This is a genomic window from Clostridium sp., from assembly GCF_034179595.1.
Lineage (GTDB): Bacteria > Bacillota > Clostridia > Clostridiales > Clostridiaceae > Clostridium.
In genome coordinates, this window is the sequence record NZ_JAXFPT010000064.1 from 1 (window position 1) to 57,671 (window position 57,671).

Sequence of the window (57,671 nt, forward strand, 5' to 3'; positions counted from 1 at the left end):
ATATACAAGAATCATAGGATTCTGCTTTAATCGTTTTTTGAGGTCTCGTTCATACGGAAACGCTACTTTCCGTACAGTTCTCTTATGAACTTCTTAATATTTCTATTAAGCACAGACTATATCTTATCCTACAGCATTATCTGTTTAGGTCTACCCACTTCCACTACCAATAGCTTGTAGTGTACTCCCCTCAGGAGGGATAGTCGTTGAAGTTTCTCCTATTCGGAGCTTACCTGCTGATTATCCATTATATAAGCACTTAGGATTTAACCATATACCATCTAACTAATTTTTTCTACTTTCGTAACATTCACATTTACCCTTATTTCATGGTTATGCTGTAGTTTAGTTAGCTTTAGGATTTTCCAGCAATTCAAGTAGTATTGGATAGGTTTTACCTATCTCTACATATAGATTTCTCTATACGCTGACTATTTTGGCTACTAACTCATGACTAATAAAGTCATGATTGTGCGTAGCCATTCTAATCAAATCCGTTTTTCATATCTTTTCTCCAAAACTTTTTTATTTTTACTTATTTACTATAACATAAAATTTTATTCATAAACAAAAAAAGTGGTCATATGACCACTTTAATTTGAATTAAATAGCTTATTTTATTTAGTTTTGCTTAATAGCTAATCTTTTTAACTTTACTAAAGGAAGAAAATTCATAACTATAATGCTAAGTATCCCCTCAACTCCTACACTACTTATATTATAAGCACATGAATATATCCATACATTCATTCCACTTGGTGCATACTGACCAAAAAATACAACACCTGATATTATTGATATAAAAACACTTAAAACTACAGCAATAAATGAACCTATATTTATTTTTAGTCTAGTATCATTTCCTAAAATACCAGCAAGACCAAATGCCATATTAGCAAGTATACAATCTAATAAAAACTGTACTGGATGAATTATAAATGCACCATTTAATAATTTAAGCAGTCCAAAAATCAGTCCACCAGTTACTCCTGTAGTTGGTCCATAAAAAATTGACAATAGCATTATCGGAAGCATTGAAAATAACGATATTCCTCCTCCTTGAGGATAACTTATAAAATGTATTAAATATAATAAAAATGATATTGCACAATACATTCCTATTACAACTAATTTCTTGGTGTTTAATGGATTCTTTTTTAAACTAATTCCATATAATACAAACATACAAACCGTAAAAAAAAATTATTAATATATTAATCATCATATCTACTTACCTTCAATCTTATATGCCATATTCCAAAATTTCATCTCATAAAGGCATGAATTTATAAATATATCTTTTAGTTTTTTCTTTTTAGAATCACTTAAATTTTCACACATAATATTTGTATAATCTATCCATTTGTTCGCAAGTTCATGATATTCTTCATTAGAATAAGATTCTATCCATTCTTTATAGAAGTTATTATCTAAGTTATCTCTATACTTTGTATAAAGTTTATGTCCTATATAATCATAACTCCATGTACAAGGAAGAATAGCTGCTATTATATCATATACATCACCAGTTAAAGCTTGTCCTAACATATAGCTAGTATAACTAGAATTGACTAAATTCATCTTTTCATTTTCTAAATCTTTTCTGCTTATTCAAAAATTCTTTAGATATTTTATATGTACAGCTGTTTCATCTTCCATGATTCCTTTTACTGACTCATAAAAGAATTTCATATCATCCATATCCTGAGACTTTACTATCCCAATACAAAATACCTTTGCATATTGTTTAAGATACAAATAATCTTGTATTAGATAATCTTTAAACTTTTCTTTATCTAAAATACCTTGACCAAGCTCTTTTAAAAATGGATGTTTTAAATATTCATCAAATATTTCTTTAGTTTCTTTAAATAAATAATCTGTAAATTTCATTTTTAACTCCTTCTAAAGAAAAAAAACATTAATTTCCTAAACTACTAATGTCATTTAGGAAATTAATGTTTTTCTCTTAATAAATTTAAAAAGGCTTTCTATGTGAAACACACAGAAAGCCATAAAATACAATATAAAATTAATTATATCCTTGCTTCCCTACGTTGGCATTATCCATATCAGGTAAAGGGTTAATAGCATTAATTAACTATTTCTCAGCTTTTTTAAGCACCCCTAGCTATTTAATTCTTCTTTATTATACATTATTTTATAAAAATATAAAACAACCTTTAAATTAAATCTTCAGTAGATCTCTCTAATATCCCTGTTAAAAAGGCAAGTACAACACCATAATTAGTTATTGGTATATTTTTTTCACCGCAAGATTTAACTCTATTTAAAACAGTTTTTCTGTTTATCATACAAGCTCCACAATGAATTATTAAATCATACTTTTCTATATCTTCTGGGAAATCATGACCTACTCTAAATTCAAAATTAAGTTTTCCTCCAACATATTTTTCTAAAAGCTTTGGAATTTTGACTCTTCCTATATCTTCATGAGAAACATTATGAGTACAACTTTCTGATATTAATATAGTATCATTAGGTTTTAGATTTCTAATCTTGTTTACACCTTCAATAAAAGCATTTAAATCACCTTTTTGTCTTGCAAAAAGTATAGAAAAACTTGTAAGTCTAATGTTTTCCGGAACTATTTGACTTACCTTTTTAAAGGCTTGTGAATCAGTTACTACTAAATCTACATCCTTTAAATCTTCTAAAGCATCTTTAAGTTCAGTATCACGAACTACATAACTTTTAATCCCATTATCTAAACAATCTCTTATAAGTTGAACTTGTGGAAGAATTAATCTTCCCTTTGGCGCTTCTGAATCTATAGGAACTACTAAAATTACTTTTCCATTGTAAGGAACTAAATCTCCAATTAGTGACTTTTCATCATCTTCTTTTTCTAATAATTTTACTAATTCATCCTTAAGAGGAGTTATTCCTATATCAGTTACTGTAGATGTGCATATAACATTTTCATACTTCTCTTTTAATGCTTCAACAATCTCTTTATTTGCAACTTCTGCCTTATTTGCAACTACAATAAATGGAATATTATATCTTAAAGCTTCAATTTTCCATTTATCAAAAGATTCAAAATCTGGGCTTGAAGCATCAAGTACAAATATTGCAACATCAGTCTTTTTTAAAACTTCCATTGTTTTTTCAACTCTAAGTTTTCCAAGTTCTGATTTATCTTCAAGTCCTGCTGTATCTATTAAAAGTATTGGACCAACAGGTATAAGTTCCATTGCTTTTTGAACTGGGTCTGTTGTTGTTCCTTCAACATTAGATACTAAAGACATTTCTTGTCCTAATATCTTATTCATTAAGGAAGATTTTCCGCTATTTGTATTTCCAAAAATAGCAACATGCTTTCTATTTGAATTTGGTGTATTATTCATACAAATCATCTCCTAATTATAAGAAAAGATCCCTCTTTCCTTCTTTTAACTTTTCAATATTGCCTAAAACAATATTCTTTGTTTTTTCATTTTTTATTTCATTTGCTACTTTATATGCAGTCTTTAATGCTTTTTCTTTAAATTCTTCATCACCATAATCTAATGCATATTCTACAAGTGTTGATATAGCATTTGGTTCACATACATTTTGTATTTCTCCACTTTTTGCAAGAGACATAAATCTATCCCCTGTTCTTCCTTTTCTATAACATGCTGTACAATAGCTTGGTATATATCCATCATCTAATAATTCTTTGATAACTTCAAGTGGTGTTCTGTTATCTGATGCTTCAAATTGAGTATCAGCTTTTCCATGTTGTTCTCTTTCTTTATATCCACCAACTCCTGTGCTTGATCCTGCTGAAACTTGAGAAACTCCATATCTTAATAATTCTCTTCTCATTTCTGCTGTTTCTCTTGTTGAAAGGATTATACCTGTAAATGGAACTGCAATTCTAAGTACTGCAACTATTCTCTTAAACATTTCATCACTTGGGATGTGTGGTAAATCTGCCATATCAACTCCTTTTGCTTTTCTTATTCTTGGAACTGAAATTGTATGGAAACCAACCCCAAATTTTTCTTCTAAGTGAGCATTATGCATCATAAGTCCTAAAACTTCAAATTTAGGATCTGCAAGTCCAAATAATGCTCCTGCACCAACATCATCTATTCCAGCTTCCATAGCTCTATCAAAAGAAGTTAAGTGATATTCATAATTTCCTTTTCTTGAATTTGGATGCATCTTTTCATATGTTGGCTTATGATAAGTTTCTTGGAATAAGATGTATGTACCTATTCCTGCTTCTTTTAGCATTTTGTATTCTTCAACTGTTGTTGCAGCTATATTTACATTTACTCTTCTTATTTCTCCATTTTTATTTTGAGTATTATATATTGTCTTTAAACATTCTAATACATATTCAATAGGAGCATTTACTGGGTCTTCTCCAAGTTCTAATGCTAATCTCTTATGACCCATCTTTTCTAGGATTCTAACTTCTTCTGCAACTTCTTCTTGTGTTAATTTTCTTCTATGGAAGTCGTTGCATCTTTGATATCCACAATAAACACAATTATTTACGCAATAATCACTTACATATAGTGGTGCAAACATTACAACTCTTTTTCCATATATGCTTTCTTTTATTTCTCCAGCTAACTTATACATTTCTGAAAGAGTATACTCATCATCTGTTGATAAAAGTATAGCTATATCTCTATAATCTAAATTTTCTCTTCTTTTTGCTTTTTCTATTACTTTTCTTGATTCTTCTACAGTTGGATTTTTTGTTTCTTCTAAAATATTATTAATTAATTCGTGATCTATAAACATTTTAATTCCTCCAAACTATTCTTCTATTGTTTGTTGTCCTTAAGCCACTTTACATTGTCGCCTCTACCTACTTCTACTTCATATCCAAATCTTCTCATTCTTCCTTCTATGCACATTCTGCATTCTGCTGCTTCATCTCCTGTACATATCTTACCATCATATAAAGCATACTTATCTCTAACTTCTGTTGGTGAAAGATTTGGCATAACAACATTTGCACCAGCTTTAACTCCTTTTTCACGTCCTAATGGATCAACACTTCCTAAAGCTGTTGATGCTGGAAGTAATACATCTGGAAGTAATAATCTAATTATAGCTAACATTATAACTGTCTTTTCTAAAGTTCCACCTTCTTCTTTACCAAGTGGTGTATCCTTTTGTGGTATAAATGGACCTATTCCACACATCTCAGGCTTAAACTCTTTTATAAATAATAAGTCATCTACTAAATCATTATTTGTTTGACCTGGAAGCCCAACCATAAATCCATCTCCAACTTGATAACCTATTTCTTTTAGATTCTTTAAACACTGTATTCTTTCTTCAAAAGATGCACCTGGATGAAGCTTATCATATAGATGCTTTGATGCTGTTTCATGTCTTATAAGATATCTATCAGCACCTGCTTCAAATAACTTCTTGTATGAATCATAACTTCTTTCCCCTAATGAAAGTGTTATTGCATTATTTGGATGTCTTTTTTTAATTTCCTTTATAATTTCAATCATTCTTTCATCAGTAAAATAAGCATCTTCTCCGCCTTGAAGTACATATGTCTTATAGCCAAGCTTATCTCCTATATCAGCACACTCTATTATTTCATCAAATGTTAATCTGTATCTATCTGCTTTATTATTGCTTTTTCTTATTCCACAATACATGCAATCTCTTTTGCAGTAATTAGTAAACTCTATAAGTCCTCTCATATACACTTTATTTCCGTAATTTTGAAGTCTTATATCATTTGATTTTTCAAATAGATATTCTTGATCCTTTTCTGTTATATTATCTAAAAGATATAAAAGTTCCTCTCTACTAGCATTATGTTCCTTATATAATTTATCTATAATGTTTTTTATATCCATAAAGTTTCCTTTCCAATTTATCGGCTATTATTTTTAAAATTTAACCAATAATCATTTTTTAATAAAGGTTTTTTCAAAAAAAGACTAATTTTCTAGTTTTTAATTTAGAAAACTAATCCTATATGTACTAAATAATAAAGATATAATACTAAAATATATCCTTTAAAACATTATCAAATTAACTCGCTTCCAGATTAATTTATATTTCTATTAATTTGTTTGTAAAGTAATTTAAAGAAACAAATTTAAAAGAACATTATATAAATAATATTACATAATTATTATAGTACAAATCTTTTGAAATTTATATACCTAACTTAACTAAAACACTATCTATTATTTGTTTTTTCTTTTCAGTTAAATATTTTCCATAGTAATCTTTATTTTCATCAATATTATCTATATACATTAAGAAGAAATTATCAAATTCCCAAGCATATTTATCTTCTATTTCTTTTACTATTTCTCTAAATTCTTCAATAGAATTAGTTCTTTTGAATTTTCTTATCTTACTATCTAATAAAGTATTATATTCTTTGATTTTTGACACAATTCTTGATATAACCTTTTTCTTATTCTTCAAGAAATATTTTTCAAACTCTACTTTAAGTTCAATAAGTTCACCTACAGCATATCCTCTACCTTCTATAAATAAAAGTGCTTCGCCTTTAAAGAATAGATTTTTTAATATTTCCTCTATTAATTGTGATTCATTATTTATATTCTTTAAATAATCTATCCCACCAACTATTTCTATTGCTTTTTCTAATTGTTTAGCTGATTCTTCTATTTTTTTATCTTTAATTTCAATCACTGTTTATTACTCCTCTTTTACATTAATATATTAAATATTATAGTAGGGAAAAATTTTATTGTCCATCTCAATAGTTTAAATTTATTAAATGAAAGTTAACTTTATTAAAAAAATTTATCATTATATAAAGTTTTTTAAAATTTATTGTTATTAAATGTATTAACTTGTATAATTTTATATAAATACAAATTAGAACAAAATGGTTAAATAATTTACACAAGCTATATTAAATTAGAATTATGAATAAATATATAAGAGGTTGATCGGATTGAATTTACTTAATGATATAAAAGAAAGATTATCTATATTTAAAGATCTTTACGATACTATAATATTAATTAATCCAAGAAATCACACTATTATAGATATCGATTCTAAAACCAATTCTAAAAAACTTAAGCAAACTAGATATTATAGATATATTGGTTTTTTGAATAACAAAAGGAATAATAAAGATTGCATAATTTTTCAAGCATATAAAACAAATAAAACTAGCGTAAAATTTGAATTAGAATATAATAAAACATTTTTAACTATTGCAACACCAATTACATATGATAATAAAAAATATATTGTTGTATTAGAAAAAAATATATCTAATACTAAAGTTATATTAGATGATCCAGAATACAAAAAACTAGAGAATTCATGTTGTAACTTGCATAATATTTTAAATAAAGATGTGTTAACTAATATCTACAACAAACGAGCAATAAATGAAAGATTATCTAAACATTTATCTAAAGATAGTATTCCAGCTTCAATTATAATGATTGATATAGATCATTTTAAAAGAATAAATGATACGTATGGCCATATGATAGGTGATAAGGTTTTAGTAGAATTTTGTAATATTATTTCTTCATGTCTAAAAAAAGATGAATCTTTCTTTGGTAGGTTTGGTGGCGATGAATTTATGATAATTTTAGAAAACGTTTCTCTAGGAACTGCAAATAAAATTGCAAATAAAATCAGAAAAAAAGTAGAATCTCACATATTTATTTATGATAATATAGCTTTAAAATTAACTTGTAGCTTAGGTGGATGTGTTATAGATAATGCAAATTTAGAAATAAAAGATTTTATTGAGATAGCTGATAAAAATTTATATTTTGCTAAAAATAGTGGCCGTAATAATATACTTTTATTATCAGATTTAGATTATATGAAAAAGAGTTGATTTATTTAAAATCAACTCTTTTAAATTTGTATTAATATATTAAATTTATAAAATACTATTGTTATTAATTATATGAATTTGTATAATGTGAATTGGAATAAAACTATTAATAATATATAAGAAGGTTGATTTAATTGAATTTACTTAATGAGATAAAGGAAAGATTATCTATATTTAATGATTTTTATGATACTATGATGATAATCGATCCTGAAAAACATATTATCATAGATATCTATAATAAAGTTGACCCTAAAAAATCTAGCGAAACAAGAACCCCTTTAAGGTGTGTTAATTCTTGGACCAAAAATGATAAATGTAACAATTGTATAGTTTTACAATCACATAAAACAAAGAAAACTGTAGTTAAAATAGAAGTGCAATTTGAAAAAACATTTTTAATTTTTGCAACTCCAATTACATACAATGATTATAGATATGTAGTTGTATTAGAAAAAGATATATCTGATAATAAATTAATCTTAGATAATCCAACAAGTACATTTTTAGAAGATTCATATCATAGCTTACATAGCATTGTTAATAAAGATATATTAACTAATATTTACAATAAGAGAGCAATAAACGAAAGATTATCTAAGGAATTGACTAAAGAAAATATTCCTGTATCAATCATCATGATTGATGTAGATCATTTTAAAGAAATAAATGATACATATGGACATGAAATAGGTGATAAAGTTTTAGTAGAATTTTGTGATATTGTTTCTTCATGCATTAGAAAAGATGAATCTTTCTTTGGTAGATTTGGTGGCGATGAATTTATAATAATTTTAGAAAAAGTTCCTCTAGAAATTGTAAATAAAATCACAAATAGAATTAGAGAAAAAGTGGAATCTCACACATTTATTTATGATGATATATCTTTAAAATTAACTTGTAGTTTAGGTGGATATGTTATAGATGATGCAAATTTAGAAATAAAAGATTTTGTTAAGATAGCTGATAAAAATCTATATTCTGCTAAAAATAGTGGCCGTAATAACATAATTTTATTATCTAATTTAGAAGATATAAAAAAGAGTTGATTTTAAAATCAACTCTTTTTTATTTGCGTTAATATATTAAATATTATGATAATTAAAAAATTTATTTTCTATCTTAATGATAAAATATAGCCTAAATTTATTAAGTGAAAGTTAACTTTTAAATGAAATACTAATTAAATATTAACTTTCAAAAATTTTATTGTCATTTAATATATCAGTTTGTATAATGTGATTTGAAATAAGACTATTAATAAAATTATAAGAGGTTGGGAGCATTGAATTTACTTAATGATATAAAAGAAAGATTATCTATATTTAATGATTTTTATGATACTATGGCATTAGTCGATCCTAAAAATCAGATTATCATAGGTATCTATAATAAAATTGATGATAAAAAACATATGAGCACACAAAAGCCTTCAAGATGTATTAACTCTTGTGGTGAAAATGATAGTTGTAAAACTTGCAAAAATGATAGTTGTAAAACTTGCATAGTTTCACAAGCATGTAAAACAAATAAAACTGCAGTTGACATTGGAATAGAATATGATAAAACATTTATGACTCTTGCAACTCCAATTACATATAATAATTATGATTATATACTTGTATTAAAAAAAGATATATCTGATAATAAATTTATCTTAGATAATTCAAAAACTCCATTTTTAGAAGATCCATATTATTCTTTTAATAGTATTGTCAATAAAGATGTATTAACTAATGTCTATAATAAAAGAGCAATAAATGAAAGATTATCTAAGGAATTGACTAAAGAAAATATTCCTGTATCAATCATAATGATTGATATAGATCATTTTAAAGAAATAAATGATACATATGGACATGAAATAGGTGATAAAGTTTTAGTAGAATTTTGCGATATTATTTCTTCATGCATTAGAGAAGATGAGTCTTTCTTTGGTAGATTTGGTGGAGATGAATTTATAATAATTTTAGACAAGGTTTCTCCAGAAACTACAAACAAAATTGCAAATAGAATCAGAAAAGAAGTAGAATCTCACACATTTATCTATGATGATATATCTTTAAAATTAACTTGTAGTTTAGGTGGATATGTTATAGATGATATAAATTTAGAAATAAAAGATTTTGTTAAGATAGCTGATAAAAATTTATATTCTGCTAAAAATAGTGGTCGTAATAATATAATCTTATTATCTGATTTAGAAGATATGAAAAAGAGTTGATTTATTTAAAATCAACTCTTTTAAATTTGCATGAATAATTAATTATTATTTAAATTCTTTTTTTCTAATTTAACTTTAACCCTTTCAAGAGCAAAAATTATAGCTCCACCTATCACAAAATATATTATGCTAAATGAATGAATATCCATAGGTGCTTTAGGTACTTCAAGTGAAGTAGGTCCCATAGTTACTGCATATAATGAACCTATCATTAAGCCTAATACACAATATATTGTTTGAGATCTATAATTTGCAAGAGCATATTTTACTCCTCTTATAGTAACTAATATTCCAGTTACTACTCCAAGCACAAATACTATAACTATTGGCAAGTAATCAAAATTAAATTTAATAACTTCTTTTATAGCTCCAAGTATTGGCGCATATAGGCCAAATATTAAAAGTATTGTTGAACCTGATATACCAGGAAGAACCATTGCAGATATTGCAATCATTGCAGATATAAATATATAAATAACAAGACCTATATTTAAATGATCAATTGATACACTTACACCTTTTCCACCTGATGATGCTGGATTAAAATATGTAATCCCAGCAACAATAACTATTCCAATTATTAAAAATATTATATTTTTATACTTTCCTATAATGCTCTCTCTTTCTTCTTTAAATATTATAGGAATAGCTAATATGATAAAGCCTATAAAAAGTGAGCTTATTTCATAAATATGTTTTTCAAATATTGATGTTATGAATAATACAGATAAAACAAATCCAAATATCCATCCTATACCAAGCTTAACTAAAAACTTTATTGCTTCTAATCTTTCTTCTTTACTACCAGTAACTAAATTATTTAGAGAATTTATAAATTTATCATAAAAACCTAAAATAAATGCAATAGTTCCACCTGAAACCCCAGGTACACTATCAGCTAATGCCATACAAAAGCCTCTTATGAAATTAATAATATACAATTAAATCTCCCCTTCTTTTAATTATCATAATAGATAATAACATATTCTCACATTATAGCGAAAGTATATTTTATATTTTTCTTTTTAAAAATATAGTTTTTATTAGTATCATAAAAAAAGGATAGATTAAACTTATAAATCTATCCTTTTATATACTATTATATAATAAATTTTAAAATTTCTACTACTATACCTGAAATTATAGCACTTAATGGAACTGTTAAAATCCAAGCCCATATGATGTTTTTTGCAACTCCCCATTTTACAGATTTAACATTTTTTGATGCTCCAACTCCCATTATAGTAGTTGTAATAACTTGAGTTGTACTTACTGGTGCATGGAATAAAGTTGCTCCTAAAATTGAAGTAGCTGCTCCCATTTGGGCTGCAAATCCACTTACAGGAGTAAGTTTTGCCATTCCGCTACCCATTGTTTTTATTATCTTTTTACCACCAATTGATGTTCCAAGAGCCATAGCAAGTGCACATGCTGCCATTACCCAATCTGGAACTTCAAATGTACTTATAAATCCACCACTTAAAAGTGCCATTGTAATTATACCCATTGACTTTTGTGCATCATTACCACCATGATTTAATGCCATAAATGCTGATGCTAATATTTGAAGTTTTTGGAATAATCTATTTACAAATCTAGGTTTGAAAGGTTTAAGTATCCAATTTAATGCTACCATTATTATGTAACCTAATGCAAAACCAATAGCAGGTCCTAATACTAACCAAACTATTACATGGTTAAATACATTTGACCATTGAACTACAGCAAAACTTCTATTATATACTATACCTCCACCTATTAATGAACCTATTAATGCATGAGATGAACTACTAGGTATACCAAAATACCAAGTTAATAAGTTCCATATTATACAAGCAATTAGTACCCCAATTAATACCCATTGTGGCATATACTTATTACTTACTATATCATCTCCAACAGTTTTAGCAACTGCTGTTCCAGTGAATGCCCCTATAAAATTAAATACAGCACAAAGTAATATTGCTGTCTTAGGTTTTAATGCTCTTGTTGTAATTGTTGTTGCTACTGCCGTTGCAGTATCATGGAATCCATTTATAAAGTCAAATGCTAACGACAAAACAACTATTACTACAGTAATTATAACAGCTGTACTATGCATTCTTCATTACAACTCCTTCAACAATAGTTGCAATAGTTTCGCAATCATCTAATGTATTTTCTAATAATGAGAATATATCTCTCCATTTTATTATTTCTAAAACTTCATCTCCACTTTTAAATAGGTCTGTGATAGTTTGTCTATAATATATATCCCCTTTATGTTCTATTGAGTTAATTTCTCTTATTTTTTCTAATATTCTATTATTTTTCTTTCCTATCTTTTTAAGCTCTTCCATTAAATTTACAACTTCTTCTGTAGCGTGTACTATCATATCGCACATCTTTATAGCTTCTTCTCTAGTCTCCTTTAAATCATATATGATAAGTCTACTTCCAGCTGAATCGATAGAATCTAAGATATTGTCCATCTTTTTTATCAAACTATAAACATCTTCTCTATCTAAAGGTGTTATAAATGCATCTTCTAACTCTACTATGCTATCATGCACTATCTTGTCCCCTTTATGTTCAAGATCTCCTATAGCTTTAGAATTTTTTTCTTTATCCTCTAATTCAACAAAGCCCTTTTTTAATAACTTAGCAGCTTCGCAAATATTTTTTGCTTCTTCAACAAACAGTACAAAAAATTTATCTTCTTTTGGATTTAAATTGAACATTTCTGTCACTCCTTATAAACATATAGCAGTATAAATACCGCTCCTATATTAGTATAATCGTTAGTTTTTTTTATTTAAATGCTTTAACTGTTTTGTTTACTTATTGTTTTAATATTTAACCTAAATTTAATATTAAAATTTATTTGTTTAAAATTTAAATTGTTTACATTTTGTTTATATTAATTACATCAAATTCATAAAAAAGAGAGAATTTTCTTCTCTCTTTAAAATTTGTTAATATTATAAAGCTTAGTAATATAAATTTTCTGTTGCATATTCTGCATCACAAGTTATATCAATGCCAAGTTTTCTAAATGCTTGCTCATCATTATTGCTTATTATTGTTGTTGAGTGAGCTTGTGCTCCTTTAAGCATAGGAAGCTTTTCTATAGCAACTTGAGCCATTGGATTTGTTGCAGCACAAATACTTAACGCCATAAGTACTTCTTCACAAGTAAGTGCTGGTCTTTTTGAAACTAATGTTTCTTTCTTTAATTTTATTATAGGGTTTAATATAACTGGCGATATTAAATGTATATCATCTGAAATATTTGCAAAATGCTTTATTGCATTTATGATAACAGCTGCTGTTGCATCCATTAATTCTGAAGTTTTACCTGTAACTATTGTTCCATCTTCTAATTCAATTGAAACTGATGGACATATATCATTAGTATTTTTAAGTTTTCTAAGTCTTTCTGAATTTTCTCTTGCCTTTGTAACAACTTTTCTATCTGATTCTTTTAAATTTAATTCACTCATTATAAGGGATACTCTTTGGAATGTTTCCTTATCAACATACCCTTTTTTATATTCACAAGCAGTTTTAAAATATCTTCTTATTATTTCTTGTTTTGAAGCTTCTTTTACAACTTCATCATCTATAATTCCAAAACCTACTCTATTAACTCCCATATCAGTTGGTGATTTATAAACTGATTCTTCTCCTGTTATCTTTTCAATTATTCTCTTTAAAACAGGGAAACTTTCAATATCTCTATTATAGTTTACTGCAATTTTATTGTATGCATCAAAATGGAATGAATCTATCATATTAACATCTTTTAAATCTGCTGTTGCAGCTTCATATGCAATGTTAAGTGGATGCTTTAGCGGAACATTCCATACCGGGAATGTTTCAAACTTTGAATATCCAGCTACTCTTCCATTTTTATTTTCATGATAAAGTTGGCTTAAACAAGTTGCAAGCTTTCCACTTCCAGGTCCTGGTGCAGTAACAACAACGATTGGTTTAGTTGTTTCTATATAAGGATTTTTTCCATATCCTTCATCACTTACTATTGTATCAACATCAGTTGGATATCCCTTAGTTGATCTATGTTTATAAACTTTAATTCCTCTTCTTTCAAGTTTATTTATAAATATCTTTGTAGCAGGTTGATCATCAAATCTAGTTATTACAACACTATTAACATCTAAATCATATGATCTTAATTCATCTATTAATCTTAAAACATCAGCATCATATGTTATTCCAAAATCGCCTCTTATTTTATTTCTTTCAATATCTCCTGCGTATACACAGATTATAATTTCTGCTTTTTCTCTTAATTTATGTAATAATTTAATCTTAGCATTTTCATCAAAGCCTGGTAATACTCTTTTAGCATGTAAATCTTGAATTAATTTTCCTCCAAATTCTAAATATAGCTTGTCGTAATTATTTACCCTTTCTAATATATATTTAGATTGTTCTTCTAAATATTTTTTATGATCAAATCCTATTTTCATAATATATCCCTCTTCCTACTTTTTGTAATAAAGTACTATTATTGCACAAAACTTTTTTAATGTAAATTATATTTTTAGCTAAATTATAAGAAACTATTAAAAAAAGTAGTGAAATTTATAAAATTTCACTACTTTTTCTTTGATTAACTCACTTAAATTTCTTATACACTGGACTGTTTTCATAAAACCAAGTAAACCAAATTAGATTTAGAAAAAATATATAATATAATGGTTGGCTTGCTGTAAATCCTTTCAATCCTATAAGTGATAATAATCCTAAAAGCCCTATATATTTATGTTTTTCATATACCATAAACCTCTCCCATAATCTTATTTAATATATAATATGTATATACAAGTATAGAGCTCTATATAATAATTTTTTAAAACTTACTTAAATGTATACTTAAATTCTGGTCTACCAACATTTCCATAGTCTATGTTAACTATAACTTTATCTATACTTTCTAAATAATCTATGTATTTTTTTATAGTTACATTACTTACACCAGTCTCTTTTGATATTTGTCTAATAGTCCAATAAACTTTATCATTTTTTTCTATAACTTCATATATTTTATTTAAGGTAGTCTTATTTATACCTTTAGGTAAATCAGTATATTCATTGTTTACAACATTATTATTAGATATTTTATCAATAGATAATTGATCTAATCTAGATTTACCTATTAAAATCCTATTATTTTTAAGATGCTTATCTACAGCTTTTTTAAACCTATCAAATTCAAATGGTTTTATAAGATAATCTATAACTCCATATGCAAATGCTGTTTTTATTCCTTCTGTATTATCAGCAGCCGTCATCATTATAACATCTACTATTATGTCCCTTTCTCTTATATATTTTAATATTTGTATGCCATTTTCTTTAGGTAAGTATACATCCATTAAAATTAAATCTACATCATTATTTTCTAACAACTTCATCAAGGCTTCTTTATCCGAAACTGTCCCTATTACTTTAAAACCTTCTATCATTTCTATGTATTTTTTATTTATAAGAGCTACCATTGGATCATCTTCTACAATAATAACATTTCTCATACTATTCCCTCCTTTTTATTGAAATCTTAAATTCTTTATAACCTTTATGTTGTTTTATTTTAATATTTCCATCATATAAATCCACCTTACTTTTAACAGAAAATAATCCTATACCACGCCCTTTTCCTTTTGAACTCACTCCATTTTCAAATAATTTATCTATTATATTTTTATCTATACTATTCCCATTATCAGATACTTCTATTTTTATATCTTTATCATCTTCATAGATAAATACCTTAACAAAGCTTTCTTTATCATTTTCAGAACATGCATCAAAAGCATTTTCAATAAGATTTCCTATTATTGTTATCAAGTCTATAGATGTTATATTTCCATGTTCTTCTTTCATATAAGACTTTTTATCAATTATAAAATTAATATTCTTCTCTTTTGCAATTAATTTTTTACTTTGCAATATAGCACTTATTAAGTTATCATTTATGTTTCCTAAGCTTATTGAGCTTTCTGATACTTCTTTTTGAGAATCATAAATATATTTCTTAGCTTCTTCATATTCTTCTATATTTATAAGCCCAAGTATTACATGAAGTTTATTTTTAAATTCATGCACATTTGCTCTAACATTTTTTAAAAGATCATCTATACCTGTTATTTCACGAGCAAGTCTATTTATATTCTCAGCTTTTAATAATGTGATTACAGCTCCTAAATGCTTATCTTGTTCTTCTATAAATTCTAAATTAACAAAAACTTTTTCTCCAGATAAATATACTTCTTTCATTTTAATCTTTTCACGCTTTTCTATATAACTCGATAATTTTCCTATAAGCTCATTAATATTTAAATTTTCAAACATTTTTAAGCAATTATTATTTATCTCTAATATTTTATTTTCATTATCTATAGCAATAATACCCTCACTTATTGAATCGAGTATTATTTTTTTCTCATTATATAATCTTGCAATTTCCTCTGGTTCCATACCAAGCATTTCTTTTTTTATTTTTTTAGCTAAGTTTCCTGAAAGTAAAATAGTAATTATTAATACAATTACAAAAAGAAACAATGATACACCTATAATTTTAATAGTAAGAGATTTAATATCTTTAAAATACTTCCCTACCATCACAAAGCCAACTTGATGTCCATTATAATATATAGGCTCAAAATATCTAAATGTAGTCCCCATAGACCCCTTCATGGTTGAATAATAATTAGAAGAGTTTTTTACAGCATCTATATAATCAGGATTTACATATTTTTGTCCTATTTGTTTATCGTCTAAATGTGAATATTTTTTTCCATTCATATCTCCAACAACTATAATATCTACATTATTAAATTCTTTTATATAATTATTAACATAATTTTGAATAGAAAAATCAAGCTTTTTATATTCTAATTTTTCTTGAACTAATGAAGTATGTGCTACTACATAAGCTGTTTCTTTTAAATCTTTTTTTATGTCATCTCTCATGGTACTTACTCTAAAATTCATAAAAATAATAAATGTAAGCACTATAGGTATTATAGCTATTATTATACTTCTTATTTTAATTCTCTTTTCAAAAGTCATTCTAGCCCTCCTAATTATAACTCATATACTAAGTTATTATAATATATAAATAATTTAATAGTAAAAAAATAACCCCACTAGATTATTTCTAATCATAGTGAGGTTACTATAAAAAATACTAAGCTATTGCATTTTTACATTCATTTCCTACTAAGTAATCATTTAAGTTGTCATATGAAATACTTATCATGTTTGTTAATGCTTCATCTGTGTATGAACCCATATGAGGAGTTAATAATACTTTAGGGAACATTTGTACAAGTTTTTCAATATTCTTATCTGCTATTTCTTGTCCATTTAAGTTCTTGAAGAATACATTTCCTTCTCCTTCTAATGTATCTGCTCCAAATCCAGCAAGTTTTCCACTTTCAAGACCTTTTATTATAGCGTCTAAATCTTGAAGTTCTCCTCTTGCAGTGTTTATAAGTATTGAATTATCTTTCATTTTTGATATAAATTCATCATCGATGAAGTGATAGTTAACATCCTTTATATAAGGCATATGAACTGATATTACATCTGATTTATTTAATAATTCATCTTCACTTACAAATTCAACAACTTCTTTTGCAGCATCACTTTGGAATACATCATATCCTAAAACTTTAGCTCCTAAACCTTTGAAAAGTCTAGCTGTTGTAAGTCCGATTCTTCCTGTTCCGATTATACCTACTGTACAGTTTCTGATTTCTCTACTAAACATAGTAGCATCTATTGTAAAATCTTTATCTTTTGTTCTGTTAACAGTATAAGCTGTATGTCTAAGTAACATCATAGCTAAAGTTACTGCAAGTTCTGATATTGCATTTGGAGAATATCCTGGAACTCTTGCTGACTTAAGTCCTAAATCCTTAACTGCTTCTAAATCAACGTGGTCAAATCCAACTGTTCTTGTAAGAACATATTTTAATCCGTGTTTGCTTAATAATTCTAAGTTTTGTCTGTCAGCCATACAGTTTCCTCTAACCATTATAGCTTCAGCACCTATTGCTTCTTTAACATTTTCATGATTTAATCCTTTTTCTACAAGTTTTAAATCATATCCGTATTTATTTAATTTATTGAAGAATTCAACTTCTGTTTCTCTTACTCCAAAACAAACTAATTTAATTGACATATAAGTCACTCCTTCTTATGTTATCTATACAAATAATCCTATATTTTTAATAACTTCTAATACAACTATCCAACATGGGATACCTACTACTGCTACGATTGTTGATAATAATGAACACTTAGATGATAAAAGTGATTCTTTATCAAAACTTATAGCATATGCAGCTGCAACTGTTGCAGTTGGTGTTGCCATCATTATTACTATTGTAGCTAGTCCAACATATGATACTGGTAATATACCTGTAACATTTAAGATATATAATAATACAACATTTATTAATGGTACTAATATAACTTTCTTTATACTATAAATCCATGACTCTTTTGAAGATATAGCTTCACTAAATGGTACTGTTGCAAGATTTGCTCCGATTGCTAACCATGCAAGTGGTGAACATAATGAACTTAAGTATGTTAATGGTTGATAAAGCCATGGTACTGTTTTATCTATTCTTAAAAATGCATAACTTTTTACACCTTCTGGAGTTGCAACTGCAACTTGTGGTAACATATCTTGGAATAACCATATAAATAGTCCTAAGAATGTAGCAATTATTACTGGATTTAAGAACATGCTCTTTAAATTCTTTTTAAAATTGCTTTTATCCATTTTTATACCAGACATTTTTATGTAACCATATGAATAAAGGAATACTCTATAAGCTATGTTAAATATTGATGAGTACATAACCCCTACTGTTCCGTAAACAGCTTGTACTATTGGTGTACCAAAGAAAGTAGTTGAACCAAATATAGTTAATACTCTTAAAGCATCTTGCTTACTTCCTTTATATCTTACATAAAGTAATTTACTTAAGAATATAAGGATTATATATATTGCAAATCCCCATATTAAAATATTCATTCCTTCATGCATGCTTTGTTTATTTATATCTACTAAGAATGATTTTAGTGCTAGAGCAGGTATTGCTACTGATAATGCAACCTTTGATAATATCTTTGATGCTCCATCTTTTATTATATCTTTCTTTCTTAAATAAAATCCTAAGAAAATAATAGCTATTGATGAAAAAATCGCTCCAATAATTGAATTATCCGTTAATGTTTTTCCAAGAATACTTAATATATTCATGAATTACATCCTCCTTTGTTTTTTATTTTTATTTATCAAATGCTTTGTTATTAATTTCACATTTATGTTATAATATTAACAACAAAATTTAAACCATATTTAAGTTTCTAAATAATTATTTAACTTATTTAAGTAAAATTCGATTTAAAACGACAAAGAGTTCAATAACATATGTTATTGAACTCCTAATACACTTACAATGAAATCTTCATTAAGTTCTTTTGAAATTATATTCTTTATTTTTATTTTTGCATGTTCATTTGTATACTCTAAAATAGGATCTGTAATATATGATAGTGTGTCTAAGTATAATTTTTCTCCACTAATTATATTTAAAACTATTTCTTTTTGAGAATATAATTCTTTATACTCTCTTAATATATCATAAACCACAAACCCACATCTTTTTATTGGAGATTTTTCTGATACATAAACTATCCCTTTAGAACAATCATCTGTATTAATCAATTTACTTATATAAAACTTCACTATCTCTTTAGATATTACAGTTTTATCTATAAAATTATCTACTTTAGTTATTTTTTTATTTATAATTACATCTGTATATTTTATATTATTAAGTAAAATATATTGCTTTAAATTTTGTGCTAAAACTTCATCATGATTTCCAAATACTATTATATTATCGTTAGATTTTATTTCTTGCTTAAAAACATCAACTATTGTACTTTCATTTGTTTTAGTTAAATCTATAAAATAAATATTATACCTATCAATATTTTCTCTGCATGTATAATAAAAACTTAAAATATTTTCTTTTAAGATTATTTTCTTTTGTAAATCACAATTATTAAAATGCTTTATCCATTTAATCAAAACAGATCCTTCTGCATTAAAACACAGTACTTTTATATTATTTTTTTCATTCACAATATACTTACCCTCTTTTAATTTTCTCTCATAATGCAATAATATAACTTTTATTTATGTAATTGTTTAATTTATAAAAAAGTGATAATAAGATTTATATCATCACTTTTTAGATATATATTATTTTTTATTGTTTTCTATAAATCTATTTATTCTTTTAATAGCTTCAATTAAATCATCCATTGATGCAGCATAGCATGCTCTTATAAAGCCTTCTCCACATTCTCCAAAGGCATTACCTGGTACTGTTAAAACCTTCTCTTCCATCAATAATTTTTCGCAAAATTCATCTGATGTCATTCCAGTTGATTTTATGCAAGGAAATACATAAAGTGCACCTAAAGGTTCAAAACATTCTAATCCCATTTTTCTAAACCCATCAACTAATACTCTTCTTCTTCTGTTATATTCTTTTGCCATATCTCTTACACTGTCATCACCATTTTTAAGTGCTTCTATAGCTGCATATTGAGCAGTAGTTGGCGAACACATTATTGCATATTGATGTATCTTTTTCATAGCATCTATTAGTACCTTATTTCCACATGCATATCCAAGTCTCCAACCAGTCATTGCATAAGCTTTTGAAAATCCATTTATAACTAAAGTTTTATCTTTAACTTCTGGAAAACTTGCAATTGATACATGTTTTTTATCATAAGATAATTCACTATATATTTCATCTGATAAAATAACTATATCTTTATCTTTTAAAACATCAACAATCTTTTCAAGTTCTTCTCTTGTCATAATAGCCCCTGTTGGATTATTAGGAAATGGTAATATTACCACTTTTGTCTTTGGAGTTATTGCTTCTCTAAGCATATCAGGCATAAGCTTAAAATCATTTTCTGCCTTTAGATTAATTATTTTTGCTGTAGCCCCAGTAAATGCAGTGCATCCTTTATAAGCTACAAAACTAGGTTCTGGTATTATAACTTCATCTCCAGGACCAACTAAAGCTCTAAGCGCTAAATCAATACCTTCACTTCCTCCAACAGTTACTAATATCTCATCTTCTGGTCTATAAGAAAGATTATATCTTCTATTCATATAATTTGATATTTCTCTTCTTAACTCAATAAATCCTGCATTTGAAGAATAATGAGTGTGTCCTTTTTCTAATGAATATATTCCAGCTTCTACAACATTCCAAGGCGTTACAAAATCAGGCTCCCCAACTCCAAGTGATATGACGTTTTCCATCTCATTTATCATATCAAAATATTTTCTTATTCCTGATGGGGGCATATCCTTTACTTTATCTAAAATCATTTTTTCCATAATCATATAAATATATTCTCCCTATCATCTACTTTTTTGTCTTTAAATATTGTTCCATGATCTTTATATTTCTTAAGTACAAAATGAGTTGCAGTTCCTTGAACATATTCTTGTACTGCAAGTTTTTCAGATACAAACATAGCAACTTCTTTCATAGTTTTACCCTCAACTATAACTGTTAAGTCAAAACCTCCAGAACTCATTAAGTAGCATGCTTTTACATTTGAAAATTTATATATTCTTTCAGCAACTTTATCAAAACCCTGACCTCTTTGTGGAGTTATCTTAACTTCTATTAAAGCTGTTACTGTTTCTTTGCCTGTATTTTCCCAATTAATAAGAGTAGTATATCCAGCAATTATATTTTTTTCTTCATAGTCTCTTATAGCTTCCCTAACCTCATCTACAGTTTTATTAGTCATTATTGCTATTTCTTCATCAGTATATCTGCTATCTTTCTCTAATACTTCAAGAATCTCATCCATATATTTACTCCTCCCTATTATCTCAATAATCCTATTTTAAAATAAAAATCCTTCATCCCTCAAAACAAGAGAACGAAGGTTAGGTTTATATATATTTTTATTTTCTATATTATATAACTATATTTTAATAAGTTCAATGCCTTTTTCTATTTTTTAAATATCTATAAAATTATCAAAAAAGAAACTATAAAAATTTCTTTTTATAGTTTCTAAAAAATTTAATTATCTGCAGTTCCAGCGACCATTAAAGTCACAATCGTCATCGTCTTCTTCATTAGCTTCTGCTTCATTTCTCCAGCATTCAGCAGCTTTTACAAATGCGCAGTCTGTAGCTTTTACCATTTCTTCAAGCTTTTTAACTAAACATTTAACTTCTTTAGTTTTGTCTTCTGCTTCAGCAAATAAGCATTCAGCTTTTTCAAGATATCTATCTGCTTCTTGTTGTAAGCCCATTACTTCATTTATTTTTTTATTTATGCATTCTATTAATTTTTGATTTCTTGCTGCCATTTCCATTGCACATTTTTCCAATTTATCACATTTATTACAGTTATATCTGTTATTTCTTCTACCCATGGCTTATACCTCTCTTTTGTATACTTATTTCTCATCTCAATATAATTATGAGTTTTTCATATCTCAATATAATATATGAGTTATGTCTCTTATTGTTACTAATATATTTTAAATTTAATAAAATAAAACAAAAAAAAGATAAGATTTTTTAATCTTATCTTTTTTAAAATTATTCTGTATCTATTACTTTAAAACTATCTTTGTAAAGTCCAATTACATCTTTTTTATTATTTATATAGCTTTTAACAATATTTATAGCATCTTGTGTTATAATTTCACCTTGGCAAACTAATGGTATACCAGGTGGATATGGTATTATAGCTTCCTTTGCTATAAGCCCAACAGACTCTTCAATCTTACAAAGCTTGCCTTGCTTTTCAAAAACCTCAAAAGGCTCTAGAACCTTCTTTGGTGAAATTTCAAAGAAATTACATGAATTTTCTTCTTTTATAGAATCTATTTCTAAATTTTCTATAGCTTCATATATTTTTCTAAAATCACAATCTTCATTAAATGGAGATAGTATTAAAACTACTCCTCTTGAAAAACTCATCTCTGCTTGAATTTTTCTGCTTCTTAAATAACTATGAAGTTTATGACCACTATAATTTTTAGGTAATATCATTAAATATCTACTTAAATCAAATTCATATCCTTCCTTTAAGTCTTCTTTAGAATATATATGAACCTTTTTGAGATTATTTATTTTTTCTTTCCAAGTTTCAGCTCTATTTATAAGCTCTTCATAATCTTTATCACCATATTCATCTAAATAATATCTTGCATAATCTAAAGATGCCATTAAAAGATATGATGGTGAAGTTGTAAGAAAAGCATTTTTATAAAATTCTACATTTTCATTATCATCATTTACTATTAAATATCCACCTTGAGTTAATGCTGGTATAGTTTTATGAGCACTTAAAATTGTATAATCTGCTAAATTTGAAATATTTTTAGGTAGTCTTTTATTTATTCCATAATGTGCCCCATGAGCTGCATCAACTATAACTTTTAGTCCTTTACTTTTTAAATCCTTAATTATATCTTCTAATTGATAACTTATACCAAAATAATTTGGTGAAGTTAATATTATTCCTTTTGCTTTTTTGCTCTTTTTTAGTGCTTCATAAATCTTTTCTTTATTTGGAGGTAAAAATATATCTCTTTCTTTATCTATAATAGGGTTTATATAAGTAACTTTAAGCTTTCTTAATATTAATCCATTGTATATAGACTTGTGACAATTTCTCTCTACTATTACTTCATCACCTTCATTAAAAGCACTAAAGATAGATATTAAGTTACCTCCTGAACTTCCATTAACCATAAAATACCCTTTTTTACCATTATAGGTTTTTGCCAAAAGCTCTTCTGCTTCTTTTATTATACCTTCTGGATGTTGAAGATTATCTAAAGGATCATTTTCCGTTATATCTAAAAAGCCCATTCTTTCTGCAAATTCTTTTCCTATTTCATCTTTTAAAAACCCTAAACCACATTTATTACCTGGCATCGATAAGATTAAATTCTTTTCATCATGATAATCTAACAATGTCTGTAATACAGGTATTTTCTTCATAGTATCTCTCCTTATTTTATATATTCGTTTATAATACTTAATATATGCTACTTTAATTCGAAATTTAATATAAAAAAAATTGCCTTAAATTAATAAGGCAATTTTTTATTTAATAATCTGAACTAATTTATTTTTAAATACTTTTTCTATTGTATTTACCATTAAATCCAAATCAATATCATCTATATTTTCAGTTTCATCTGTATAAACCTTATAGTCATTAAACATAGTATCATAAGTAGATAACTCTTTAGCTAAAACTATGCTTTGTTCTTCTCTAAATAACCTCTTTAATCTAAAACTTTTCTTCCACTTTAAAATATCAGATTCATAAGTTTTTTCTTTAAGATTTTTAGCATCTAAAATACACTTATCTATTAAAGCTAATGATTTATCTATATTTTCTTTAGCTGTACTAAATGTAATCTTATAAAACTTTATCCCATTTTCATGGCAAACTCTAGTTAAAACATCATATACCAATCCATTTTTAGTTCTTAATGTATCAAAAAGCTTAGAATTTATGCCTTCACCAAAATATTCATTAAATATTCTAAGTGCTCTTACTTCTTTATTAGTAAGACTATCAATTGGGAAGTTTATTTGTATTTTACTAGTTTTTATATCATTTTTATTATCTTCAAAAACTTTTGAACAAATATCTTCATAAACTACTTTTTCTGTAATCTCTGAATCATTCTTCCATTGCCCAAAATATGTTTTTACTATATCTAAAACTATATCAAAATCTAATGAAGTGACAATTGCAATCTTAGTATTCTTTGGGAAATATGTTTTTTTATAAAACTCTTTAATATCTTTTAAAGTTATAGTTTCTAAGCTATCAAATGTTCCTATTATAGGATATTTAATTCTTCTATCTTTAAATGAATTTAAAAACAACTTATCTTCTAAATATTGTTCTAAATCTTCATCCCATTCTCTTAATTCTTCAATTATTACATCCATTTCTTCTTTAAAGCCTTTATTTTCAAAAGAAGGATTTATAATAATATCTGAAAAAAGCTCTATACCTTTTTTAAAGTCTTCACCTAAAAGAGTTCCATAATATATTACATATGGGAAATTAGTCATAGCATTTTGGAATCCAAAAATTTCACTAAGTTCTTTATTTATATCTTCTTCGCTTCTATTTTTAGTCCCTTTATAAATCATATGCTCAGTTGCATGTGCTATTCCGTACTTTTTTCCATCTCTTAAGGCTCCAGCATCTAAAGATATACATATAGAAGTAAGATCTGAAACGCCTTTTTTATATATTAATTTAACTCCATTTTTAAGAGTATACTCTTTCAACATTATCACTCCAAAATATTTTAATCTATTCTACTGCCTTTAATGCAATTGCACATTCAATTCTCTTCTTTTGCATCTTACATCCAATTTCATATGGAACATTTATGTCTCCATTAAAGTTTATATTATTAGCTTGACATCCTCCACTACAGTAGAATCTTGCCCAACATTCTCTACACTTTGGCTTATTATATATATGAGCTTTTTTAAACTTCATTCCAAGGTCTTTATCGTAAGTATCATCAAATATTGTACCTAATTTATATTCTTCCTTACCTACAAATTGGTGACATGGATATACATCACCTTGAGGAGTTATAGCTACATATTCAAATCCAGCTCCACAACCTGAAATTCTCTTATAAACACATGGTCCGCCATTTAAATCTACATTAAAGTGATAGAATCTAAATTCGTCCCCTTCTCTCTTTCTTCTAGCCATTTCTTCATAAAGCTTATCATAATTTTCAAATATAGTATCTAAATCTTCTTCTCTTAATGAAAGTGGATGTTCATCTGGTAATACTACTGGTTCTATTGAAATTTCTCTAAAACCTTCTTTTGCCATTTCCATAACATCTTCATAGAAATCAGTATTAGCTCTTGTAAATGTTCCTCTTACATAGAACATCTTGTCCTTATTTCTCTTTTCAACCATCTTCTTAATGTTTGGAAGTATATCATCATATGAACCTGAACCATCAACTTTAATTCTTACATTATCATTTACTTGCTTTCTTCCATCTAATGAAAGGATTATGTTACCCATTTCTTTATCCATAAATTCCATCATTTCATCATCTAAAAGAGTTGCATTTGTAGTCATAGTAAATCTAATGTTCTTGTTCCACTTCTTTTCATTATCTCTTGCATACTTTATTATATCTTTTATAGTATCCATTATAAGAGTTGGTTCTCCACCGAAAAGATCTATTTCTATATTTTTTCTAGGACCACTTCTTTTTACTACATAATCTATTGCTCTTTTTGCAGTTTCTAAATCCATAACACCTTTATGTCCATGGTATTCCCCTTCATCTGCAAAACAATACTTACATCTTAAATTACATCCATGTATGATGTTTAAACAAACAGCTTTTATATAATCTCTATCGTCCATTGAACTGTGAGCTATATCTTCATATAAATCTTTTGTGTAAAGCATATCTTCATCTACTAATTCTTTTATTTCATCATAAGCTTCACTTATTTCTTTTTCATCATACTTTGATTTTAATTCATTTATTATTGTATCTTTATCTCTTAATCCGTTGTCATCTACTAAATCATATACTAATTCGTCAACAACGTGAACTGCACCTGTATTAACATCTAAGACAAAACAATTGTCACCTTGTTTAAATTTATGTATTAATGCCATTATTAAAATTCCTCCTAAACACATTAATAATTAAGCAGTAACTTAAGTTTAAGTTACTGCCCATTTATTAGTTTTCGCATTCTAAGTTTGCAACTGTACATGAAGTTTTACATGCTGATTGGCATGAGTTTGCACATTCTTTGCATCCTGGCTTCTTTAAACTATTTTTGATGTTTGTTTTATTAATTGTTTTTATGTGTTTCATATACTTACTCCTCCATTATTAAAGAATAACATGAAAATTATAACACAAACCGATTATATCTTCCACAACTATTAATATATTTATTTTGCATTTGTTTTAATTATACTTATACCTTTTATAAATTATTTATTTTCTTTTATATAAAATTTATAGAAAGCTTTGTATTTAATTTTATATTCATAAAGTTATATTCTATAATCTAAGTAAAACACTAAATTTAACTTAATAAAAAAGTCTATCATATGAATATGATAGACTTTTTAGAATCTTATATCTTATAGAGCATTAAGTGCTACTGAATTTAATAAACTCCAAGGTTTATTAAAGTGTGGTTGGAAGAAGAAATCAGTCATTGCAAGTTCTTCTACAGTCATCTTATTTTGAATTACAACTGATAGTGTATTCATAAATTGAGTTAAATCAGCCTTTGAAATAATTTGACCTCCTAGAATTCTTCTTGAATTTTTATCAAACACAATCTTAACCATTGCCTTTTCATATGTTGGCATAAATTCTGGTCTGTAATTTTCTTCAATTGTTGAAGTTTCAACTTCTATTCCTGAAAGTTTAGCTCCTTCTTCTGTTAAACCTGTAGATGCTATACATTCTTCATAAATTTTAATACCTGATGTACCTTGAGTACCCATATATTTAATTGTAGGTCCATTAATATTTCTAGCAACTAAAGTTCCCATTCTTACTGCATTTGTAGCTAATGGAATATATCTATCTTCTCCAGTTGGATTAAATTTAACAACACAACAATCTCCAGCTGCAAATACATCTTCTCTACTTGTTCTCATATATTCGTCGATGATTATAGCACCATTTGGAAGAGTATCAATCTTTTCCTCTACTAATTTTGTATTTGGTTTAAATCCGATACATAAAACTACTAAATCTCCAGAATAAGTACCATTATCAGTTACAACCTTTTGTACCTTTCCGTTTTCTCCTTCAAACTTTTTAACTTTTTCACCAAGAACTAAATTAATATTATGTTCTTTAAATGATTTTTCTACTATATCTGTAAATTCTTTATCTAAATACTTAGACATTATTCTTTCTTCTGCATCAATTAATGTTACATTCTTACCTAGCATTTCAAATGCTTCTGCAAGTTCAACTCCAATATATCCTGCTCCAATTATAACTACATTCTTAGCCTTTTTACCTTTTTCAGTAATATCTTTTGCTTGATTGTAGTTTTTGCATAAAACAATATTTTCTAAATCTCCACCTTCAAAATTTGGAACTATTGGCCATGAACCAACTGTTAAAACTAATTTATCATAGTTATCTTCGAATATTTCTTCTGTTACTAAATTCTTAACCTTAACTTTTTTATTATCAAAATCTATATCTAAAACATCATGTTTCATATTTGTCTTAACACCAAGCTTTGCTAATTGTTCTGGTGAACTATAAAACATATCATTTAAATTCTTAACAACGTCTCCAACATGAAGTGCTATACCACATGATAAAAACGAAATGTTATCATTTCTTTCATATATAGTTACTTCACTATCTGGATATAATGCCTTTAAATTTACTACCGCTGCTGTACCTGCATGTGTACATCCTATAACAAGAACCTTCATAATTAATTCCTCCTTATTTATATGAATTATTAATCAATAATTATTATCTTTTAATTTCTATAATCATATAATACTTCTTAAAGTTATATTTGTAAATAGTTTTTGTTAAAACTTTTACATATATTCATCAAAAGCATACAAAATTAAAGCAATTAATTAAAAAAATTTATGTTTTTTAGACAAATAACTACAAATGAAATATTTTTGAAATATTTTTCTTAATATTATATACTAAAATAATAAGGATAAGTTTTATCAAGGAGGAGTTATGAGTAATTTTGATAAAAAACTAGACAAAGCAACCAAACACTATAAAAATAAAAATTATAAAGAAGCTTTAAAGATTTGCGATAAGATTTTAGCAAAAGATTATAATAATGAAAAAGCTTTAGAACTTGAAGGAGAAATATTATATAAACTAGACAGAATAGATGAAGCTGTTTTAAACTGGAAGATTAATGCTGAGTATAACAATAATCCAACAGCAAAAATGCATCTTGAAGATATAGATAAATCTACTAAAGATAAAGCTTTAAGTTTTGATAACCTAAATGCTGTAAGTAGTACTCCTGAAGATGAAATTGAAGAAGTTGTAAATCCTACAATTGATGTTGCACCTAAAAACATTAGCGATGAAAAAGTTAATAATGAAAGTGATGAAAACTCAATTGTAAATAATACTTCAGATATAAACGAAGATTCAAAACAGGATAAATTAGTAGAAAATGATACAAATATAAAAGAAGATATAGCTATCACTTCAGAAGATGACAATAACAACAATTCTAATTCTGAAACCATTGAAAATAATAATGATACTTCTCAAAAATCAGAAACAGCTGAACCTAAAACTTCTGAAAAGAAAGGTAAAAAATCAGCAATCATTGCAGTTTGTGCAATTATCGTAGTTGTTGCAGCTTATGCTGGAGTTAACCACTTTAAAGCGTCAAATGTAAACAAAGCAGAAACTGAACAAGCACAAGTAAACCAAGAAAATGAAAAAGAAATACCTAAAGATTTCAAAGAAAATCTTGATAAGGCTATTCAAGATAAGGATATAAATAAAATTTATACTTTATTAGATGAAGCCCCAGCTGATAAAATACCAGCTGATGATAAAGATAGTTATGATAAAGCTATTGAAATCATGAAAAAAGATGGTGTAGAAAAATATTATAATGATGGTTTAAATGATTATAAGGATAAAAAATTTGACAAAGCATTAGAAAACTTATCAAAAGCTTACCAATATAGTAATGATACTTATTTAAGACCTCATATATTATACTTTATGGGAGCAACCGAAAATGCGTTAGACAAAAAAGATGATAGTGTTAAATATTTCAAGGAATACTTAACAGATTATCCTCATTCTGATCTTTATACAGCTGAAATATTATATAATTTATGTTTATATTATAATGATAAAGGTGATAAAGCTGAAGCAAAGAAATATGCTCAACATTTAGAAGACTCTTATCCAAGTTCACCATATTATAATGATATATCAAAAGAAATATTATATAACTAAAATAAAAAGTAACTTTTCATATTTTGAAAAGTTACTTTTTATTTTTTATTTCATATTATTTAGTTGTAGCATCAGCACTACTATTTGTTGTACTTGTTGAATTACTACTATTATTATTTTGAGAGTTTTGAGTTTTATTATCTGACTTAAAATAACTCATTGGAGCATTTTTTATAACTTTAAACTTATATCCATTTTCTTTAAACATCTTTATAATTGATGGTAAAGCCTTAACAGTTGATTTTTTAGCAGCTGCATCATGCATTAATAATATTATATGTTCTTTACCTATACTTTTTTTAGCTCTAGAAATTAAATATTCAACTGAATAAGTATTAGATTCTGCATCACCAGTTTCAGCATCCCAATCTATAGACATAATTCCTTCTTTATTCATTTCCTCATTTAATTTCTTTAAATGTGGATCGCTATAATATTTTCTTGACATATATCCACCAGGCATTCTTAAAACTCTACAGTCAAAATTTTCACCTAGTATTTCTTTCATTTGTGCATTATTTTCATTTATTTCATTCATAAATTTTGTTACGTTAACACTATTTCCTGGATATAATATTCTGTAATCATGAGTCATAGTGTGATTGGCTATAGCATTTCCACTATCTATTTCATCTTTTAATAATTGTTGATTTTTAGGATTATTTTTAAGTTGAGATCCTAATACAAAGAAAGTAGCATGTACATTTTCTTCTTTTAATATCTTTAATATATTACTTGTATTTTCACTAGGACCATCATCAAATGTTAAAAATACTTCTTTTTCATTATTTACTTTATCTGCAGTATTTATCATTCTGTACACATCATTTGCAGGAACTGCATAGCTATCTGCTGCATAGATAATATTTTGTCCTGGCATAATATCTGTTGGTTTTGGTGCTTCTTTTTGAGTATTTTCTGAAGCATTGTTTGCTTTATCTTGCTGATTTGAAGCATTGTTTGCTTTATCTTGCTGATTTGTTGTAACTTCACTCTTCTTATCAGTATTACGCTCATGAGCATAAATACTAACGCCTGAAGCTATAAGTACTATTAAAATAGCTCCAAAAATAATTCTTCTTCTAATTTGTTTTCTTTTTTGCATTGCTCTTCTCTTTTTCTTATCCATTTGCATTTTTGTTCATTCCCCTATTTATCATTTGAATATTTCTATACTATTATTATATCACTTTCAGTTATTTATATTATATCACTTTCAGTTATTTAAAAAGATTAAATTTTGGAAACAAAATTACTTATTAATAAAACATTAACTTATAGCTAACATATTATTTATGTAAATTTCAAATTATAGGATATTATAATGGTAATTTTATATATTTTACTATTTTCATAATTCCAATTTTGAGTTATACTACTAGGTAGAGAGAAATATATGTAAAAATTATTTGATTTATATTTAACTTATTATTTTAAGTAATCATTATAAATATTTCTCAAAATAATAATTTATAAGTATATGGAGGTTTTGCAAATGTTAGTTTCAGCAAAAGAAATGCTAAATAAAGCAAGAGAAGGCAAATATGCAGTTGGACAATTCAACATCAATAACTTAGAATGGACTAAAGCTATTTTATTAACTGCTCAAGAAAATAATTCACCTGTAATCTTAGGAGTATCAGAAGGTGCAGGAAAATACATGTGTGGTTACAAAACAATAGTTGGAATGGTTAACGGAATGTTAGAAGAATTAAACATAACAGTTCCTGTAGCATTACACTTAGACCACGGTAGCTATGAAGGTGCTAAGGCAGCTATGGCAGCTGGATTCTCATCAGTAATGTTCGATGGATCACACTATCCATTAGCTGAAAACATAGAAAAGACTTCAGAATTAGTTAAATTAACTTCAGAAAAAGGTTTATCATTAGAAGCTGAAGTTGGATCAATCGGTGGAGAAGAAGACGGAGTTGTTGGAGCTGGAGAAATCGCAGATCCTCAAGAATGTAAGAAAATCGCTGATTTAGGAGTTACAATGTTAGCTGCTGGTATCGGTAACATCCACGGAAAATACCCAGCAAACTGGAAAGGATTAGACTTTGATGCATTAAAGGCTATAAACGAAGCTACTTCACCAATGCCTTTAGTATTACACGGAGGTACTGGAATCCCTGCTGATATGATCAAAAAAGCTATATCATTAGGAGTTTCAAAGATTAACGTAAACACAGAATGTCAATTAGCTTTCCAAGAAGCTACAAGAAAGTACATTGAAGCTGGAAAAGACTTAGAAGGAAAAGGATTCGACCCAAGAAAACTTCTTGCTCCAGGATTCGAAGCTATCAAAGATATCGTTAAAGAAAAAATGGAATTATTCGGTTCAGTAAACAGAGCTTAATATTTATAAATAAAAACCACCAAAAGGTGGTTTTTATTTTTCATTTACATATTTTATTAAAGGAATTAAACTATTTTCATTTGTCCAATCATGTGCTTTTTCATAATAACTTAAAATCAATCTTTCCTCTTCAGTTAATGGTTCTTTTTTATTTACTAATGTATTTCTAAATAATTTTAGTGCCATCTTATCACAGAATTTTAGATTTTTAAAATCTAAACCACCTCTAAAATAAAATAACTTAATATCTTTATCTAATCCATTTTGTAAATTATTCTTCTTTATCTTATTTAAATTCTTTTCGCTTTCAAGAGAACATCCAACAGCAAAAACTATTATTTTCTTTTTTGATAGTTTGTTTATATTCTTTTTAATAAGATCAAATCCATTTAATTTTCCCATATATATTCCACCACCATATATTATGGTGTCATATTTAAGTAACTCTTTTATTTTAACCTTATTACCTTCATATATATCACATTTTAATTTTTCTTTTAACCAATTAGCATATTTTTTAGTACTTCCATACTTCGACTTATAAATTAATGCTATTTTACTCTCCATACCTCATCCCATCCCTTTTAATAAATTAAGCTTTAACAAATTCTAGGTATTTGTTCTCCCTTTGCTTTTTCTAATATTCTTTCTGCTCCTATGAAAGTTTTATAATATAACTTTTTCTTGTTATCATCTATAACTTCACCTATTATCTTTGAGTTCTCTCCAACTTTTAAAGATTTCATTACTTCTAAAACTTTTGTGCTGTCATCTTTTGAAACTATACATATAAGCTTACCTTCATTTGCAACATACAAAGGATCAAGCCCTAACATATCACAAATACTATAAACCCCATCATTTATAGGTATATCTTCTTCATTTATTCTCATACTCATTCCTGAAGAATCTACAAGTTCTTTTAAAGTAGTAGCCAATCCCCCTCTTGTTGGATCTCTCATAACTCTTACATTATTACTGCACTTTAATATTTGTTTTGTTAATTCATATAAACTTGCACAATCACTCTTTATGTCACTACTTACTCCCAATTCTTCTCTCTCGCACATTATACTCGTGCCATGATCCCCAATAGTTCCACTTATTATGATTTTATCCCCACTTTTAATATTTTTATAATCTAAAACTTCTCTATCTTTAGGTATGATACCTATTCCTGTTGTGTTTATATAAATTCCATCACAACTACCTTTTTCAACTACCTTAGTATCTCCAGAAATAATAAGTACATTATTATTTTTAGCTTCATTACTTATTGACTTAACTATTTTTTCTAAATCTTTTAATAAGAATCCTTCTTCTATTACAAAAGCAACCGTAATATATTTAGGGATAGCACCACTTACTGCTAAATCATTTATTGTCCCACAAATGCTAAGCTTTCCTATATCACCATTTTTAAAAAATATAGGCTTTATAACAAAGCTATCTGTTGATACAGCTATTTTTTCATTATTTATATCTATAATAGATGAATCATTCCCCTTTATTAATTCACTATTACCAAAATACTTATAAAATAAATCATTAATTAATCTACTACTTTCCTCTCCACCATTTCCACAAGCTAATGTTATAACTTCCATACTTTCTCCTTTATCTAACTATTTATATAAATATAAGATTGAACATACTCCCTCTTGTGATACCATACATGGCCCTTTTGGATTATCTGGATTACAAACCTTCTTAAATAATTTGCATTCATCTGGAGCTTTTTTTCCCATTAATATATCCTTACAAATACATCCATTATCTATATTTTCTTTTTTATTTTCTAATTTAAAATATTTTTTTGCATCATATTTCTTGTATTCTTCTTTAAGTTCATAGCCTGTCTTTTCTATTTCGCCAATTCCTCTCCATATTCCTATTGAATCTATAAATACCTCATCTAATATATTTTTAGCCTTATAATTTCCACTATCTTTAACTGCTCTTTTATATAAATTTTTTAGACTATACTCTTTATTATTAATCATCTTAACTAGAATAAGTATACTTATCAAAATATCTAAACATTCAAACCCACTAACTACCATAGGTACATTATATGTTTTTGAGAGTTTTTCAAAATCATAAGTTCCAATTATTGTACTTACATGACCTGGAACTAAAAAACCATTTATCTCTATATCCTCATCTTGTAATAATGATTCTATTATTTTAGGCATTTGCTTTCCTTCTTGAAGTATATAAAAATTACTTATATTATTCTTTTTAATTTCCTTTAAAAGAATAGCTATAGCAGGCATTGTAGTTTCAAAACCTACTCCTAAAAAAACTACTATTTTATCTTTATTGTTTCTTGCAATATCTAATGTTTGCATAGGCGAAGTTATAACTCTTATGTCTCTTCCTTTTGCCTTTTCAATTTCAAGTGTTCCTATGTTACATGGAACCTTTATCATATCTCCAAATGTTACTAATATAACCTCCTCTCTTCTACAAAGCTTTATTGCATCTTCTATAAAACCTTCTCTAGTAACACACACAGGACATCCTGGCCCTGATATTAACTTAATATTGGGAGGTAATACCTTATCTATTCCATATTTATATATGCTCCTTGTATGAGTACCACAAACCTCCATAATTTTTATATCTTTTTTACTGACCTTTTTTATCTCTTCAATTATATCTTTGCATAACTTAATCTCTTCTTTATTCAAATTACTCATACTTCTCCTCTAACTTTGAAATCATACTTTTAAAGATTTCAACTGTCTTTTCCCCTTCTTCTTTATCTATTTTTTCTATTGCTACCCCTACATGTATAAGCAAATAATCTCCAACTTTAACATCTTTAATTAAAGATGTATTAACTTTTTTCTTACTCTCTATAAATTCTACTAAAGCTTCACCTTCATATAATTCAATAACTTGTCCAGGTATTGCAACACACATATTATCCTCCATCTATATTTTTTCATTTCCAATCAATAATTGACCATATGATATACCACTATCATTACATGGAATTATTTTATGAGTTATAACTTCAAATCCATAACCTTTTAATCTATTACTTATCCCACTTAATAAGATTTCATTTTGGAATACTCCTCCACTTAAGGCAATCTTATTAATTTTATAAATCTCTCTTAATTTTATGGCTACAGTTATAGAAAATTCTATAACTGTATTATGAAATTTAAATGCTATTTCATATTTAGATTTTTTATTATATATATCTTCTAAAATTCCTATTATTATTTTTTTATAATCAATTTCTAACATTTCGTCATTTTGTATTATTTCATATCTATAAAAATCTTTATATGAATTATTATCCTTTAAGAATTTATATGCTAAATTTTCTAAATATATAGAAGCTTCACCTTCATAACTTCTCTTCATAGTAAACCCTAAAAATGATGAAACTCCATCAAATAATCTTCCTATACTTGAGCATATTGGTGAATTTATATTTTTATCTATCATAGCTAATATAAGATTTATATCTTTTTTATCTTTTAAAATTATATTAGATATCTTATCTACTAAAGACTTTTCATATCCTAGAGCTTTATAAATAAGACTTACTCCAACTCTCCACGGGTTTTCTGTTGCCTTATCCCCACCTGGAAGCTTAAATGTAGATATATGTGATACTCTTTTAAATTCTTTATAATTACAAATTAAAAATTCTCCACCCCATATAGTTTTATCTTCTCCAAACCCTGCTCCATCATATGCTATACCTATAACATTATCTTTTATATTATTTTCTCCCATACAACTAACAATATGGGCATGATGATGATATATACCTATCTTTTTTAAGTTTAAGCCCTTAATATACTCATTACTCCAATAATTTGGGTGCATATCATAACATATAATCTTAGGTTTTATATCATATATTTTCTTTATATGATCTATATTTTTATTTAAATTAGATATTCCACCTACATTATCCATATTTCCTAAATACGGGCTTAAAAAAATATATCCCCTACTACTTATAGAAATAGTATTTTTAAGTTCTGCTCCTAAAGCTAATATCTCATCTTTACTTTCTTTTTTTATTGATAATGGTGCATATCCCCTTCCATTTCTAATAACTCTTTCTTTAGAGTCAATAACCTTAATTACAGAATCATCAACTGGCATATTTATTTCTCTGTTATGAATTAAATAATAATCTACAATATTATTTAATTTACTTAGTGATTCTTTATCTTTATATATCATTGGAGTTTCACTGATATTTCCGCTTGTAAAAATAATGCTATCTATCTCATTATCAAATAATAAATAATGTAATGGACTATATGGTAATAAAGCGCCTATACACGGACTATCAAATGATATATTATCTGGTAATAACTTGTTTTTCTTTTCTAAAAGTACTATGGGCTTTTTATTACTCTTAAGAATACTTAGCTCTATTTCATTTAAGTTACAATACTTACTAGCAACATTATCATCTCTAAACATTACTGCTAATGGTTTTGTTTTTCTAATCTTTCTTTTTCTTAATATTTCAATACTTTCTTTGTTCTTAGCATTACAAATTATGTTATAACCACCTATTCCTTTAACTGCAATTATATTGCCTTTAAGAATATATTCTTTAACTTTAGCTATAACATCATCACACTTAATTCTTTTTCCATGCTTATCTAGCAAAAAAATACTAGGACCACATTCTCTGCAACAAGTAGGTTCTGCATGAAATCTTCTATCTAATGGATTTTCATATTCTTCTTTACAATGATTACACATATCAAATTCTTTCATAGTAGTAAATTCTCTATCATATGGTAGGCCTTTAATTATAGAAAATCTTGGTCCGCAATTTGTACAATTAGTAAAAGGATATCTATATCTTCTATTTTTTAAATTATTTTTTATATCTTCTATGCAATCATCACATATTCCTATATCAGGAGATATAAGCGTTAACCCCTCTTCATGTTTACTATTAATTATTTTAAATTCCTTATATCCAATAAACTTTTTATCCTCTACATAAATACTTTCTATATAACTTAGTACTGGTGCTTTATATTTTATATCGCAGATAAAATTTTTTATATTTTCTTCTTTTCCCTCTACATCAACATAAACTCCTTTTGATGTATTATAAACATTACCATAAAGATTATTATCTAAAGCTATTTTATATATAAAAGGCCTAAATCCAACGCCTTGTACTATTCCTTTTATAATAATAAATCTTCTAACCATTAGATCACCTCTATTTAATAAATACTTATATTTATTTTGATTTATTACACTTCACATAATAAAAAAGCTTAATACATAAAAAATGTATTAAGCTTAGATTGCTAATATATAATTTAGTTTTAATTATTCATGGTTATGTATTTCATCATCATGCTCATGTTCGTTACTATAAGTAGGCTTTACTATGTTGTTTTGCTTTATATCTTCTAATAACTTTTTATCTTCTTCTATAATTTTCTCATTTTTCTCTCTTTTTATATTATTAGATATATTAATATAAATTAAACCTAAAGCAATTACTGCTACAACAGCCATTAAACCTATTATTATTTTCTTCTTTTTGTCTTTTAAAATCTTCATATTCATCTCCTTTCTGCTATATGTCATCTTTATTATAACAACCAAATCTATATATGTATAATAAAAAAGACTGCATATATCGCAATCTTTTATTATATCTAATTAAATTATAACTTTTCTCTTATCCTTTAAAATAAAAATAGCTCTAAATAAACTTACATATTCACAGCTATTTCTATAATTATCTCATATCTAATACTGCTAGGCCATTATCAAAATGCGTACTAAGTAATTTATTTTCTAAAATACTTAATATTTCTGATTCTTTGTCTTTCCAACCTTTAAACACCTCAAATGTAGTCATTGTTCTTTTATATAACTCAAGTGGTGTATGTATACAGTTATCCACTTCATTTTTACCTATATGAAGAATAATTTTAATATCTTTAATTAATTTCATATCTAATCTACTTAAAAACTCTATTAATTCCCCTTTAGATTCTTCCTTATATTCTCCATCCTCTTTCGAACACTCATGAAATATTCTTGAGATGTTTTTAAATTCAACATAATGATCTATTAACATTATACTTCCCCCTATTAATTTTTAAGTATTTCTTTAATCATCTTTAATTTTTCACTAATAATATGATTATACTATCTAACAAAATAATTTCAATAAACATTTTTTTACACAAAAACATAACTTATAATAATTTAATAATTTTTATACCTAAAAACTACATTTTTCGCATCACAAAATAAACTTAAATTCCATAATATAATCTTGAATTAAGTTTTATTGAAAGGACGAAAAAAACTAGATGTGTGATTATTATAAATTAATGCCAGATTTTAAAGATGATGATTCTAGAAAAGATTATTATGCAAAAGCATATGTACTACCTCAATTATATAAAAATTTATTTACAGTAAACTCTGCTTTAAACAAAGGAACTATATTTAAAGATCTTTATAAACCTTATCATGGAAAATAAATTTTAGGAGGTAATTACATGTCTAAAGAAGAATTATTAGAAAAAATCATGAAATATCAATTTTATGCAGTTGATTTAAATCTTTATCTTGATAACTTCCCTGAAAATAAACAAGCTACAAAAGATTATGAGGAAGTATCTAGTAAGCTTAATTGTTTAATATGCAAATATGAAAATCTTTATGGACCACTTACTAATTTTGGATCAGCTTTTGTAGAAAATCCAAAGGCTTGGGTAGATTCTCCATGGCCTTGGGAAAATTGTTAAAAGGAGGAATTATTGATTTATGTGGTATTATGTAAAAACATTACAATATCCAATAAACTTAAAATGTAAGGATCTTCAAATGGCAAAATTCCTTATATCTCAATATGGAGGCCCAGATGGAGAATTAAGCGCTGCTTTAAGATATCTAAATCAACGTTTTACTATGCCAACTAGAAAAGCTAAAGCATTATTAACTGATATAGGAACAGAAGAAATGGCACACGTTGAAATGATTGCAACTATGGTATATCAATTAATGGAAAACGCATCAGTTGAAGAATTAAAGAAAGCTGACCTTGGAGGACACTATACTGATCATGGAAGAGGTTTATACTATACAGATGCTACTGGAAATCCATGGACAGCAACTTATATACAAAATAAAGATGACGTTATTGCTGATTTACATGAAAATATGGCAGCAGAAGAAAAAGCTAGAGCAACTTATGAATGGCTAATAAATTTAACAGACGAGTATGAGATAAAAGAAATATTAAAATTCTTAAGACAAAGAGAAGTTGTTCATTTCCAAAGATTTGGTGAAGCTTTAGTAAACGTTCAAGAAAACATGGATAAAATAAAATAATTTTTAGTTATTTTATTTTAAAATAGAGGATTTAAAATCCTCTATTTTAATTTTCTATAATATCTATAACCTCTTCTACTGGTCCTGGAATCTTAAAGATAATATTTTCATCTATTCTTAATTTACATTCTTTATCATTTACTTTTATTTGATTTAAAGTTAATTTACCTGGCTTTAATTCCTTGTATGTTGCTGATGAAATATCAACCTTAAATTTTTTATCTCTAATACTTGTAATCTTTAATGAAGTACCATGTTCACTATCTTTTGACTTAACTCTTATGCTTATTATATTATTACTTTTACCCTTACAAGTAACATTTTTATCTGGAATACTTTCTACCTTTGCTTCTCCATGCATAGTCATAAAGCCACCACTTAATTCCATTTTAGCCATAAGTTCTAATCTATATTCATCACTTAATTTTTTAAGTAGATTACCTAATTCATTTATAGTCAATTCAAATTTCATATTAAATATATCCCTCACTTTATTAGTTTTTAATTAATTATTTTAGTACGTATTCTTTAATAGCTTCAATAACTCCATTTTCCACATTACTTTTAGCTATAAAGTTCCCATATTGTTTCATATCTTCATTGGCATTTTCCATAACAAAGCTATAATGAGCTCTCTTTAGCATTTCTACATCATTATAAAAATCTCCAAATACCATAGTTTCATCTTTAGATATATTAAAGTCATTTTGGATTTTTTCTAAAGCATTACCTTTATTTATATTTTTATTCATTATATCTAACCATATAGCACCTGAAACTACAACGCTAAGATCTTCTCCAAATCTAGGTTCTAAAATCTTGTAAGAGTTTTTTGATGAATTTCCTAAATCACAAACAGTTATCTTAAATATATCATCATCAACATTATATAAATCATCAACTATATACTTCTTATTATAATACTTATTTATTTCTTTATTAAAATTATCAGAACAATCTAATTGATAAGCTCCTTTTCTGCCACATAGCAATATTTGAACGTCTTTTATGTCTGAGCAAACCCTAACTATCTCTTTAACCTTTTCTCTATCAATAATTTCAATGCTTGAAATTTCATTATTTTCTACAACAAATGCTCCATTATCACATATATAATCAATCTTACCTTCCATGCCTTTAAAAGTTTCTTTAAGCTTAACATAAGAACGTCCACTAGCAACAACGAATTTTATATTTTTTTTTACTAATTTATCTAAAACCTCCGGAAATTCCTTTGGGAGTTCTCCATTTTTATCTAATAAAGTTCCATCCATATCTGTTGCAATTAGTTTTATCATCTTAAAATCTCCCCCTATATCTAATTTATATTGATTTCATTATATCACATTGTTATTCTTTTCTTCCTTATTCTACTTTAATTTATATTAATATTTTTAATACCCATGAATATAATATCAATATATTTTTTACTATATTAAAATGGAGGAGTTTATTTTATGAGTAAAATTATAATTCCTAAAAATTATAAATCTTATTTAAGCCTTTACGAAACTCAAATAGCAATCGAATTTATAAAAGATACATTTGAAAACTTCTTAAAAAGTAGCTTAAATCTAAAAAGAATTTCAGCGCCTCTATTTCTAGATCCATCTACTGGTCTTAATGATAATTTAAATGGAGTTGAAAAGCCAGTATGCTTTAAAATCAAAGAAACTAATAATTATGCTGAAATAGAAACTTAGATTATTTAAAAAATACAGCATCTATAATTATAAATTGTATATGTAATACTTTAGATTTGGTAAAGGAAAAGTTTCCAAACATTCCAGTTGAACTTTCAAGAAATATAAGCTTTATTTCTGCTCAAGAATTAGAAGATATGTACCCTGATTTATCCCCTAAGATGCGTGAAGATAAATATTTAAAAAAGCATAAAACTGCAGTAATAATGAAGATTGGTGATAATTTAAAATCAGGACAAAAACACGATGGAAGATCTCCTGATTATGATGATTGGCAACTTAATGGGGATATATTATTTTGGAATGATTTATTAAAAACATCATTTGAAGTATCATCTTTAGGCATAAGAGTTGATAAAAATTCTTTAGATGAACAACTTAAAAAATCAAATTGTGATGATAGACGAAATTTATTATTCCACAAATTATTACTTAATGATACTCTCCCACTTACTGTAGGTGGTGGAATAGGTCAATCTAGAGTTTCTATGTTACTTCTTGGAAAGGCTCATATAGGTGAGGTGCAAGTTTCTATTTGGGATGAATATACTTATAGAGAATGTAAAAAATCAAATATAGAATTATTATAAGGGGGATACTAATATGAGTAATATTACAGAAATTTTTGGTTCTATGGTCTTTAATGATGAAGTAATGAAAACTAGACTTCCAAGTGATATATATAAATCTTTAAGAAACACTAGATTAAATGGTACTAATCTTGATATAAATGTTGCAAATATTGTTGCAAGTGCTATGAAAAACTGGGCAATAGAAAAAGGAGCTACTCATTTTACACATTGGTTCCAACCAATGACTGGAATTACAGCTGAAAAACATGATAGCTTTATCTCTTCAACTAATGAAGGAACTGCTATAACAAAGTTTTCTGGGAAAGAATTAATAAAGGGTGAACCTGATGCCTCAAGTTTCCCATCTGGTGGATTAAGAGCAACTTTTGAAGCAAGAGGCTATACTTCATGGGACCCTACTTCATTTGCATTTGTAAAAGACAATACCCTTTATATACCTACTGCATTTTGCTCCTATAGTGGTGAAGCACTTGATAAGAAAACTCCACTTTTACGTTCAATGGAAGCTTTAAATAAAGAGTGCCTTAGAATTTTAAAATTATTTGGAAATTCTGATATATCTAGAGTATTATCTACTGTTGGGCCTGAACAAGAATATTTTTTAGTAGATAAAGATCTTTATAACAAAAGAAAAGATTTAATATTCTGTGGTAGAACACTATTTGGTGCAATGCCTCCAAAAGGACAAGAACTTGACGATCATTATTTTGGAACACTTAAACCTCGTGTAGCTGCCTATATGAAAGATCTTGATGAGGAACTTTGGAAGCTTGGAATATTTGCTAAAACTGAGCACAATGAAGTTGCTCCAGCTCAGCATGAACTAGCACCTATTTTTACAACTACTAATGTCTCTACAGATCATAATCAATTAGTTATGGATTTAATGAAGAAAATTGCAAATAAACATAATCTAGTTTGTTTACTTCATGAAAAACCTTTTGATGGCATAAACGGTAGTGGAAAACACAATAATTGGTCAATATCAACTAATACTGGAGTTAATTTATTAGATCCTGGTGATTCTCCTATTGAAAATACGAGATTTTTATTATTCTTATCTGCAATAATAAAGGCTGTAGATGAGTATCAAGACCTTTTAAGAATTTCAGTTGCAAGTGCTGGTAATGATCATAGACTTGGCGCAAATGAAGCACCTCCAGCTATAATTTCCATCTTCCTTGGTGATGACTTAACAGAGATAATAGAATCACTTGAAAATAATAAAGCTTATATTAAAAAAGCTACTTCAAAAATAGAAATTGGTGTAGACATATTACCTAACCTAAAAAAAGATACAACCGACAGAAACAGAACATCACCATTTGCATTTACAGGAAATAAATTCGAATTTAGAATGCTTGGCTCTAATTTATCATTATCTGGCCCTAACGTAATTTTAAATACAATTGTATCAGAAGCTTTATCACAATTTGCTGATACTCTTGAAAACTCAACTAACTTTAACGAAACACTAATGCATTTAATTAAATCCACAATAAAGAATCATAAAAGAATTCTTTTTAATGGAAATAATTATTCTGATGCATGGGTTAAAGAAGCCAAAAGCCGTGGACTACTAAATTTAAAAACAACAGTAGATGCATTACCTTATTTAATAAAGGATAAGAATATAAAGTTATTTGAAAAACATAATGTACTTACAGAATCTGAAATCTATTCAAGATATGAAATACTTTTAGAAAACTATTGTAAAACTATAAATATTGAAGCACTTACAATGTCTGAAATGGTCAAGAAAGATATAATTCCTTCAGTATGTTCTTACATTAACGACTTAAGTAATACTGGACTTTCAAAAAAATCACTAAACCCTAATATAAATTGCTATTTAGAAACAAGTTTAGTTTCTAAATTATCAGATTTATTGTTAAGCCTTTATAATAAAACATCAGAACTTGATGATAAACTATCAAAAGTAAAGTATAATTCTACTGATATACTATCTAGTGCAACTTATTATAAAGACACTATACTTTCACAAATGGAATCTTTAAGAAAAACTTATGATGAACTTGAACCACTAGTTGGAAGAAAATATTTACCTTATCCAACTTACGAAGATTTATTATTTAGCATATAATTAAATAAATTAGTACCAAATGGCGTATATTTTTCATAGACTATTTAAATATATACGCCATTTTTAATATTTTATCTTAAGGGGGAATTTTATGTATTCATCTGTAGATACTATATGGGTACTAATCGGAGCTATTCTTGTATTCTTTATGCAAGCTGGATTTGCAATGGTTGAAACTGGCTTTACTCGTGCTAAGAATGCAGGAAACATAATAATGAAAAATCTCATGGATTTTGCAATTGGAACAATTATTTTCTGGGTAATAGGTTTTGGAATTATGTTTGGAGATTCAATCTTTGGAATTATCGGAACTCCTGACTTTTTTGTAAGAGGAGACTATTCTTCTACTTTTCCAACAATGGCGTTTCTTATATTCCAAACAGTTTTTTGTGCAACTTCAGCTACTATAGTTTCTGGTGCAATGGCTGAAAGAACTAAATTTTCATCATATTGCCTTTATAGCCTTATTATAAGTGCTATTATATATCCAATCTCTGGACATTGGATATGGGGTGGTGGATGGCTTGCAAATCTTGGCTTCCATGACTTTGCAGGTTCTACTGCTGTTCATATGGTTGGTGGTGTTGCTGCATTAGTTGGTGCAAAAATTTTAGGTCCTCGTATAGGCAAATATTCTGAAGATGGAAAACCAAATGCTATTCCAGGTCATAGTTTAACTCTTGGCGCACTTGGTGTATTTATATTATGGTTCTGTTGGTTTGGTTTTAATGGTGCTTCAACTGTATCTGCAACAGGTGATGCTACTTTAATTTCAATGTCTTCAATATTTGTAACAACAAATCTTGCAGCTGCAACTGCTGCTACTGTGACAATGATTATAACTTGGATAAAATATAAAAAACCTGATGTATCAATGACATTAAATGGTGCTCTTGGTGGACTTGTAGCCATAACTGCTGGATGTGACTTAGTCTCTCCTACTGGTGCATTTATAATTGGTATAATCTCTTCTATTGTCGTTGTATATGGAGTTGAATTTGTTGATAAAGTTCTTAAAATTGATGATCCAGTTGGTGCTATTGGTGTTCACTGCTTCTGCGGTGCTATTGGTACTATATTAACAGGATTACTTTCAACTACTAATGGATTATTCTATGGTGGTGGATTTAAATTTTTAGGCATTCAAATTATAGGTGTAGTTTCTGTTTTTATTTGGGTATTAATAACTATGACTATAGTATTTCTTTTAATAAAGCGTACTATTGGACTTAGAGTATCTGAAAATGAGGAACTTACTGGCTTAGATATAAATGAGCATGGAATAGAAAATAGTTATGCTGACTTTATGCCTGTGCATAACACCTTAAATTTAAGCCCTCAATCTGAAGAAGTGCATTTAGAAAACTTAAATGAACATAAAGATTATCCTAAGTCAAATAAATTTACTAAAGTTGTTATTGTAACTAATCCTAATAAATTTGAAGCTCTTAAAAATGCTTTAAGTAAAATAGGCATTGCAGGAATGACTATTACAAATGTAAATGGTTATGGAATGCAAAAAGGAAATATTGAATACTACCGTGGTGTTCCAATAGATATTAAAGTTTTACCAAAAATCAAGATAGAAATAGTTGTTGCAAAAATACCACCTCAAGAAATCATAGATACAGCTAAAAAAATATTATATACAGGTAATATAGGTGATGGAAAGATATTTGTATATAACGTTGAAAATGTAGTAAAAATTCGTACTGGCGAAGAAGGATATGATGCTCTTCAATACGATAATGATAACTAAAACAAAAAATACTATGCAAAATTGCATAGTATTTTTTATTTTTCCCTACTTAAATTTAATCTTATGCTATTTGGCATTGCTTTTAATACAGTAAATACTATAAAGAAGCTTATTGCCTTATCTAATAAATCAGTAAATATTTGTGTAGAAAATACTGATGTTATTATATTAACACCTGAATTCTTTAAAACTGCAACTATCATACTAGATCCAGATGAAGTTACTCCATCAAATACTAAAGCTGTAATAATTGAAGATGTAATTGATCCTAAAACTGTTATTAATATTATAGATAAAATAGATTTTATTCCATTAAATTTACCGCTTCTAAATAATAAACCTGTACTTACACCTAAAACTAATTGTACTGGTATAAAAAAGAATGATACTGGATCATAAGTTGCACCATTAACTATAGATGTTAATATCCCAACTATTCCTCCACATATAGGTCCTAATGTTATAGCTGACATAATCGTTCCTATAGTATCTATATATATAGGTAATTTTAATGTCAATGCAATAAATCCACCTAAAATGTTTATAACTATACATAATGCCATAAATACCATAGTACTTACATTAATTTTTTTCATATTTTATCTTCCTCTTTCTTTTTTTATTTATAAAATTAATAACTATACTTGTCTGAATTTAAAACAAGTTCTATATCTTCTGTGTGATTTTTAAATAATCTGCTTAAGAACATTTTCATAAATCTTTTAGAATCTACCTCTGTTAATACTAGGCAATTTGATTTTTTTCTATAGAAATTACCCTCATCAACTAAGCTCATTCCTATAGCTTTTCCTTCTGTAACTATATCTACATAGTATTCTTTTCCACTACAAAGACTTCTATCTATAAAATATGCAACTGCAAGAGGGTCATTTATAACACATCCAAGCGTTCTTTCTTGCATCCAATGAAAATCTACATAAAATCTAGTTATATCAACAATTAAATCACCTAAAGGCTCATTAAATTGTTTTATCATTTCAATATAGTTTGGAGTTAATACTACTTCTCTTGTTACATCTAATCCAACCATCGTTATGCTTTTTTCTAACTCATTAAATACTTTTTCTGCTGCATGTGGATCTACCCAAAAATTAAATTCTGAAACTTGTGAGCAATTTCCGTGACTCTTAAATGCCCCACCCATAAGAACTAATTCTTTTAAATTTTTCATTGCTTCTTTATCTTTATCAATAGCTTTTGCAATATTTGTAAGAGGTCCTAGTGCAATTATTGATACATCCTTTTGAGTTTTTAGAGTTTCAATTATAAAATCTACTGCACCTTCTTTATATGATACTTCTGTTACTTCTTCTAAAAAAGTTTCTCCAAGACCATCTTCTCCATGAGTATCTTCAGCTGTTATAAGCTCCCTCTTTAATGGATCAACTTCTCCTATATAAACACCTACATCCAATCTATTAAGTCTTTTTAATATCTTTAATGCATTCTTTGCACCTTTTTGTCCGTGTACATTTCCTGAAACAATTGTAATACCTAAAACATCTAATTCTTCTGAATTTAGCGCTAACATAATAGCTAATGAATCATCTATTCCAGGATCACAATCTATTATGACTTTTCTTTTTTCCATAAAACTTACTCCTTCTTATAATTAATTGCATAAAAAAATACCTTAAGACTATCTTAAGGCATAAAAAATAAAAAGGTTGCAGAAATGACCTATATATCTCTGCAACCTATAATAGTTATATTTGCCTAGTTTTTTATAGAGGGATGGTCTCGAACCTCTACCACATAGTGGATTTATAACTTTTACTTATTTAATTTACTACAATTTTGCAATATTTTCAACCTGTTTTTTGCTTGTATCTTTTTATAGACTAAATTATATACCCAAAGTGCATTTAATAATAAAAGTGCACTTGTAATAAAGAATATATATTTTATTCCAAAATGAGATGCTATTTGACCACCTAATATTGAACCACTAAATGTACCAAAATATTGTGCAGTCATATTGAACCCAAAAGTTCTTCCTACAATTTCATCTGGAGTTATTTTTTTAATTATAGTATTTATTGAAGGATTAAGTCCTGCAGCTGATAAACCTAATACAAATCTTAAGCCCATAAGTTGCCAAGGATTTTTAACAAATGCTTGAGGTATAAATACTACCCCAGCAAATATAAGAGCTACTAGCATAACTTTATGTGCACCAATATTATCAGATAACTTACCGAGCTTTCTTGCTGCTAAAATATTTGCAAATCCTGATGCTGAAAATACCATTCCGGCTACAAATGCAACATTTGAAATATTTTTAGATAAACTTGTTACATATACAGTTATAATAGGCTCTATTGAATAAAATGCTAATTGTAACATAAATGTTGTTACAAACATAGCAATTACTAATTGTTTGTTAGGAATCTTATTCCATACTTCTTTAAATTTAAGTGTATGATCTTCTATAGGATGGAAGTCTTCTTTTACAAAAAATATAGTAAGGATAAATACTACAGATAATAATGATCCAATTACAAAGAAAACACTTCTAACTCCTACTACTCCTTCTAAATATCCCCCAAACATTGGCCCAAGTAATGAACCTGCAACACCTGCTGTTGATAAAGTTCCAAGCGCAGTTCCTGCATGTTCTTTATCAGTTTGTGTAGCAATAAGTGTTGTGCAAGCTGTGCTATATCCTGATATAGTACCTTGCAAAAGTCTAAGTCCTATAAGAACATATACATTATGAACAAATCCCATAAGTAAAACTACAATAGCCATTCCAAGACTTGCTCTTAAAAGCATAGGCTTTCTTCCATATTTATCAGCAAGTTTACCCCAAATTGGCGAGAAAATACCAGATATTATATAGGTAACACCAAATGCTATACCTGATAATTGCTCAATTAAATTAACATTATTTATACCAAGATCTTTTATGTATATAGGTAGAATTGGTGCTAATTGGCTTAATCCAATCATTGTTACAAACGTCCCAAACCAACAAACTATTAAATTTCTTTTCCAAATATTCACAACTTTTTATCACCTCCATAGTTTTATTAATTTATATATGTATAAAAGTTATTATATCATGTATTATATTGCTTTTTTTTTAACAATTTGTTAGATTTAAGCAAACTTTTTAATAAAAAAAAGACTAGTCTAACCTAGTCTTTTTTAATTTAATTATTAAGTCATTGTATATCATTAAAAGATTAATTTACTTCTTTATCTGCAAATTGGCTATTATAAAGTTTTTCATAAAAACCTCCCTTAGCCATAAGTTCTTCATGATTTCCTTGTTCTATGATACTTCCTTCATTCATAACTAATATTAAATCAGCATTTCTAATTGTTGAAAGTCTATGTGCTATAACGAAACTTGTTCTGCCTTTCATTATGTTTTGCATAGCTTTTTGAAGTAATTGTTCTAATCTTGTATCTACTGAACTTGTTGCTTCATCTAATATAAGAATTGACGGATTTGATATTATAGCTCTTGCTATAGTTAAAAGTTGCTTTTCACCTTGTGATATATTAGATGCCTCTTCATTTAAGAACATATTATATCCATCTGGAAGAGTCTTTATAAAATGATGTACATTAGCAATCTTAGCTGCTTCTACAACATCTGCTCTTGTTGCTCCAAATCTTCCATATTCTATATTATCATGTATTGTTCCATTAAATAGCCATGTATCTTGAAGTACCATACCAAACATTGAGCGCAAATCTTCACGTTTCATGTCTCTAGTATCTACTCCATCTATCTTAATTGAACCACCTTTAATATCATAAAATCTCATAAGTAAATTTATTAGCGTAGTTTTACCTGCACCAGTAGGTCCAACTATTGCAACCATTTGCCCACTTTTAACATTTATATTTAAATCTTCTATTAATATCTTATCATCACTATATCCAAACTTTACATGCTCAAATTTAACATCTCCACGTAAGTTTTTAATCTTTACTGGATTTTCTGGATCTTTAACTTCTTCTTTTTCATTTAGTATCTCAAATACACGTTCTAATGCTGCAAAAGCTGATTGTATAGTTGATGATAATTGAGTTATTTGAGAAAGAGGCTGATTTATTTGCCATATATAACGAATAAATGCTTGTAGATTACCTACTGTTATTATTCCTCTTACAGCATAAACAGGACCTATAAATGCTATGCAAGCTATTCCTAAATAAGTTGTTAATGAAACTAAAGGTGACATTATTCCTGACACAAATTGTGCCTTAAATCCATTGCTACAAAGCTCTTCATTTATTTCTTTAAATTCAGCTACTGCATCATCTTGCTTTCCATATAATTTTATTTCATTAAATCCTGTATACATTTCTTGAACTGCACCATTTAACTTTCCTAGTGCATTTTGTTGATTTTCAAATAATTTTTGTGACTTACCAACAATAAATCTAGAAATAAAATAACTAATTGGTATTATAAGAAGTGCTATAAATGCCATAGTAGTATTTATAGTAAACATCATTGAAATTGCTAAAACTACAGCAAGTACAGAATTAATTACTTGGCTAAAGCTTTGTTGCAATGCATTAGATACTGTATCAATATCATTAGATATACGACTTAGTACATCTCCATAACTATTTGCATCAAAATAACTTATAGGTAATCTTCTTATTTTATTTTGTACTGCATTTCTTAAATCTCTTATTGTATTTTGAATTGCATTTGTTAATAAAAAATTAGATATATAAGTTAATGTTGTATACATTATATAAAGAAAAGCAAGTATTAAAAGTATCTTACCAACATAATTAAAGTTTACTGAAGCTCCCTTTACTCCTTTTGCAATTTCTATTACGTCATTTGTAAGCTGAGTTATAATAAGACCTTCTATTTTAGGAGAATTTGCACTTATAGTTACAGCTCCTATTATACATAATATAGATATTATAAAACCTACCTTATAAGGCTTTACATATGGAGAAATATTTTTGAAAGTTGTTTTTAAATTTTTAACTCTACTCATTTTCTAATTCCTCCTTTGTAAGTTGTGATGTAGCAATTTCATAGTAGATTTCACAATTTTTTAGTAACTCTTTGTGAGTTCCTTCTCCCACAACTTCACCTTCATTTAATACTATAATCTTATCTGCATCTAAAATTGAGCTAACTCTTTGAGCTACTACTAAGACTATAGAATCTTTAGTCTCTTCTTTTAACTTAGATCTTAATATTGCATCTGTTTTAAAATCTAATGCTGAAAAACTATCATCAAATATATATATTTCAGGTTTTCTAACTATAGCTCTTGCTATAGATAATCTTTGTTTTTGACCACCTGAAACATTTGATCCACCTTCAGTAATCTCTTCATTAAATTTATTAGGTTTTTTTGATATAAATTCATATGCTTGAGCTATTTTAGCTGAATGTTCAAGTTCTTTATGGCTTGCATCTTTTTTACCAAACTTTATATTATGTCCTATAGTACCTGTAAATAACAATGTCTTTTGAGGAATAAATCCTATTTTACTTCTTAAAGCTTTTAAGTCATAATCTCTTACATCTACTCCATCTATTTTTATGCTACCTTTTGTAACATCATAAAATCTTGGAATTAAATTTATAAGGGTACTTTTACCACTACCTGTACTTCCTATAAATGCTACCTTTTCACCTTTTTTAGCTGTAAATGATATATTTTTAAGTACTGGCTCTTCTCCATATGGATAAGTAAATGTTACATTATCAACTTCTATGCTTCCTGTTTGCTTTGTATCTTTTACCCCATTTTCTGGATTTTTTATTAAAGGTTCTTCTTCTAATAATTCTTGTATTCTATTTGCTGAAACTTCTGCTCTTGGATACATTACAAAAACTAATGAGAATAACATAATTGAAAACATCGCATGGAATAAATAATCTACAAATGCTACTAATTGTCCAACTTCTAAAGAACCTCTATTTATCATATGGCTAGCTATCCAAAATATAGCTACTGCTGCTAAATTTAATAAAAAGAAGAATGTTGGTTGAGTAGTAGACATAAGCTTATTAAGCTTTTTAGAAACAGTTGCATAAGCTTCATTTGTATCTTTAAATCTTTCTGTTTCATAATCTTCATTGCCAAAAGCTCTTATTACTCTTATACCTGTAAGATTTTCTCTAGATATACGATTTAATTTATCTAATCCTTTTTGTTGTCTTTTAGATAATGGATATGAAAGTTTAGCTACAAGCACAATACCAGCTATTATAAATGGAATTGTTATAGCTAAAACTAAAGATAGTGATAAGTTAGTCTTTATTATCATAATCAAACTTACTATAAACATAACAGGTGTTATAAGCGATGCTTTTAAAATAGTATTCATAAATTGTTGCAATTGGAAAGCATCATTTGTTGTTCTTGTAATCATTGACGATATACCAAACTTATCATACTCACTATGTGAAAATTCTTGTGCTTTCTCAAAAATATCATTTCTTATATCTCTTGTTATACTTGTTGATATTTTTGATGAACAATATCCAAGAATTATTGTTCCTAAAGTACCTACTAAAGAAATTATTACAATAATTACTGCCATTTTTCTTGTATATAGTATATTATTTTTTACTATTCCATCATCTATGATTTTAGCCATTACAGTTGGAATACCAAGTTCAACTAATGCAAATCCTAATACAGATATCACATTAAATAAAAACAGCAATTTATAGTTTTTTAAATATTTTAAAATCAGTTTCATTTTATCCCTCCTTATATTATTTTTATGAATTAAAATATTTAATTACAATAAGAATAGTCATTCTTATTGTAATTAAATATTTATTCCTTATTCAGATAAATTATATATTTATAAAATTAAATTTAAAGATAAAAAAATACCTTAGCATTTACATTGCTAAGGTAAATTATATTTGATAATATATCATATTTAAATTAGATTGTAAATATATACAAATACCAAATTATACTTTACATATAATCTCTTGTATCAGTATTCATTCCTTTTTTTTCTAATCTCTTTTCTATAACTTCTTTTATTATAGAATATACAACTGCAAATAATGGAACACCTATAATCATACCAACTAACCCTAAGAATTTTCCTGCAACTAATATTGCAAATAATATCCAAAATGCTGATATTCCAATTGAATCACCAAGAATTTTAGGTCCTATTATATTTCCATCTATTTGTTGTATTATAAATATAATAATAACAAGCCAGAATGCACTAACCGGAGAAACAAATAAAACTATTATAACAGATGGTATTGCACCTATGAAAGGTCCGAAAAATGGAATTATATTTGTTATACCTATTATTATAGATATTAATAGTGTGTATGGCATTTTAACTACTGCTAATATAATAAAAGTTAAAACTCCAATTATTAATGAATCTAATATTTTTCCACTTAAAAACTTACCAAATGTTTCATTACTCATATGTGTTAGCTTGATTACTCTCTGTGCAATTGTTTTTGGAAATAATGCATAAGTAATCTTTTTACTAAGTGCAAAAAACTTCTCTTTTTCTATCAAAAGATAAATAGAAATTATTATCCCAAGCACTATATTCCATACACTTGATAAGATAACAGCAAATATTCCTCCAATCATAGGAATCAAATTCGTTGAAAAATTAATTACATAATCAATAAACGTATTAAATTTATCATTTAATGTAACTAGATAATGTTCTTGTATACCCACTTTAGAAATAGTGTCATTAATAAATGTACTTGTTTTAGCTATATAATGTGGAACATCATTAATTAATCCAATTAAGCTACTTATAAGTTGTGGAAGAACAAATTGAATAAATAATCCCACTATTAAAAAAGCTGTTATATATGTTAATAATAAGCCAATTCCTCTTTTTGATTTCATTTTAAATTTCTTAAAAAATGAAAGCTTAAATACCCTATTTTCATAAAATCTTAAAATAAAATCTAAAATATAGGCTATAGCAAATCCCATAATAAATGGCTTAAATATGCCTACTATACTATTTATCTTGTCTAAAACTACTCCTAGCTGTGATACTGCTAAATAAAATAAAATTACAGCACACACTACAATAAATACATATGCAGCTATTGTATTGTATTTTTTATTCCAATCTATTTTCATTTTCCCCTTCTCCTAATAAATATTTTATAATACTTAACTTTTACCCACGTTTTAAAATTAAGTTTTCTTTATTATACACCAAAAAATTCCGTAAATCTTTAAAATTTTTTATTATTTTAAATTATATATTATTCTGTGAATATCTATATATATTTAAGCCAAACTAATTAATGAATAAAATTATAGGAGGATATAATTATGGATATTGAAAATAAATCTGCACACGACTTAGCAAAACAAATGATTATTGATGGAGAAACTTTTGAAAAAATCATGGATAAAACACATCTAAGACTAAAAGATTTAAAAAGAATTCAAAGAGAAGAAATAAGTAAAAAATTTTAATTAAATATATTTCATAACAAAAAGCAGAAATGCACTGCACTTCTGCTTTTTATATTTTTATTATTCATTTAATAATCTACGTATTATTTCTGTTGCATCCATGTATTTAGCAATAGATTTACCATAGTTTAATCTATTTATTATTCTTGCTAAGAATTCTGACATATCAACTCTAAAGAACCATTCTGAATCTCTTAACTTATCTGGTACATATGTTAAGTTAGTTGAGTAAACCTTTGTTATTACTCCATCTTTATAGAATTTATCAAACTTTTCTAATCCTTCTGTGAAGAATGCAAAAGTAGTTGCAACATATACATTTCTAGCTTTTCTATTCTTTAATTCTAGTGCAATATCTAAAACTGATTCTCCTGAAGCTATCATATCATCAACTATTAATACGTCTTTTCCTTCAACATCTCTTCCCATGTATTCATGTTCAACTATAGGATTTTTACCATTAACTATTAATGAATGATCTCTTCTTTTATAGAATAAACCAACATCTACACCTAAAACACTTGAATAATAGATAGCTCTATCCATAGCTCCTGTATCTGGACTTATTACAAGTAATTTATCTTTGTTTAATTCTAATGAACTTTGATCTTTTATAAGTGATTTTACTATATCATATGTTGGATATATGTTTTCAAATGACATTAAAGGAACTGCATTTTGAACATTAGGATCATGAACATCAAAAGTTAAAATTTCATCAACGCCTAATCTTTCAAGTTCTCTAAGTGCTAATGCACAGTCTAGTGATTCTCTTCCCTTACGTCTATGTTGTCTTGACTCATATAAAAGTGGCATAATTACAGTAATTCTTGAGGCTTTTCCTTTTATAGCTGAAATAGTTCTCTTTATATCTTGGAAGTGTTCATCAGGTCCTTTATGATTTTCAAAACCAAACATTTTATATGTGCAACTATAGTTTCCTATATCGCATAATATGTAAATATCTTTTCCCCTAACAGTTTCAGAAATTTTTACTTTTCCTTCTCCATTTGAAAATCTTATTTCATTTGTTGGAATTAAAAATGAATCATTGCAATTTCTTTTTGTTTGAATATATTTATCTACTGCATTTCCTAATTCCTTACAACTTTCTAATGCTATTATTCCAAGCTCATGATTTAATTCAGTCATTACTCATCTCTCCTTTTAATAATTTCAAATATAAATTACATTCTACTCAAAAATAATATATCTATTTAATAGTATATATCAATCTTTCATAACTATAAATAGCTTTTACGTAAATTATAGACAAGAAAATACAAAAAGATTAATATAGTATACACTTAAAACTAAAATTTGTAACTTCATTTTAATTAAAATCATATTTTATAACATACTTTTATAAAAATTAAATTGTGAAATGAGGTTTATATATGTGTGGAATTGCAGGTATTATTAATTTCAAAAAAAATATTTCAAATGATAAAGATATATTAGAAAATATGGTTAATACCTTAATTAAAAGAGGTCCAGATTCTTTTGGATACTACTACTCTCCTAATGTGCTTTTAGGTCATAGAAGACTTGTAGTTGTTGACCCTAAAGGTGGCATACAACCTATGACTAAAACTTTAAATGGATACAAATACACTATAGTTTATAATGGCGAACTTTATAATACAGAAGATTTAAGAAAAGAATTAATTAATAATGGATTTAAATTCGAATCTTATTCTGATACTGAAGTTTTACTTACATCATATATGTGTTTTGGAAGTGATTGTGTAAATAAATTAAATGGAATATTTGCATTTGCTATATATGATGAAAAAAATAACATAGTTCTTTTAGCAAGAGATTCTATGGGAGTTAAACCATTATATTATACAGTAAAAAATAATACATTTATATTTGGTTCTAAAATAAAAACACTTTTAGCCCATCCTTATGTTGAAGCAAAAATAGATAAAGATGGCCTAACAGAATTATTTGCACTTGGACCATCAATTGTTCCAGGTAGTGGGGTTTATAAAGATATAAAAGAAGTTCCTCCAGCAAATTATATAATAGTAAATCCTAGTAATTTTAAGATGAAAGAATATTGGAAATTAGAAGCTAAAGAAAATAATGAAAGTATAGATGATGCTGTATGTCATACACGTGATTTATTAGTAGATGCAATTAAAAGACAACTTGTTGGTGATGTTCCTCTTTGCACATTCTTATCTGGAGGTTTAGATTCATCTGCAATATCAGCTATAGCATCTAATGAATATAAAAAGAAAAATAAAAAGCTTACTACTTATTCCATAGATTATGAAGATAATGATAAATATTTTAAAGCATCACTTTTCCAACCAACCTCTGACCAATATTGGGCATTAGTTATGTCTAAATATTTAGATACTGACCACAGGACAGTAAATCTTAAGCAAAAAGATTTAGTTTATGCATTAAAGGATGCTGTTTTAGCTAAAGATCTTCCTGGAATGGCCGATGTAGATTCTTCGCTTTATCTATTTTGCAAAGAAGTAAAAAAAGATTTTGTAATTGCACTATCTGGAGAATGTGCAGATGAACTTTTCGGTGGTTATCCTTGGTTTACTAATAATGATATGAAATATGCAAATACCTTCCCATGGTCAAGATTTATAGATGATAGGAAATCTATTTTAAGTGATGAACTTAAATCTCTTAAAATATATGATTTTGCTCAAGAACAATATAATAAATCATTAAAAGAAGTTCCTCACTTAGATAATGAATCTAAAGAAGATTTTAGAATGAGAGAGTTATTCTATTTAAATATAAAATGGTTTATGATAACACTACTTAGTCGTAAAGATAGAATGAGTATGGCAAATAGCCTTGAAGTTAGAGTCCCATTTGCAGATAGACGAATAGTAGAATATGCTTTTAATATTCCAAGTAATATAAAATTATTAGATGGAAGAGAAAAGGGACTTCTTAGAAAATCTCTTGAAAATATTCTTCCAAAAGATATTATATATAGAAAAAAGAGTCCTTATCCTAAGACTCATAATCCTATATATACAGATCTTGTATGTTCTAGCATGAATGATATATTAAATGACAGCACTTCTCCAATCCTTCCTCTAATAGATAAAACATTTGTTAAAGGCA

At 26.9% G+C, this 57,671-nt stretch carries 52 protein-coding genes, 2 pseudogenes and 2 riboswitches (1 of these 56 running past the window's edge); of the genes and pseudogenes, 13 read left to right on the forward strand and 41 right to left on the reverse strand.

All coding sequences use genetic code 11. The annotated features are described in order from the left end of the window. Nucleotides 1-621: 621 nt before the first annotated feature. From thiT to SPJ33_RS07325, 6 genes and pseudogenes are all read right to left on the reverse strand, one after another. A complete protein-coding gene (gene thiT, locus SPJ33_RS07300) occupies nt 622-1,185 on the reverse strand; it encodes an energy-coupled thiamine transporter ThiT (RefSeq protein ID WP_321117312.1) in 564 nt (187 codons plus the stop codon). Between the two features lie 42 nt (nt 1,186-1,227). Continuing rightward, nucleotides 1,228-1,893: pseudogene (gene tenA / locus SPJ33_RS07305) on the reverse strand (thiaminase II). A 139-nt stretch (nt 1,894-2,032) separates the two neighbouring features. Beyond that, a riboswitch (TPP riboswitch) is annotated at nt 2,033-2,139 on the reverse strand. Nucleotides 2,140-2,183: 44 nt separating this feature from the next. Continuing rightward, a complete protein-coding gene (gene hydF, locus SPJ33_RS07310) occupies nt 2,184-3,371 on the reverse strand; it encodes a [FeFe] hydrogenase H-cluster maturation GTPase HydF (RefSeq protein WP_321117313.1) in 1,188 nt (395 codons plus the stop codon). Between the two features lie 16 nt (nt 3,372-3,387). Beyond that, nucleotides 3,388-4,767 carry a [FeFe] hydrogenase H-cluster radical SAM maturase HydG gene (gene hydG, locus SPJ33_RS07315; RefSeq protein WP_321117314.1) on the reverse strand — a complete coding sequence of 460 codons (1,380 nt, stop codon included), beginning with the start codon at nt 4,765-4,767 and terminating at the stop codon, nt 3,388-3,390. A 23-nt stretch (nt 4,768-4,790) separates the two neighbouring features. Then, on the reverse strand, nt 4,791-5,852 hold the full coding sequence (gene hydE, locus SPJ33_RS07320; protein WP_321117315.1) for a [FeFe] hydrogenase H-cluster radical SAM maturase HydE: 1,062 nt from the start codon (nt 5,850-5,852) through the stop codon (nt 4,791-4,793). 304 nt (nt 5,853-6,156) lie between these two features. Next, on the reverse strand, nt 6,157-6,666 hold the full coding sequence (locus tag SPJ33_RS07325; RefSeq protein ID WP_321117316.1) for a hypothetical protein: 510 nt from the start codon (nt 6,664-6,666) through the stop codon (nt 6,157-6,159). Nucleotides 6,667-6,934: 268 nt separating this feature from the next. Between SPJ33_RS07325 and SPJ33_RS07330 the strand changes: the two genes are divergently transcribed. The 3 genes from SPJ33_RS07330 to SPJ33_RS07340 all read left to right on the forward strand — a co-directional run bounded on the left by SPJ33_RS07330 (nt 6,935) and on the right by SPJ33_RS07340 (nt 10,070). Then, nucleotides 6,935-7,846: a GGDEF domain-containing protein gene (locus SPJ33_RS07330; protein ID WP_321117317.1), complete on the forward strand. Its 912-nt coding sequence runs from the start codon at nt 6,935-6,937 to the stop codon at nt 7,844-7,846. 134 nt (nt 7,847-7,980) lie between these two features. Further along, a complete protein-coding gene (locus SPJ33_RS07335; RefSeq protein ID WP_321117318.1) occupies nt 7,981-8,895 on the forward strand; it encodes a GGDEF domain-containing protein in 915 nt (304 codons plus the stop codon). 236 nt (nt 8,896-9,131) lie between these two features. Further along, nucleotides 9,132-10,070 (forward strand): GGDEF domain-containing protein, encoded by a 939-nt coding sequence (locus tag SPJ33_RS07340; protein ID WP_321117319.1) that lies wholly within the window; start codon nt 9,132-9,134, stop codon nt 10,068-10,070. A 38-nt stretch (nt 10,071-10,108) separates the two neighbouring features. On the opposite strand, the gene SPJ33_RS07345 is transcribed toward SPJ33_RS07340, so the two are convergent. The 18 genes from SPJ33_RS07345 to SPJ33_RS07430 form a co-directional block, all read right to left on the reverse strand. Further along, nucleotides 10,109-11,011: a DUF368 domain-containing protein gene (locus tag SPJ33_RS07345; RefSeq protein ID WP_321117320.1), complete on the reverse strand. Its 903-nt coding sequence runs from the start codon at nt 11,009-11,011 to the stop codon at nt 10,109-10,111. Between the two features lie 158 nt (nt 11,012-11,169). Beyond that, nucleotides 11,170-12,171 (reverse strand): inorganic phosphate transporter, encoded by a 1,002-nt coding sequence (locus tag SPJ33_RS07350; RefSeq protein ID WP_321117321.1) that lies wholly within the window; start codon nt 12,169-12,171, stop codon nt 11,170-11,172. Next, nucleotides 12,164-12,790 (reverse strand): DUF47 domain-containing protein, encoded by a 627-nt coding sequence (locus tag SPJ33_RS07355; protein ID WP_321117322.1) that lies wholly within the window; start codon nt 12,788-12,790, stop codon nt 12,164-12,166. The genes SPJ33_RS07350 and SPJ33_RS07355 overlap by 8 nt, the downstream gene beginning before the upstream one ends. A 249-nt stretch (nt 12,791-13,039) precedes the next feature. Next, nucleotides 13,040-14,542 carry a DUF1846 domain-containing protein gene (locus SPJ33_RS07360; protein WP_321117323.1) on the reverse strand — a complete coding sequence of 501 codons (1,503 nt, stop codon included), beginning with the start codon at nt 14,540-14,542 and terminating at the stop codon, nt 13,040-13,042. 148 nt (nt 14,543-14,690) lie between these two features. Continuing rightward, entirely contained in the window at nt 14,691-14,855 is a 165-nt protein-coding gene (locus tag SPJ33_RS07365; RefSeq protein ID WP_321117324.1) for a hypothetical protein, read from the reverse strand. A 77-nt stretch (nt 14,856-14,932) separates the two neighbouring features. Then, on the reverse strand, nt 14,933-15,607 hold the full coding sequence (locus tag SPJ33_RS07370) for a response regulator (protein WP_321117325.1): 675 nt from the start codon (nt 15,605-15,607) through the stop codon (nt 14,933-14,935). Nucleotide 15,608: 1 nt separating this feature from the next. Further along, complete coding sequence (locus tag SPJ33_RS07375; protein WP_321117326.1) at nt 15,609-17,147, reverse strand: sensor histidine kinase; 1,539 nt, start codon at nt 17,145-17,147, stop codon at nt 15,609-15,611. Between the two features lie 118 nt (nt 17,148-17,265). After that, nucleotides 17,266-18,264 (reverse strand): 2-hydroxyacid dehydrogenase, encoded by a 999-nt coding sequence (locus SPJ33_RS07380; RefSeq protein ID WP_321117327.1) that lies wholly within the window; start codon nt 18,262-18,264, stop codon nt 17,266-17,268. Between the two features lie 24 nt (nt 18,265-18,288). Continuing rightward, nucleotides 18,289-19,356 carry an AEC family transporter gene (locus SPJ33_RS07385; protein ID WP_321117328.1) on the reverse strand — a complete coding sequence of 356 codons (1,068 nt, stop codon included), beginning with the start codon at nt 19,354-19,356 and terminating at the stop codon, nt 18,289-18,291. Between the two features lie 174 nt (nt 19,357-19,530). Further along, nucleotides 19,531-20,247 carry a hypothetical protein gene (locus SPJ33_RS07390; RefSeq protein WP_321117329.1) on the reverse strand — a complete coding sequence of 239 codons (717 nt, stop codon included), beginning with the start codon at nt 20,245-20,247 and terminating at the stop codon, nt 19,531-19,533. Nucleotides 20,248-20,367: 120 nt separating this feature from the next. After that, complete coding sequence (locus SPJ33_RS07395) at nt 20,368-21,537, reverse strand: aminotransferase class I/II-fold pyridoxal phosphate-dependent enzyme (RefSeq protein ID WP_321117330.1); 1,170 nt, start codon at nt 21,535-21,537, stop codon at nt 20,368-20,370. Continuing rightward, on the reverse strand, nt 21,534-22,016 hold the full coding sequence (locus tag SPJ33_RS07400) for an Lrp/AsnC family transcriptional regulator (protein ID WP_321117331.1): 483 nt from the start codon (nt 22,014-22,016) through the stop codon (nt 21,534-21,536). The genes SPJ33_RS07395 and SPJ33_RS07400 overlap by 4 nt, the downstream gene beginning before the upstream one ends. 222 nt (nt 22,017-22,238) lie before the next feature. Beyond that, on the reverse strand, nt 22,239-22,592 hold the full coding sequence (locus SPJ33_RS07405) for a hypothetical protein (protein WP_321117332.1): 354 nt from the start codon (nt 22,590-22,592) through the stop codon (nt 22,239-22,241). A 169-nt stretch (nt 22,593-22,761) separates the two neighbouring features. Then, on the reverse strand, nt 22,762-24,174 hold the full coding sequence (locus tag SPJ33_RS07410) for an aminotransferase class I/II-fold pyridoxal phosphate-dependent enzyme (protein ID WP_321117333.1): 1,413 nt from the start codon (nt 24,172-24,174) through the stop codon (nt 22,762-22,764). A gap of 105 nt (nt 24,175-24,279) precedes the next feature. Continuing rightward, nucleotides 24,280-25,491, reverse strand: coding sequence for a pitrilysin family protein (locus SPJ33_RS07415; RefSeq protein WP_321117334.1), 1,212 nt, complete (start codon nt 25,489-25,491; stop codon nt 24,280-24,282). Nucleotides 25,492-25,516: 25 nt separating this feature from the next. Then, the gene (gene scfB / locus SPJ33_RS07420; RefSeq protein ID WP_321117335.1) at nt 25,517-26,872 is read right to left on the reverse strand and encodes a thioether cross-link-forming SCIFF peptide maturase; all 1,356 of its coding nucleotides are present in this window, start codon (nt 26,870-26,872) and stop codon (nt 25,517-25,519) included. A gap of 67 nt (nt 26,873-26,939) precedes the next feature. Further along, nucleotides 26,940-27,077: a six-cysteine ranthipeptide SCIFF gene (gene scfA, locus SPJ33_RS07425; protein ID WP_035279055.1), complete on the reverse strand. Its 138-nt coding sequence runs from the start codon at nt 27,075-27,077 to the stop codon at nt 26,940-26,942. 275 nt (nt 27,078-27,352) lie between these two features. Next, a complete protein-coding gene (locus tag SPJ33_RS07430; RefSeq protein ID WP_321117336.1) occupies nt 27,353-28,681 on the reverse strand; it encodes an FAD-dependent oxidoreductase in 1,329 nt (442 codons plus the stop codon). Nucleotides 28,682-28,949: 268 nt separating this feature from the next. On the opposite strand from SPJ33_RS07430, the gene SPJ33_RS07435 reads away from it, so the two are divergent. Then, a complete protein-coding gene (locus SPJ33_RS07435; RefSeq protein ID WP_321117337.1) occupies nt 28,950-30,212 on the forward strand; it encodes a hypothetical protein in 1,263 nt (420 codons plus the stop codon). A 55-nt stretch (nt 30,213-30,267) separates the two neighbouring features. On the opposite strand, the gene SPJ33_RS07440 is transcribed toward SPJ33_RS07435, so the two are convergent. Then, nucleotides 30,268-31,347, reverse strand: a complete 1,080-nt coding sequence (locus SPJ33_RS07440; protein WP_321117338.1) for a polysaccharide deacetylase family protein — start codon at nt 31,345-31,347, stop codon at nt 30,268-30,270. 360 nt (nt 31,348-31,707) lie between these two features. On the opposite strand from SPJ33_RS07440, the gene fba reads away from it, so the two are divergent. Further along, nucleotides 31,708-32,571: a class II fructose-1,6-bisphosphate aldolase gene (fba, locus tag SPJ33_RS07445; RefSeq protein ID WP_321117339.1), complete on the forward strand. Its 864-nt coding sequence runs from the start codon at nt 31,708-31,710 to the stop codon at nt 32,569-32,571. Nucleotides 32,572-32,604: 33 nt separating this feature from the next. On the opposite strand, the gene SPJ33_RS07450 is transcribed toward fba, so the two are convergent. The 7 genes from SPJ33_RS07450 to SPJ33_RS07480 all read right to left on the reverse strand — a co-directional run bounded on the left by SPJ33_RS07450 (nt 32,605) and on the right by SPJ33_RS07480 (nt 38,674). Continuing rightward, entirely contained in the window at nt 32,605-33,138 is a 534-nt protein-coding gene (locus tag SPJ33_RS07450) for a flavodoxin domain-containing protein (protein ID WP_321117340.1), read from the reverse strand. 32 nt (nt 33,139-33,170) lie between these two features. After that, entirely contained in the window at nt 33,171-34,178 is a 1,008-nt protein-coding gene (gene hypE, locus SPJ33_RS07455) for a hydrogenase expression/formation protein HypE (protein WP_321117341.1), read from the reverse strand. 18 nt (nt 34,179-34,196) lie between these two features. Then, nucleotides 34,197-35,273 (reverse strand): hydrogenase formation protein HypD, encoded by a 1,077-nt coding sequence (gene hypD / locus SPJ33_RS07460; RefSeq protein WP_321117342.1) that lies wholly within the window; start codon nt 35,271-35,273, stop codon nt 34,197-34,199. Next, entirely contained in the window at nt 35,266-35,499 is a 234-nt protein-coding gene (locus SPJ33_RS07465; protein WP_321117343.1) for a HypC/HybG/HupF family hydrogenase formation chaperone, read from the reverse strand. Before SPJ33_RS07465 ends, hypD begins: the two co-directional genes overlap by 8 nt. Nucleotides 35,500-35,511: 12 nt before the next feature. Then, nucleotides 35,512-37,788 carry a carbamoyltransferase HypF gene (hypF, locus tag SPJ33_RS07470; RefSeq protein WP_321117344.1) on the reverse strand — a complete coding sequence of 759 codons (2,277 nt, stop codon included), beginning with the start codon at nt 37,786-37,788 and terminating at the stop codon, nt 35,512-35,514. 123 nt (nt 37,789-37,911) lie between these two features. Next, nucleotides 37,912-38,148, reverse strand: coding sequence for a hypothetical protein (locus tag SPJ33_RS07475; RefSeq protein WP_321117345.1), 237 nt, complete (start codon nt 38,146-38,148; stop codon nt 37,912-37,914). 181 nt (nt 38,149-38,329) lie between these two features. Then, nucleotides 38,330-38,674 (reverse strand): hypothetical protein, encoded by a 345-nt coding sequence (locus tag SPJ33_RS07480; RefSeq protein WP_321117346.1) that lies wholly within the window; start codon nt 38,672-38,674, stop codon nt 38,330-38,332. 238 nt (nt 38,675-38,912) lie between these two features. Between SPJ33_RS07480 and SPJ33_RS07485 the strand changes: the two genes are divergently transcribed. Genes SPJ33_RS07485 through SPJ33_RS07495 form a run of 3 tightly spaced genes read left to right on the forward strand, consistent with a single transcriptional unit; the run spans nt 38,913 to nt 39,939 of the window. Next, a complete protein-coding gene (locus tag SPJ33_RS07485) occupies nt 38,913-39,086 on the forward strand; it encodes a spore coat associated protein CotJA (protein WP_321117347.1) in 174 nt (57 codons plus the stop codon). An 18-nt stretch (nt 39,087-39,104) separates the two neighbouring features. Beyond that, the gene (locus tag SPJ33_RS07490) at nt 39,105-39,353 is read left to right on the forward strand and encodes a spore coat protein CotJB (protein WP_321117348.1); all 249 of its coding nucleotides are present in this window, start codon (nt 39,105-39,107) and stop codon (nt 39,351-39,353) included. 19 nt (nt 39,354-39,372) lie between these two features. Beyond that, nucleotides 39,373-39,939: a manganese catalase family protein gene (locus SPJ33_RS07495; RefSeq protein WP_321117349.1), complete on the forward strand. Its 567-nt coding sequence runs from the start codon at nt 39,373-39,375 to the stop codon at nt 39,937-39,939. A gap of 46 nt (nt 39,940-39,985) precedes the next feature. On the opposite strand, the gene SPJ33_RS07500 is transcribed toward SPJ33_RS07495, so the two are convergent. Both SPJ33_RS07500 and SPJ33_RS07505 read right to left on the reverse strand, forming a co-directional pair. Further along, nucleotides 39,986-40,411: a UDP-N-acetylglucosamine pyrophosphorylase gene (locus SPJ33_RS07500; protein WP_321117350.1), complete on the reverse strand. Its 426-nt coding sequence runs from the start codon at nt 40,409-40,411 to the stop codon at nt 39,986-39,988. 37 nt (nt 40,412-40,448) lie between these two features. Further along, nucleotides 40,449-41,237: an HAD family hydrolase gene (locus SPJ33_RS07505; RefSeq protein WP_321117351.1), complete on the reverse strand. Its 789-nt coding sequence runs from the start codon at nt 41,235-41,237 to the stop codon at nt 40,449-40,451. A 159-nt stretch (nt 41,238-41,396) separates the two neighbouring features. Here SPJ33_RS07505 and SPJ33_RS07510 point away from each other — a divergent pair. The 3 genes and pseudogenes from SPJ33_RS07510 to SPJ33_RS07520 all read left to right on the forward strand — a co-directional run bounded on the left by SPJ33_RS07510 (nt 41,397) and on the right by SPJ33_RS07520 (nt 46,098). Then, nucleotides 41,397-42,232: pseudogene (locus tag SPJ33_RS07510) on the forward strand (aspartate--ammonia ligase). A gap of 13 nt (nt 42,233-42,245) precedes the next feature. Beyond that, entirely contained in the window at nt 42,246-44,339 is a 2,094-nt protein-coding gene (locus tag SPJ33_RS07515) for a glutamine synthetase III (RefSeq protein WP_321117352.1), read from the forward strand. Between the two features lie 91 nt (nt 44,340-44,430). Continuing rightward, nucleotides 44,431-46,098, forward strand: a complete 1,668-nt coding sequence (locus SPJ33_RS07520; protein ID WP_321117353.1) for an ammonium transporter — start codon at nt 44,431-44,433, stop codon at nt 46,096-46,098. Between the two features lie 35 nt (nt 46,099-46,133). Here SPJ33_RS07520 and SPJ33_RS07525 read toward each other — a convergent pair whose 3' ends face one another. The 6 genes from SPJ33_RS07525 to SPJ33_RS07550 form a co-directional block, all read right to left on the reverse strand. Further along, nucleotides 46,134-46,694, reverse strand: a complete 561-nt coding sequence (locus SPJ33_RS07525) for an ECF transporter S component (protein WP_321117354.1) — start codon at nt 46,692-46,694, stop codon at nt 46,134-46,136. A gap of 35 nt (nt 46,695-46,729) precedes the next feature. After that, complete coding sequence (locus SPJ33_RS07530; protein ID WP_321117355.1) at nt 46,730-47,710, reverse strand: nucleoside hydrolase; 981 nt, start codon at nt 47,708-47,710, stop codon at nt 46,730-46,732. A 119-nt stretch (nt 47,711-47,829) separates the two neighbouring features. Beyond that, a riboswitch (PreQ1 riboswitch) is annotated at nt 47,830-47,874 on the reverse strand. An 18-nt stretch (nt 47,875-47,892) separates the two neighbouring features. Beyond that, the gene (locus tag SPJ33_RS07535) at nt 47,893-49,125 is read right to left on the reverse strand and encodes a multidrug efflux MFS transporter (protein ID WP_321117356.1); all 1,233 of its coding nucleotides are present in this window, start codon (nt 49,123-49,125) and stop codon (nt 47,893-47,895) included. Between the two features lie 182 nt (nt 49,126-49,307). Beyond that, nucleotides 49,308-51,098 carry an ABC transporter ATP-binding protein gene (locus tag SPJ33_RS07540; protein ID WP_321117357.1) on the reverse strand — a complete coding sequence of 597 codons (1,791 nt, stop codon included), beginning with the start codon at nt 51,096-51,098 and terminating at the stop codon, nt 49,308-49,310. Beyond that, nucleotides 51,091-52,824, reverse strand: a complete 1,734-nt coding sequence (locus tag SPJ33_RS07545; protein ID WP_321117358.1) for an ABC transporter ATP-binding protein — start codon at nt 52,822-52,824, stop codon at nt 51,091-51,093. Before SPJ33_RS07545 ends, SPJ33_RS07540 begins: the two co-directional genes overlap by 8 nt. Nucleotides 52,825-53,054: 230 nt before the next feature. After that, a complete protein-coding gene (locus SPJ33_RS07550) occupies nt 53,055-54,218 on the reverse strand; it encodes an AI-2E family transporter (RefSeq protein ID WP_321117359.1) in 1,164 nt (387 codons plus the stop codon). A 198-nt stretch (nt 54,219-54,416) separates the two neighbouring features. Between SPJ33_RS07550 and SPJ33_RS07555 the strand changes: the two genes are divergently transcribed. Further along, nucleotides 54,417-54,563, forward strand: a complete 147-nt coding sequence (locus SPJ33_RS07555) for a hypothetical protein (protein WP_321117360.1) — start codon at nt 54,417-54,419, stop codon at nt 54,561-54,563. A 60-nt stretch (nt 54,564-54,623) separates the two neighbouring features. On the opposite strand, the gene SPJ33_RS07560 is transcribed toward SPJ33_RS07555, so the two are convergent. Continuing rightward, on the reverse strand, nt 54,624-55,715 hold the full coding sequence (locus SPJ33_RS07560) for a ribose-phosphate pyrophosphokinase (protein WP_321117361.1): 1,092 nt from the start codon (nt 55,713-55,715) through the stop codon (nt 54,624-54,626). Nucleotides 55,716-55,960: 245 nt separating this feature from the next. Between SPJ33_RS07560 and asnB the strand changes: the two genes are divergently transcribed. Continuing rightward, a protein-coding gene (gene asnB, locus SPJ33_RS07565; protein ID WP_321117362.1) for an asparagine synthase (glutamine-hydrolyzing) crosses the window boundary here: on the forward strand, nt 55,961-57,671 show its 5' portion. 128 nt of this gene lie beyond the right edge of the window; the window shows 1,711 of its 1,839 coding nt (coding positions 1-1,711); its start codon is at nt 55,961-55,963; its stop codon lies off the right edge, out of view.

Coding starts and splice junctions, on each gene's coding strand:
- thiT (WP_321117312.1), bottom strand. CDS start 1,185: ATGTTTGTATTATATGGAATTAGTTTAAAAAAGAATCCATTAAACACC.
- hydF (WP_321117313.1), bottom strand. CDS start 3,371: ATGAATAATACACCAAATTCAAATAGAAAGCATGTTGCTATTTTTGGA.
- hydG (WP_321117314.1), bottom strand. CDS start 4,767: ATGTTTATAGATCACGAATTAATTAATAATATTTTAGAAGAAACAAAA.
- hydE (WP_321117315.1), bottom strand. CDS start 5,852: ATGGATATAAAAAACATTATAGATAAATTATATAAGGAACATAATGCT.
- SPJ33_RS07350 (WP_321117321.1), bottom strand. CDS start 12,171: ATGCATAGTACAGCTGTTATAATTACTGTAGTAATAGTTGTTTTGTCG.
- SPJ33_RS07355 (WP_321117322.1), bottom strand. CDS start 12,790: ATGTTCAATTTAAATCCAAAAGAAGATAAATTTTTTGTACTGTTTGTT.
- SPJ33_RS07360 (WP_321117323.1), bottom strand. CDS start 14,542: ATGAAAATAGGATTTGATCATAAAAAATATTTAGAAGAACAATCTAAA.
- SPJ33_RS07365 (WP_321117324.1), bottom strand. CDS start 14,855: ATGGTATATGAAAAACATAAATATATAGGGCTTTTAGGATTATTATCA.
- SPJ33_RS07370 (WP_321117325.1), bottom strand. CDS start 15,607: ATGAGAAATGTTATTATTGTAGAAGATGATCCAATGGTAGCTCTTATA.
- SPJ33_RS07375 (WP_321117326.1), bottom strand. CDS start 17,147: ATGACTTTTGAAAAGAGAATTAAAATAAGAAGTATAATAATAGCTATA.
- SPJ33_RS07380 (WP_321117327.1), bottom strand. CDS start 18,264: ATGTCAATTAAATTAGTTTGTTTTGGAGTAAGAGAAACAGAAGTTGAA.
- SPJ33_RS07385 (WP_321117328.1), bottom strand. CDS start 19,356: ATGAATATATTAAGTATTCTTGGAAAAACATTAACGGATAATTCAATT.
- SPJ33_RS07395 (WP_321117330.1), bottom strand. CDS start 21,537: ATGATTATGGAAAAAATGATTTTAGATAAAGTAAAGGATATGCCCCCA.
- SPJ33_RS07400 (WP_321117331.1), bottom strand. CDS start 22,016: ATGGATGAGATTCTTGAAGTATTAGAGAAAGATAGCAGATATACTGAT.
- SPJ33_RS07405 (WP_321117332.1), bottom strand. CDS start 22,592: ATGGGTAGAAGAAATAACAGATATAACTGTAATAAATGTGATAAATTG.
- SPJ33_RS07410 (WP_321117333.1), bottom strand. CDS start 24,174: ATGAAGAAAATACCTGTATTACAGACATTGTTAGATTATCATGATGAA.
- scfB (WP_321117335.1), bottom strand. CDS start 26,872: ATGGCATTAATACATAAATTTAAACAAGGTGACAATTGTTTTGTCTTA.
- scfA (WP_035279055.1), bottom strand. CDS start 27,077: ATGAAACACATAAAAACAATTAATAAAACAAACATCAAAAATAGTTTA.
- SPJ33_RS07430 (WP_321117336.1), bottom strand. CDS start 28,681: ATGAAGGTTCTTGTTATAGGATGTACACATGCAGGTACAGCAGCGGTA.
- SPJ33_RS07435 (WP_321117337.1), top strand. CDS start 28,950: ATGAGTAATTTTGATAAAAAACTAGACAAAGCAACCAAACACTATAAA.
- SPJ33_RS07440 (WP_321117338.1), bottom strand. CDS start 31,347: ATGCAAATGGATAAGAAAAAGAGAAGAGCAATGCAAAAAAGAAAACAA.
- fba (WP_321117339.1), top strand. CDS start 31,708: ATGTTAGTTTCAGCAAAAGAAATGCTAAATAAAGCAAGAGAAGGCAAA.
- SPJ33_RS07450 (WP_321117340.1), bottom strand. CDS start 33,138: ATGGAGAGTAAAATAGCATTAATTTATAAGTCGAAGTATGGAAGTACT.
- hypE (WP_321117341.1), bottom strand. CDS start 34,178: ATGGAAGTTATAACATTAGCTTGTGGAAATGGTGGAGAGGAAAGTAGT.
- hypD (WP_321117342.1), bottom strand. CDS start 35,273: ATGAGTAATTTGAATAAAGAAGAGATTAAGTTATGCAAAGATATAATT.
- SPJ33_RS07465 (WP_321117343.1), bottom strand. CDS start 35,499: ATGTGTGTTGCAATACCTGGACAAGTTATTGAATTATATGAAGGTGAA.
- hypF (WP_321117344.1), bottom strand. CDS start 37,788: ATGGTTAGAAGATTTATTATTATAAAAGGAATAGTACAAGGCGTTGGA.
- SPJ33_RS07475 (WP_321117345.1), bottom strand. CDS start 38,148: ATGAAGATTTTAAAAGACAAAAAGAAGAAAATAATAATAGGTTTAATG.
- SPJ33_RS07480 (WP_321117346.1), bottom strand. CDS start 38,674: ATGTTAATAGATCATTATGTTGAATTTAAAAACATCTCAAGAATATTT.
- SPJ33_RS07485 (WP_321117347.1), top strand. CDS start 38,913: ATGTGTGATTATTATAAATTAATGCCAGATTTTAAAGATGATGATTCT.
- SPJ33_RS07490 (WP_321117348.1), top strand. CDS start 39,105: ATGTCTAAAGAAGAATTATTAGAAAAAATCATGAAATATCAATTTTAT.
- SPJ33_RS07495 (WP_321117349.1), top strand. CDS start 39,373: ATGTGGTATTATGTAAAAACATTACAATATCCAATAAACTTAAAATGT.
- SPJ33_RS07500 (WP_321117350.1), bottom strand. CDS start 40,411: ATGAAATTTGAATTGACTATAAATGAATTAGGTAATCTACTTAAAAAA.
- SPJ33_RS07505 (WP_321117351.1), bottom strand. CDS start 41,237: ATGATAAAACTAATTGCAACAGATATGGATGGAACTTTATTAGATAAA.
- SPJ33_RS07515 (WP_321117352.1), top strand. CDS start 42,246: ATGAGTAATATTACAGAAATTTTTGGTTCTATGGTCTTTAATGATGAA.
- SPJ33_RS07520 (WP_321117353.1), top strand. CDS start 44,431: ATGTATTCATCTGTAGATACTATATGGGTACTAATCGGAGCTATTCTT.
- SPJ33_RS07525 (WP_321117354.1), bottom strand. CDS start 46,694: ATGAAAAAAATTAATGTAAGTACTATGGTATTTATGGCATTATGTATA.
- SPJ33_RS07530 (WP_321117355.1), bottom strand. CDS start 47,710: ATGGAAAAAAGAAAAGTCATAATAGATTGTGATCCTGGAATAGATGAT.
- SPJ33_RS07540 (WP_321117357.1), bottom strand. CDS start 51,098: ATGAGTAGAGTTAAAAATTTAAAAACAACTTTCAAAAATATTTCTCCA.
- SPJ33_RS07545 (WP_321117358.1), bottom strand. CDS start 52,824: ATGAAACTGATTTTAAAATATTTAAAAAACTATAAATTGCTGTTTTTA.
- SPJ33_RS07550 (WP_321117359.1), bottom strand. CDS start 54,218: ATGAAAATAGATTGGAATAAAAAATACAATACAATAGCTGCATATGTA.
- SPJ33_RS07555 (WP_321117360.1), top strand. CDS start 54,417: ATGGATATTGAAAATAAATCTGCACACGACTTAGCAAAACAAATGATT.
- SPJ33_RS07560 (WP_321117361.1), bottom strand. CDS start 55,715: ATGACTGAATTAAATCATGAGCTTGGAATAATAGCATTAGAAAGTTGT.